This is a genomic window from Rhodothermales bacterium, from assembly GCA_039944855.1.
Lineage (GTDB): Bacteria > Bacteroidota > Rhodothermia > Rhodothermales > JANQRZ01 > JBBSMX01.
The window spans coordinates 1-57,671 of the sequence record JBDUXZ010000030.1 but is presented as its reverse complement, the minus strand read 5'-3'; the positions used below and the strand labels follow the sequence as shown (position 1 = coordinate 57,671).

The following is a 57,671-nucleotide window of genomic DNA, read 5'->3' as shown; positions in this document are numbered from 1 at the left end:
GTGTCCCGTCTTCGATGAGGAACTCCAAGTCGTCGTAAATCCTACCCCGAGACAGCCCCTCTCGTGAGGACGCGCTGAGCTCGGCCTCGGAGAGCCGGCGACGGACTATCGTAGCGTCCGGGGGCCCTGCGCCGAGGGGGAGCCCGGCCAGCTTGATGTCTGAGTGGATCGTGAGCGTGTAGGCCCTGTAAGAAAACATCTCCATCTCAGTATCGCTGGCCGGACTCCCCCAAGGAGCAGTCGCTGACATCCTGTGATCAGGCGTCGATCAAGGGGCGTCGGGGTTCTGGCACTCGCCCGCCTGCGGGTGGCCCTGGGGGAAGAACACGCAGCCGTCCAGGGAGCCGCCGAGGCCCGGCTGGGTCCCGTTCACGGTGTAGAAGGTGTCGGCCGTGCTGTTCTCGCGGCTGTCCGCCGTGAGCTGGCTGATGCTGCCGAAATCGCTCAACTGAGGAGCGGTATAGAGCTTCTTCATGGTTTTACCTGTTTAGGTATGGTTTGTTAACTTCCCCAAGGGGGAACTCGTGGAACGCTCTCGTGGAACGCTAGGGATCAGGGCGTCGCGGCGGGATTGATACAGCGGCGCGTCTGAGGATTGAACACGCAACCGTCCATGGAGCCACCGGCGCCTGACTGGCTCCCGTTCGCGGTGTAGAAGGTGTCGGCCGTGCTGTTCTCGCGGCTGTCCGCCGTGAGCTGGCTGATGCTGCCGAAATCGCTCAACTGAGGAGCGGTATAGAGCTTCTTCATGGTGTGGCCCGAGGGCGCTAAAAAAGGGGGTTACCGCACGGGCCGCTTCCTCTATACGAGGAATCAACGGCGTGAGAGACACAGGTCATGCGGTAATACTCAACATACGCTTCCGAGTCTCCGTTCAACTGCTTCCTGTCGTCTCGCACGCTATGCGCTTTTGGCGCAAGAGCGCACAGGGTTACTCCCCCATCAACCGTTTCGATCTTCGGAAGCGGAGGCATCGGTATCCACGGACGGTTCACGGCGCCGCTTGAGCCAGAAGGACATCGTGGCTACTGCGGCCAAACGGACCTGGTCTAGCTCGCCTAGCTCCGCTCCTCGCTCGTACATGCGGCGGACCGCTTCAGTGTCCACGAACTCCGCGAGCGGGCCGAGGTCCGTTACGTGCTCGCGTAATCGCTCGTCGTTGCGCTCGAAGAGGCCTGGGGTGAACGTTGGGACCATGTTTCCTTTACCGGTGCGCCAAGCTATACGCTCTGGCAGTACGTCGACGAGGGCCTGTCGGAGGATGAAGCGCGTCCAACCGTTGCGGAGGCTGAACTCGGAAGGAAGCGACAGGCAGAACTCTACCAAACGCCGGTCCATGAACGGGTGACGGATCTCTACGTGTTGCGCACTGGCGCACAGGTTTCCCAATTCGAGGCCTATTGCCAACTTCCCCCCCCCCAACACTTCCCTCTGCGACTCCCGCACCCCCTCGGCGTTGGACTTGAGCCCCTCGAACTCAGCGAGCCGCTCGCGATGTCGGATCCGTTCGGCGAACTGCCGACTCAACAGCGGCGGAGGGACCTGCGCGCCGGAGACGCTCCCCGACCCGTTCCCCTTGGACGCCCTCCACAACTTGAGCAGCCACGCAGGGGCCAGCAGGTATCGCCAGTGGCGCCTGAGCAAGGGGCCGCGCTTAAGGGAGAAGGCGCGCCTAGCCGTCTGCAGGCCTTCCCAGTACCGAGTCCACGCGCCCTCTTCCGCGTAGGCCCGTAGGCGTGGGACCCCGTACGTTCCGAAAACCCTCGCCAAGGCCTTCGGGTCGGCCATCTCTCTTTGGGCCTCTTGCATGTGGTCGGCGCTCTTGAAGCGCGCCACGAGCTGGGTGGCCTCGTCTGCGAAGGCCTCCCAATCGTCGGCGTCCACGAGCTCTTTCAGCCGGAGGTACCCGTGGGAGATCACGTTGTCGCCGTCCAGGCCGTCCAAGAGGACCCGGACCCCCCTGCGGCGCGCCTCCTGGAGCATCACCCATACTAAACGAGGATTCCCCGAAATCAGCTCGCTGTCGAGCGTGCCGTAGATCTCGTCGAGGTCGCTCAGGGGTCCCCCCGTGTCTCCGGGGACGAAATGAGGGACGAAGCCGCCTTGCTCGAGGACGGCCGAGATGTAGGAGCGCTCGTCGCTGGCCTGGTCCTCGTCGAAGACCAGGGAGATGGTGTGGAGCTCCCCCCGCCCCGCCCCTAGCAAGATGTCTCGAGCAACGCAAGACACGGCTGAGGAATCGAGCCCCCCGCTGAGTTGGGAGGCGACCGGGAAGGCGCTCCTCAAACGGCAACGGACGGCTTCAGTGAAGAGCTCCCTGAAGCGCTCCGTGTAGTCGGCGTCGGAGTGGCAACCCGCCGAGGGCACCGGACGGAGTTCGTAGTACTTCCACTTCCGTATCCCGTGTGCGTCCACCCTCAAGGCGTGGGCGTGAGGGAGGCGGAGGACGCCCTCGTAGAGCGTGCTCTCTACGTCGTCCCAGCTCCACGACAGATAGTCTGCGACCTTGACCTCGTTGATGTCCTCTGGCACTCCATCGAGCGTTAGGATCGCTTTGACCTCGCTCCCGAAGGCGAAGATCTGCCCCGGCTCGTAGTAGTAGTACAGGGGCCGCGTCCCCACGTAGTCCCGTGCGCAGAAGAGCGCCCGCTGGCGAGCGTCCCAAATAGCGAAAGCGAAGTCCCCCACGAGCCGGTCGAGGCACCGCTCCCCCCACGCCTCGTACGCTGCGAGGATGAGCTCGCTGTCCGCGATCGGTTCGGGCCGGTTCGGGAGCGCCAGCCAGGCGATCAACTCGTCCCGGTTGTCGATCCGGGCGTCGGCCGTGATCGTGAGCGTGCCCGCCTCGTTCGTGAGCGGGAGCACCTCGTGGAGCGACTCCGGCGTCGTGTGGAATGCGCCGTGGGCCAACCCCACCGCGCCCCCCGTCCACACCGCGGACCCGTCGGGGCTCCGGTGAGGCATCGTGCCGATCATACGCGCCGGGGTGGCCCGGTCTACGGCCCGGCCATCCAACAGGTAAAGCCCGGCGACCGCGCTCACGCCGGCTCCTGGTGGGCGGGCGTCTCTGGCCGCATCGGTACTAACGGGGCGTATAGCCGCGGCGAATGCCCCCCCCCGATGAGCACCCGGGTGCCACGCTCGAGCCACGCGTGGGCCAGCAGCTCTTGGCCGTCCTTCGCCACGCCGATTCGCAGGGTCGAGTCCATCCCCTCCTGCCGGAGGATCCGCTGCGCCGCGAGCGCCTGGGTGAGGCACGGCTTCGTCCCGAGGAGCCGGCGGCTCATCGCCTCGACGGCTCCAATGATCCGACGGAGGCTCCGTCGCTCCTCATCCGGCGTCATCGCTCGCGGCGCTACGGGGCAGTCCGCGAGCCGGTGGACGGTCCGGTACGGCAGCACCCACAGCCCGATTCGGACGGCGCTCACGAGCACGAACGCACGAACGAGCAACACCCGGTCGGCCCACGAGCGGGCGAGGAACTTACGCAGGAGCGCCATCGCTGATCTCGATGAGTTCGCGGTTCTCCATCTCACGCAGGAAGGCGACCACGTCCGTCCTCAGTTGGTCCTCTGCGACGTCGTACTCCTGCAGGAGGGCCGCCATGATCCGGTCTACAGAGCGGGGCTTCTGCGAGAGCTCGAAGATGCGGGCGCCGAGCTCGTTCAGCCCGTAGTAACGGCCGGTATGGGGGTCGAGGACGACGGCTTCTCCGCCTAGGTCTGCGGCCGTAAGACCCGGCTTCACTACGACGGTCGAGCGCTCTGTAACCATGAAGGCGTTCACAAATGCGGGGGGGCTAGCGGAGATCATTTCTATCTGCGGAGTATAGTAACTCTAAGCGAAGGTGTCCATCCCTCAACTACGCCGGGCGTGCGCAGAGGGCGAGGATGCCCCATACAACCCAGGCTGGGGGTCCCCCGTGGTAAGGTGCTCGCCCTCTCCTCGTCAAGGGGCCGCGCGGGCAGCGAGGGCCTCGTGGGAGTCGGCGATGGCGCGACCCTCAAGCTTTCGGGTGGACGTGACCTCCCGAGCCGGGGTCATGGGACCCATCGATACGAGGTCCACCGAGGACGAGCCGCCGTCCCCGTTCGAAGCCGCGAACCGGACGGACGATTCCCCCGCTTTCGCTTCACGGTTCGGCTCTGAGGCGGAAGCCGCTCCGCTGGACCGACCGATCGGGTGGATGTCCGGTACGACGTAGCTGCGGCGGAGGTACTTCAGCCGGTTCAACCCGAGCCCCGTGAGCGCGAAGACCCCCACGATGAGTACGATCCCCAGCGCGACGGGCAGGACGCTGAGCGCGACGGCGGCCACGCCGAAGCTGAGCGCGACGGCGTAGAGCACGAGCACGGCGTTGCGGTGGGACAGCGTCCGCGTGAGCCGGTGGTGGATGTGGTCGCGGTCCGGGGCGCAGATCGCCTTCCGCTCCACGAACCGGCGGGCGACGGAGAGCGCCGTGTCCACGAGGGGGAGCCCCAGCACCACGGCCGGCACGGCGAGGGCCATCATCGGGTTCGCATGCCCCGTGCCGGAGAGGGAGTACGTCGCGAGGAGGTAGCCGAGGAACAGGCTCCCGGAGTCGCCCATGAAGATCGACGCCGGGTTGAAATTGAACAGGAGGAAGCCCGCGAGCGCCCCCGTGATGATCAGCGCGATCATCACCAGCCCGATCTCCCCGTGGATCCCGAAGATGAGCCCGAGGGCCGCGAAGCCGATCAGCGACACCCCCGCCGCGAGCCCGTCGAGGCCGTCGAGGAGGTTCACCGCGTTGATGACGCCCACGATCCAGAGAAGCGTCACGGGGATGGAGACGAGGGCTTGCGTGTAGACGTCCTCCCCTACGAAGGGGAGCCCGGAGACGTCGACGCGGTAGCCCGCGTGCAAGAGGGCGTAGGCGACGAGGGCCTGGACAGCCAGCTTCCCTTTGAACCCGAGCCCGCGCGTGTCGTCGTAGAACCCCGACGCGACGATGGCGAGCGCGCCGGCCCACAGCGCCGGCGTGGGGAACACGACGTCGAAGGGGAGCAGCCCGCGGACGGCGTAGAGGTACGAGAGGCCCACGCCGAACCCGAGCGCGATGGCGATCCCACCGATGGCGGGGACCACGTCGGCGTGGAGCTTGCGCTGCCCATCCGGCCGGTCGACCCAGTCGTAGTCGATGGCGAGGCGGCGGACGATGGGCGTGGTGAGAGCCGTCGTGCCGAAGGCGACGAGGAAGCCCGCTATGAGCACCGAGTATTCCATGGGGTCGAGAGGCTACGTTCGTGATGGGCGGACGGAGGGGTATTCATGTCGTCCGCCCCACGTAGCTGCGGTAATCGTGCCAGGAGCGATAGAGGAGGGGTTTCGTAACCGTCTCCTATCGTACGGGCGAGGTAATGAGGGCTCCGGGGCTCAGCGCGCTTGGAGCGGGAGTGGGGGCGTTGCTCTTCTACGGAAGCTATAATGCCGTCTCGCCCGCCCCTCACTCTCTGGGGGGGCACGGGGGTGTACGTTTGGCGCATCCTAGGTGCGCTTCTGCGGACGTCCGCTCATTCGCTCGCTCAATTCGATGAATCAACAAGGCGGAGGATCAGTAGGGTCACGCTGGCGAGGGAGGTCACGATGCTCAGCGTGTCTCGGAGGTTGAAGCGGCTGTGGACCTCCGTCTCCACCGTAACCATGTCCCCGTTCATGAGCGTGGGGTGCGCGCCGGTCTGCCGGAGCGCCTCGTCCGCGTCGGCCTCGTACACGACGACGCGCTCCCCCCCCTCCTCCCGCAGCAGCCGGACCGTTCGCTCGACACGGACGGACTGGTTCTGGTCGGACGCCCCGGTCCCGCCCGAGAGCGCGAGGAGCTCCGTGAAGGTCGTCGTTTCCCCGACGACGTACACGCCCGACTTGGTGTTGCCCAAGACGAGCAACTCGATGGTCGCTTCGCCCGGAGCCGCGAAGATGAAATACGAGGTCCCCTGGGCTATGACGTCGGTGGGGCGCGGCGTCTGGGCCGCGGCAGGAGCAAACGACAGGAGTGCGGCGAAGGCGGTGATAGGGATGAAGAGGGGTCGCATGCGCAGAGGGGTAGGTAAGAGGTGTCGTTGTTCAAAACGCCCGCAGCGTGCAAAGCTACGGCCGAGAGGCGTGCTCTGCATGCTGCGGGCGCACTGCCGCCTCCACCGAGGCGTCGGCGCTACGATACCCCTTCGCCGCGGCGGAGACGCTTCCACCACGGCTTCGGCGCTTCGTCCTGCCCGTAGCTGTACTTGGAGTACGGGCCGTACTGACCGTAGCTGTACTTGTAGCCGTAGGCCATCGAGAGGTCGAACCGGTTGAGGAGCGTGCCGATCACGTGGGCGCCCACGTCGCCGAGGCGCTCGAGGCTGTGCTCGAGGTCGCCCTCCTTCGTCGTCCCGGCGGAGGCCACGACGATCGTCGCGTCGGCCTGCGTCGAGAGGAGGACGGCGTCGGTCGCCGCGAGGACGGGCGGGGAGTCGATCACGATGATGTCGAACTGGCCCCGGAGCGTCTCGAGCACGTCGCGCATCCGCTTCGAGCCCAGCATCTCGGACGGCTCCTCGACACGGGTAGGCCCCTCCCCTCCCGGCGTGTCCGACACGAGCGCTCCGGCCGGCATGACGAAGAGGTTCTCGTCGAACGGGGTCTGGAACACGTCGACGGCCGCATCGCGGTGGGCATCGCCCTGGTAGAGGAGCTGGACGAGGCCCGGCTCGATCGGGCACCCGAACATCTTGTGCTGCTTCGGCTTGCGGATGTCCGCGTCGATGAGGAGCGTGCGCCGCTTGGCCTGCGCCATCGTGAGGGCGAGGTTGGCCGCCGTCGTCGACTTCCCTTCCGAGGGGGCCGCGCTCGTCACGAGGACCGTCTGCACCACGACGCCGGGGCGGCTGAACTGCACGGCCGTCCGGAGGTGGCGGTACGCCTCCGACGTGGAGGAGAGCGGCTGGAGGAGCGTCGTCAGGTTCGTCGAGATGCGCTGGCCGCGGTAGTCCGCGAACTCGTCCCCGCCGTGCTCCTTCTTGATAAGGGCTTCCATCCCCGGGATCACCCCGAGCACGTCGAGGTCGCGGTCGCGGAGCTGGTCGGGCTTGTAGATCCGGTTGTCGAGCTTGTCGCGGACGAGGGCGAGGGCGATCCCGGCGGCGAGGCCGAGGAGGAGCGCCATCGCGATGTTCTTGAAGGGGTCGGCGCCGAAGGGCATGCCAGGAACGCTGGCGTGACGGAGGACGCGGGCGTACCCCGGCTCGGACTCGAGGGAGATCTTCGTCTCCTGGAGCCGCTCCACGACGTACTGGTACATCTGCTCGGCGTGCTGCCGCGTGCGCTCGAGCCGCGCGAGGTCCGTCGACTGCCCCGGGATGTTCGCCAGCTCCGCCTGGTACTCGCGCAGGCGGCTAGTGAGCGTCCCGACACGCGCTTCGAGACCCTCGACCTCGATGGCTTGCTGAACCGCGTTCCGCTTCATCTCGGCCGCGAACCCGACAGCGCTCGATCCCGCTTCGATCCCACCGACCGCCATCACCTCGTTCACGTACTCCTCGGTCAGCTGGTCGACCTCCGCTTCGAGACGCGGGATCTCCGCGTTGATCTCGTCGAGCCGTCTCTGATCCCGCGCCCCGGTATAACCCAGGATGACGCGGCGCTCCTCTTCGAGCCGGGCGAGGTTCTCCTGCAGCACGGCCAGGCGGCGGTCGACGTTGGACGAGACGCGCTTGGGGAGCTGCGCGTTGATGTCGCTCAGTTGCGCGTTGATCGACGAGAGCTGGGTCCGGCGCATCTGCATGTCGATCCGCGCCTCGTCACGCTGCGCTTCGAGGCCCGCGATCCGAGCGACGAGGGACGACCCTTCCTGGTTGAGGCCCACGGCGCCGGTCCGCCTCATGTAGTTCTCCACCGCGTCCTCGGCCGCCCGGAGTTCCTCGCGGCGCTTCGCCGCTTGCTTCTCCAAGAAGTCGTGGGTCTGGACGAGGTGGGTGCGGCTGGCGTCCTGCGTCTGGCGGACGTACTCCTCGGCGTAGAGGTTGGCCAGGAGGGCCGCCTCTTGCGGGTCCAAGCTCGTGGCCGAGACGGCGAGGGCGTTGTTGATGCTCCGGCTCGCCGGACCGAACTGCACGCCGCCCCGGGGTGGGAACGCCACGTCGGGATTCTCGGCGCTCATCTCGCGGAGCCGCTCGTTGACGCGGGCGTTGATGGTGTACGAGTTCTGGAGGATGAAGAGCTCCGTGGCGATCGAGCGGTCGCTGCGGACGAACGGCGTGTTCCCCTCGGAAACGACCGTCTCCCCCCCCGGCATCCGGTTGAGCTCCACCATGATGAGGGAGGTCGCCTGGTAGGCCGGCTCCTGCTGCAGCGTGTAAACGACGCCCACCGCCAGCACCAGGACGAAGACCGTAGCGATGATCCACCGGCGGCGGTACAGGACGTCGAGCACGCGCTCGATCTGCTTGTTCTTCGACTGCGAAGAAGGCGCATATCCAGGCGTAGCGCGGCGGGAATCGAGGTTAGGAGCGTTCATATTCAATAGGGCCCCGGAGGGCGATGTGGAGGTAAAGCGGGGCAGCCGTGCCCGGTACTCAAGATTGAAACGCGCATCGCACGCGGTCCTACACAAGTAACGGAATGTACGGACTCACACAGGCCGGTCGAGCCATCTTAGGCTCATGCGGAGTAGGCTTCTGGCGCAGGTCGGGTCAAGGGATCTCACCGTTTGGCGCGACTCCGCTTGCGCGACTCCGCGCTCGCGGCTCGAACCGCTGACCGGACCCAGGGCCGGGGCTACGGCCTTGTCTGACTGCAAGGGCCGTTCCGGTTTGGCACCGGGACGTATGGTGCGGCGTGACGGGTTGGTTTCGTAACCCTCCCGTCCGTGATGTAATGAACACGCGGAGGACGAGGGGCCGGCGTGGCCTGAACACTCCGGCGGTTTGTAAGGCGCGGTCTCCACGGAGGAGCAACGAACGGGGCATACGGCGAATTGAACTCGGGGGTTCGCTGCGGGACGGCGGGTGGCATGCTGGTTGTCGAGGCCACGGACGCCCCCACCAAAGCCCCACCGCCCGATGCGCTTTCCTTCTGCCCCCCTCCTCTTCACCCTCCTGCTCTGCTTCGCCCCCCGCGTAGCGCAGGCCGACCCCCACTTCGCCTCGTGTTCCGAGCGGACCGGGAACAACGCGACCCTGATCGTCCCGGCCTCGGCCATCGCCATCAACGGGGCCGCGCTCGAAGCGAACGACGAGCTCGCCGTCTTCACGCCTGGCGGCACGTGTGCCGGCCGGCTGGTCTGGAACGGGGGGAACGCGGCGCTCGCCGTGTGGGAGGACGACCCCATGACGGAGGCCACGGAGGGGTTCGCCGAAGGCGACGCGATGACGTACGCGGTCTGGGACGCGTCGGAGAGCCTCGAGTACGGCCGCGACCTCGGCGAGATCTCGGTGACGTACGACGGCGCGTTCGAAGACGCCGGGGTCTTCCTCCCCGACGCCGTCTACCAGGCGGCGCAGATCAGCGTCAGCGTCCCGGTGACCGATGAGCCGTCCGCTCCGAGCCTGTTCGCCCTCGACGGCAACTTCCCCAACCCGTTCAGCGAGCAGACGACGATCCCTTACGAGATCGCGGAGTCCACCCGGGTCAAGCTCGAGGTGTACGACATGCTCGGCCACCGGGTGCACGTCCTCGTCGACGCCACGCTCCCGGCCGGCCGCCACGAGGTCGGGTTCGTCGCCGGGAGCGAGCTCGCGAGCGGGATCTACCTCTACCGGCTCCAAGCGGGCGAGCACACGCTGCACCGGAAGATGACGCTGGTCAACTAACGGGACGCCGAGGACGACGAGCGAGCGCGGCCGGGGGAGGCTTCCCCCGGCCGCTTTTGTTTTGCCCGACGAGAAGGACGTGCCATGTGGATCTATCTTCATTTCATCATTTGAGTAAATCATCATCTTAGAACCTTGGCCAAACCTCCATACGACTCGTCAGGGCCGCATTTGCCGTTTGAGTAAATGAGTATATCTTCATTTGAAGTTTTACTCATCTCACGAACGACGCCCTGATGTCCCACGTCATCGCCGTGCTCAACACGAAGGGGGGGGCTGGGAAGTCCACCCTCGCTACCAACCTCGCCCGGGCGTTCCAGCGCGACGGGCGTTCCGTGCTGATCGTCGACTCCGACCCGCAGGGCACCGCCCGGGACTGGCGCGAGACCGGCGGCGACATCGACCTCCCGGCAGTGTTCGGGGTCGACCGGCCCACGCTCGACATCGACATCCCGAAGGTGGCCCACGCCTTCGACGTGATCGTCATTGACGGCGCGGCGAAGATGACCAAGATGGCGGTTTCCGCCATCAAGGCCGCCGACCTCGTCCTGATCCCGGTGCAACCCTCCGCCGCTGACCTCTGGGCCGTGAACGACCTCGTGGACATGATCGAGGCCCGGCAGCAGCTCACCGACGGCCGCCCGAGGGCGGCGTTCGTGATCAATCGCCAGATCCTCGGCACGCGCCTCGCAGGGGGCGTCGACGAGGTCCTCGCGTCGTACGGGGTCCCGGTCCTCGAGTCGAGGACGTCGCAGCGGGTCGCGTACAGCGAGGCGATGGCAGCGGGGCTGACCGTTCTCGACTACGAGCCGGACGGGAAGGCGGCCGATGAAATCCGGAGCTTGTACAACGAACTCAAGGGGTACCTCGATGGCTAAAGAGCGCAAGTCGCAGCCGGAGACGAAGGCAAAAGCGAACCCGCTAGGGGCGATCGGTCGACGGCCGGGGAGCTACGTAGGCGACCTCGACAGCCTCTTGGCGGAGGTCGGGGATGCGGCACCGCCCAGCCCGTCCGGTTCAGACCCATCCGTTTCAAAGACGCAGGAAACCGAGGAGGTGGCCGCTGAGCGTACCGCGAAGCGCGAGGAACACCCTGCGGAGCGGAGCAAGCCTCGGATGAAGCGGATCAACCTCGACGTGCCCTCCGACCTCCACCAGCAGTTCAAGGGCGTGACGGGGATGGCGGGGAGGACGATGACGGACGTGCTCCAAGAGCTCATCCGGGAGTACCTGGAGCGGACGAGGGGGTAGGGACGGAGGAGTGTCGCAGCCCCCGGGCAGAGCTAAGATGGAGCGGGGTCAAGAACCCTAACCATCTCAAAATCCCATTTGTATATTTGCTATTTGAATATTTGTATATTTGGACCCCTCTCTAAGGTTATTGTGTTTAATGAGTTTAAACGACGTCTCGAACGACAGATTGAGGAGATTCGAACGACAGATTGAGGAAATATCGACGACAGATTGAGGACTGCGACGACAGATTGAGGAAAGCCCTGGGTTGTTCGAACGACAGATTGAGGAAAGACCCCGAACGACAGATTGAGGAAGCCCCTGAGCGCCGCGTGGGAGGGAGATAGAACGCCCCGAACGACAGATTGAGGAAGGGAGCGTCGCTGTGCAGAGCACGGCCGGCCGGATCTAAGCACGACAGATTGAGGAAGGAATGGGTTCATACGAGCTGGATTCGGCGTTTCGAGTCCGGCTAAGCACGACAGATTGAGGAAAGCCCTCGCATCGGCGGGGGCGCTACGGCTATACTTGACGGATGCTCGGCCGATGCTAGGGCCCCCGACGAAGAGCGCACGAGGGGGCACGTCAGCGCCGCGTTCCTCAATCTGTCGTTCGAGACCGCTCATGCAACCCCTCCAGGACGTGCCGCTGCGCCGCGACTGGGTCGTGAAATCCAACGACCTGATCAACGCGAAGTATGACTGGACCGTGCTCCAGCAGCGGATGATCCTGCTCATGATCGCCCAACTCGACCTCGACGCCGACGACTTCGGGAACCAGACGGTCTACATCGGGGACCTCCTCGACCAGGGCCACGTGACGGGGAACGCGTACTACGAGCGGGCGGCGGAGGCGGCCCACGTCCTCCTCAACCAGAAGATCTACGTCATGGCCGAGAGCGGGCGGTGGCGGGGGTACAACCTCCTCTCGTACGTCGAGCCGGCCCCGGGCTACATCATCGCCCGGTTCAACCAGGACATGCGACCGTTCCTGCTCCAGCTCAAGCGGCGATTCACCCGCTACATGCTCGAGCACGTCATGCGCTTCCAGAGCCCGTACTCCATCCGGATCTACGAGCTCGCCCAGCAGTACGCCGACGTCGGGCACCGCACGATCGAGCTCGACGCGCTGCGGACGATGCTCGCCGTCGAGGACAAGTACCCCCGGTTCTACGACTTCCGCCGCCGCGTGCTCGAGCAGGCCCGCCGCGAGATCCGGAAGTTCACCGACCTCGAGGTCACGTACGACATCGTCCGCGACGGTCGTACGCCGACGGCGGTGAAGCTCTACATCCGCCGGAAGGACGAGCACGAATCGCGGGAGCAGGCGCCGGCGCGCCGGACGCGGCGCAAGGGGGACGCCGCGCGCGACCCCGCGCAGCAGGCGCTCGAGCTGCCCGTCGATCCCACGAGCGCGCGCCCCGCGACCCCACGTCCGGCGTCGAAGCCGGACCCCCAGCGGGACCCCGAGCGGTCGGCGTTCCAGGCGTGGCTCGCCGAGCGGTCGGGTGAGGAGCAGGCGGACCTCGAACGGCGTGCGACCGAGCGGCTCGACCCGTTCGTCCGGCAGATCGTCCGGAAGAACCCCGCAGGCGTAGCGGCCCAGGCGAGCCTCCGCGCCGAGATGATGGCGCTGTGGCGCGAGGCCATGGCGGAGAGCTAGCGCCGCTCACGCTCCAGCGCACCCGAGTGAACCAGCGCGGGATAGCGGCGGGCGAGCGGGAAAGGGGAGGGGGCAGGCGCCGAGCTTGTTCAGACCTTCGCGCACGCTGGCCGAATATTTGCCCTACACTCCGTTCATCAACTCGTCCCCCGAGCCCTGAGCGCAGACGGGGGGACCAGCCCCGAGCGGCTCGGGATTCACCGACGGCGTGAGAGAAAAGACCCTATGTGCGGGATAGCAGCGGCGTTTGCCTACAACGACGGGTCCGGCGTGGACCGAGCCGCGCTAGGGCGGACGTGCGACCAGATGAGCAGGCGTGGCCCCGACGGCGAGGGGACGTGGTTCGCTCCCGACGGCCGCGCCGGGCTGGGCCACCGCCGGCTCTCCATCATCGACCTCTCCGCGGACGGCGCGCAGCCGATGGTGTCCGGTGGGGGAGTATCCAGCGCGGGTTCTAGCGCAGGCTCCGGCGCGCACGTGATCGCGTTCAACGGCGAGATCTACAACTACCAGGCGATCCGCGACCGGCTCGAGAAGGCCGGGCACCAGTTCCGCTCGCACTCGGACACGGAAGTGCTCCTCCACCTCTGGGCCGAGCGTGGCGAGGAGATGCTCGGCGAGCTGCGCGGGATGTTCGCCTTCGCGCTCTGGGACGCCGAGCGCGGCGGGCTCTTCCTCGCCCGCGACCCCTACGGCATCAAGCCGCTCTACGTCGCCGACGACGGGCGGACGCTCTGGGCGGCGTCGCAGGTCAAGGCCCTCCTCGCCGGGGGCGGGATCGACACCGGGCCGGACCCGGCGGGCCACGTCGGGTTCTTCCTGTGGGGCCACGTCCCGGAGCCGCACACGCTCTACCGCGGCATCCGCGCGCTCCCGCCCGGCCACTCGCTGTGGGTCGACCGATCGGGGGAGAAGCGGGAGCGGTGCTTCGCTTCCGTATCTGACGCGCTCAGCGCCGCGGAGACGGACGCCGATGCTTTCCGGGGCCACGCCCCCGACGAACTGCGCGCGGCGCTCCTCGACAGCGTGAGGCACCACCTCGTCGCCGACGTCGACGTGGGCGTGTTCCTCTCCTCAGGCCGGGACTCGACGACGCTCGCCGCGCTCGCGGCCGAGGTCGGCGGGCGGCTCCGCACCGTCACGCTCGGGTTTGAGGAGTACCGGGGCACGGCCGACGACGAGGTCCCTCTCGCCGAGGCCGTCGCGGCCCACTACGGCGCGCAGCACGACACGGTGTGGATCGACCGCGCCGACTTCCACGCCTCCTTCGACGACTTCCTCGCGGCGATGGACCAGCCGACGCTCGACGGGGTCAACAGCTACTTCGTGAGCCGGGCGGCCGCGCAGGCCGGGCTGAAGGTCGCGCTCTCCGGTCTCGGCGGCGACGAGCTCTTCGGCGGCTACCCCAGCTTCACCGAGATCCCGCGGCTCGTCGGGCTCGTCGGCCGCGTCCCGCTCGCGGGGCGGATCGGGCCGGGCGTCCGCGCCGTCGCGGCTCCGGTGCTCGGCCGGTTCACGTCGCCGAAGTACGCGGGCCTGCTCGAGTACGGCAACGACGTCGCCGGCGCGTACATCCTCCGCCGCAGCCTCTTCATGCCGTGGGAGCTGCCCGGCCTCCTCGACCCGGATCTCGTGCGCGAGGGGTGGCGCACGCTCGACACGCGGGCGCGGCTCGAAGCCACGACGCGCGGGATCGAGCGGGACCGGCTGAAGATCTCCGCGCTCGAATCGACGTGGTACATGCGCAACCAGCTCCTCCGCGACACCGACTGGGCGAGCATGGCCCACTCGCTCGAGGTCCGCACGCCGCTCGTCGACTGGAAGCTGCTCCACGACGTCGCCCCGCTCCTCGCCGCCGACCCGACGCTCGGCAAGCACAGCATGGCCGAGACGCCGGCGCGTGGGCTCCCCGACGCCGTGCTCAACCGGCCGAAGACGGGGTTCACGACGCCCGTCCGGCGGTGGATGCTCGAAGAGGGGCTCGTCTCGTCGTCCGACCGCGGACTGCGTGGGTGGGCGCGCGAGGTCCACGCCCGATACACGGGGGGTCGCCCCACGGGGACCCGACACACGGGGGCGCCATGAGGCTGCTCACGCTCGTGACCGATGCCTTCGGCGGGCGCGGCGGGATCGCGAAGTTCAACCGCGACCTTCTCGCGGCCCTCTGCAGCCACCCGGCGACGACGGAGGTAGTGGCGCTGCCCCGCGTGATGCCGGAGCCCGTGACGCGGCTGATGCCGGGGGGGCTGACCTACCACCACGAGGCCGCCGGCGGCAAGGTCGGATACGTGCGCGCCGTCGGGCGGACGCTCCTGAGAGGCGGGCACTTCGACGGCGTCGTGTGTGGGCATGTCTACCTTCTGCCCCTCGCCGTGCTCGCGGCGTTGTGGAAGCGGGTGCCGCTCCTCCTCGTCATCCACGGCATCGAGGCGTGGGGGCCGACGCAGCAGGGCGTAGCGCTGCGCCTCACGAGGCGGGCCTTCCGGCGCCTCGACGCCTTCATCGCCGTCAGCGACGTCTCGAAGCGGCGCTTCGCGGCGTGGACCGGGGTCGACGAGCGGAAGGGGTTCGTCGTGCCGAACTGCATCGATGCCTCCGGGTTCGGCCCCGGTTCGAAGCGGCCGGACCTCCTCGCCCGCTACGGGCTGGCGGGGAAGCGGGTGCTGCTCACCCTCGGGCGGATGGACCCTGCCGAGCGCTACAAGGGCTTCGACGAAACGCTCGAGGCCGTGGCCGCCCTCGCGCCGGCCCACCCCGACCTCGCCTACCTCGTATGCGGCGACGGCGGCGACCGGCCGCGTCTGGAACGGAAGGCCGTCGAGCTCGGCGTGGGTGACCGCGTCGTGTTCGCCGGCTACATCCCTGAGGAGGAGAAAGCCGACCACTACCGTTTAGCCGACGCCTTCGTCATGCCGGGGAGGGGGGAGGGGTTCGGTATCGTGTACCTGGAGGCGCTGGCATGCGGTGTGCCTGTGGTGGCGAGCAGCCACGACGCCAGCCGCGAGGCCGTCCGCGACGGCGCCCTCGGCGAGGTCGTCGACCCCGACGACGCGGCCTCCGTCCGGCGCGGAATCCTTCGAGCTTTAGCGACCGAGCACGACGGGGCCCCCGAGGGGCTGGCTTACTTTTCGTTCGATCGGTTCCGCGAGCGATGGCACGAGGTGGTGGACCACGTGTTTGTTCCTACCGCCGACCCCCGGTCCGAAACGATCTGCGAGCCCGTCGCGGAATCCGCATAACGATACCCTGTATGGTGACGCCGTCCCCGGTGTCGCCGCCCATTTCTACCGTATGGAAGCCCAAGCAACCCAGCCCTCGCCGCTAGCCGTCCAGCCCCGACCCCCCGGTCGGGACGATCAGGCGCAGGGCGAGCCCTTCATCCGGATCGAGCCGCCGAAGGGGTGGCGGCTCGTGAACTGGCGTGAGCTCGTCGCCTACCGCGACCTCCTCACCCAGTTCGTCCTCCGCGACGTGTCGGCCCGCTACAAGCAGACCGTGCTCGGCTACGCGTGGGCGGTGATCCGCCCGGTGTTCAGCATGGTCGTCTTCACCGTCATCTTCGGTAACCTCGCGGCGGTGCCCTCCGACGGCGCGCCGTACGCCCTCTTCTCGTACGCGGCGCTGCTGCCGTGGACGTACTTCTCGGGCGCGCTCGGCGGGGCCACGAACAGCCTCACGGCGCAGAAGGGCATCTTCACGAAGGTCTACTTCCCGCGCCTGATCATCCCGCTGGCCCCCGTGATCACCGGGCTCGTCGATTTCGCCATCGCCTCCGTCGTCCTCGCCGGGCTCATGGTGTACTACGGCGTGGCGCCGACGCTGAACGTGGTCTTCCTCCCGCTCCTCATCCTCATCATGGTGGCGACGGCTTTCGGCGCGGGGCTCTGGCTCTCGTCGCTCTCGGTGCAGTACCGGGACGTGAACCAGGCGATGACCTTCGCGATGCAGCTGCTGATGTACGCCGCGCCCGTCGTCTGGCCCGTGTCCCTCATCGTGGAGAAGTTCCCCGTCTGGGGCGAGACGCTCCGCCTCGTCTACGGGCTCTATCCCATGGCCGGCGTGATCGAGGGCTTCCGGGCCTCGCTGCTCGGGACCGTCCCGATGCCGTGGGACCTCATCGCCATCGGTGCCGGCGTCGCGGCTTTCCTCGTGATCACGGGGAGCCTCCTCTTCCGCCGCATGGAGCGGACCTTCGCCGACGTCGCCTGATCACTCTGTACCCTGCTATGAGCACGCTGCTATGAGCAACCTGGCCATTCGTATCGACGGCATCGGCAAGCGCTACCGCATCGGGATGCTGGAGGAGCGCTCCGAGACCCTAGCCGGCGCCGCCTTAGGCGTGCTGAAGGCGCCGCTGAAGAGCTTCCGAGACCTCCGCAAGCTGAGCGTCTTCGGCGAGGCCGATGAGGCCGACGTGCTCTGGGCCCTCCGCGACATCTCGTTCGACGTGAAGCACGGCGAGGTCGTCGGGCTCATCGGGCGCAACGGCGCGGGCAAGAGCACGCTGCTCAAGGTGCTCAGCCGGATCACCGAGCCTACGACGGGGAGCATCGACATCTACGGCCGCGTGGCCTCCCTCCTCGAAGTCGGCACCGGCTTCCACCCCGACCTCACCGGCCGCGAGAACGCCTACCTCAACGGGACCATCCTCGGGATGAAGAAGGCGGAGGTGGACCGGAAGTTCGACGAGATCGTCGCGTTCTCCGAGATCGAGAAGTTCATCGACACGCCGGTGAAGCGGTACTCCTCGGGGATGAAGGTGCGGCTGGCGTTCTCGGTGGCGGCGCACCTGGAGCCGGAGATCCTGCTCGTGGACGAGGTGCTTGCGGTCGGCGACGTGGCCTTCCAGAAGAAGTGCCTCGGGAAGATGGACGACGTGGCGGGAGAGGGGCGGACGGTGATCTTCGTGAGTCACCACATGAACATGATCGAGGCGCTGTGCGAGCGCGGCGTCGTGCTTGACGGCGGGCGGGTCACCTTCGACGGCGGCGTCGATGAGGCCATCGGCGTCTACCTCAGCCAGATGGACGCCTACGCCGACGTCGAGGTGGCTGACCGGACGGACCGGGAGGGCGACGGGAGCGTGCGCCTGCTGGGGCTGTGGTTCGAGGGCGAGAACGGCGAGCGGCGGACCACCTTCGCCTCGGGAGAGACGGTGCGGATCTGCCTCGACTACGAGATGCTGGAAGAGACGGGGAAGTGCGACGTCCACCTCGGCCTCTACGACCACATGAGCCGCAACGTCGCGTACCTAAGCACGGCCTTCGACCCCGCTACGGTGAACGACGCGCTCCGCCCTGGGAGGGGGCTGATCGTGTGCGAGATCCCCCGCCTCCCCTTGCCTTCTGGGGATTACTCGCTTAACACCTCCATATGGCGGAACCGTCAAAAAGCAGATTGGATTGAGGCTGCCTCGCGCTTCTACGTGGAAGGCGGGGACTTCTACGGGGTTGGTAAAACACCCAGCGCTAAGAGCGGAAGTGTTCTCTTAGACTATCGGTGGCGGGAACGGGAGCTTGCACACGCGAATGACTAGCGCAGCAGGGACGGATCTTCTTATGAGTAAGACGGCGGCGAATGGCGAGCAGGAGCGGAAGCACCTGCTGGATACGGTGGTGGCCGGGGGATACTGTGTAGGCTGTGGGGCCTGCGCGGCCGTAGAGGGCAGCGGCTTGGCGATGGGCCTCAATGAGAGTGGGCAGTACGAGCCGGCAGTGACCGGCCCTGCGCAGGCCAGCGGATTGCAGCGGGTGTGTCCATTCTCCGATCAGGCCTCCAACGAAACAGCTATCGCGCAGCGGCTTTTCGGCTCGTACGCGACGTGGCACGATAAGCTCGGCTACCACCTCAGCTGCTACGCAGGGTTCGTTCAGGAAGGCGAGTTTCGAGACCACGGCAGCTCCGGGGGACTCGGGAAATGGATCGGCTACGAGCTGATGCGGAAGGGGCTCGTAGACGCCGTCGTTCAAGTAGTTGCACAGCCCCCCTCCAACAGTGACGGCGTCCTCTATCGCTACGCCGTCACGAGAGACCTGGAGGCGACGAAGCATGCCTCTCGCTCCGTCTACTACCCGGTGGAGCTCTCGGAGGTGGTGCGCGAGATGAAGGAGCACGAAGGGTGTTACGCCGTCGTGGGGGTCCCGTGCTTCATCAAAGCGCTCCGCCTGCTGGCCGCCCGTGATTCCGTGCTGGCAGAGCGGCTCGGCTTCGCAATCGGGCTCGTCTGCGGGCACCTCAAGAGCACCTTCTACGCGGAGATGCTCGCGTGGCAGGATGGCATCGAGCCGGGGGCATTGCGCGGGGTGGACTTCCGCAAGAAGTACCCGGGCGCCACAGCCAAGCAGAAGGGGATGGAGTTCACCCGGATCCAGGACGCGCGCGAGGTCCGGACGGGGGACATCGTGCAGAAATACTTCGGGACGGACTACTCCCTAGGCCTGTTCAAGTACAACGCGTGTGACTACTGCGACGATGTCGTAGCCGAAACGGCGGACGTCGTTGTGGGAGACGCGTGGCTGCCGGAGTACGTCGAGGACGGCCAGGGGACGAACGTGTTGATCGTACGGCGGCGGGAGGTCCAAGACCTCATCGATGAGGCGCGGGCCGAAGGGCGTCTTGCGCTCGACGTCCTCGACACCGAGGCGGTGGTGCAGTCGCAAGCCGGGGGGTTCCGCCACCGGAGGGACGGACTGGCGTACCGCCTCCAGCTCAAAGATGAGGCGGGAGACTGGCGGCCCACCAAACGGGTAGCCGCAAGGGCTGATCACCTGAGCCTAGAGGGCAAGCGTAAGTTTCTATTGCGGCTCGACCTCGCTGAAGAGGGGCCGGGGGCATACCGGGAGGCACGACGCAGGGGGTCCTTCGCCTACTTCCAGCGGCGAATAGAGCGCATTACCCGTGATCATCGGAATGGTGATGCGTACTGGCCCCGCTTCGTGCGACCGTTGAGGCAATTGCTTCGGTTCGGTCGGCGTGCTCGCGGCGGAGTGGCCCGGCGTGTACGGCGGCTACCGTTCGTTCCGTCTACCTCGCAGCAGCCCGTATCCCGTTCCAGCCAATAGCCGGACCTATGCGCATCCTCATTCTCGGAAGCAGCGTCATCAACAAGGGTGGGGAGGCCATGCTCCGCACGGTGCAGGCGGAGCTGTCGCGCCGCATCCCGGGCGCCTCGTTCTACATCGGCGATCACCGTGCTCGGCAGTGGCATGCCGACGGCGTCGTAGAGGCCGGCGTGCCGCTCGCCCCGGTTGCGATGGGGGGGCGTCTCAAGCAGGTTCAAGCACTCGCCACCCACGCGCTCCGCACGCCGGAAGGGCCGCGTTACTGGTTCCGCGAGCGGGGGCGGCTCAGCTACATCGACGCGCTGACGGATTTCGTGGACGCTGCCGTAGACGTGAGCGGGTTCCTCTTCTCGGACCAGCGCGGCGAGCAGGCCGCGGAACAACTCGTCCACCTCAGCGAGTTGTTCGCCCGTCGGGGCAAACCGTTCGTGTTTCTGCCCCAGGCGTGGGGACCATTCGAGGGCCCCATGGTCCAGAAGCTCACGCGGCGCGCGTGCACGAGCGCCGATCTGGTCTACGCCCGTGATACGACCTCGCGCGAGCACCTCGAAGCCATCCTCGACAGCACGGCGAACGTCGAGCAGGCGCCCGACATCGCGTTCTTGTTTCAGCCGGCCCCCAATGGGACTGAGTTGATCGTTGACCTAGGGCTGGACTCGGAGCGCCCGATCGCCGCGATCTCGCCCAACATGCGGGTCTACGAGCGGACCGATGGGGAGGGGGAGGCGAACCACTACTGCGCCGCGCTCGTCCGCGTGGGCCGAGAGCTTCGGGCGCGGGGTGCCCAACTGCTCATCGTCCCCCACGAGATTCTGCCTCGTGGCGAGAAACGCCCGGACGACCGCTACCTGTGCGGGCTCCTCGCCGACATGCTGGCTGACCCGGACGTTGTCGCCGTCACGACGGACCGGACGGCCGAGGACCTCAAGGCGATGATCGGGGCGTGCGACCTCATGCTCGGCTCCCGGTTCCACGCGCTCATCGCGGCGCTGTCGAGCGGCGTCCCCTCCGTAGCTATTGGCTGGGCGCATAAGTATCCCGAGCTGCTCGGTGAGTTTGGGATGGAGCGCCTGGTCTTCGATCACGACGCGCTTACGCCGGACGCGCTCGTGCAAGCGGTCTTGGAGGTGTGGGATGCCCGGGCAGCCTATCGGACAGAGATCAATGAGCGGCTGCTTGATGTGAAAGCACGCTCGGCGTTGGCCTTTGAGCGGGTTGCTGCTCTCTTTCATTCCTCTAGCTCACGAGGTTCGTGATGGTCGCAAGGAAGGAGGAGTGCGCCGACCGGGTAGGGCAGTACCTGCTAGCACCGGAGCCCGTAGAGGTGCCAGATTTGAACACTAGCCGGGCGGCCAGCCGGCATCTCGCGTCTCATTCCAGTTTGCCCGTGATGGCTGACAGGAAAGGTCTCAGGGTGCTCATGGACCGGGCCGTCAGCCTTGGCGGGAGGTTCCTCCACCGCCTTGATGAGCCGGTTAGGGCCGCTCCTGTTGAGGTGGCTCGCAGGGGGTGGTGGCTCCTCATCAAGGAGGAGGCGACGAAGCACATCAGTGCTCATCGTACTGCCGCCGCCACGAAGGCGGCCCAGACGTGGCTGGATGGGCTAGCCTCGTCCGACCGTGTGCGAATGCCGGGCCTACCCTTCCTCGGAGAGCGAGTCAGGTGCTGGGTCTTGCCGCGGAACCTTGGTTCTCGCTGTGGGACTCCATCTTTCTTCCCGCGTCACTGGCGTGATGTTGTAGACGCCATGCTTGCACTTAGTCATGAGCAAGCGAGCAGCACTATATACGACGGCGATGGTCCGGCATGGCTAACCAGATTCGCTCAGTCCTTCGCTCAACCAGCCAATAGGGCGGTTGGCAGTGGAGGCTATGGTGCGGACGCTGCCAGAAAAAGCATGGCTCTACCTCGGTGAGCAACGCCGTTTGTTTCAAAGGTGACTTTCACGAACCACAGACGCTCCTACCACACTATGTCTGTCGATACCAAGAAGCTCTCATTCCTACGCAAAACAAAACGCCAACTGGTTTACTGGAAGCGTGATCTTTCCAATATCATCCGGTATGGGATAGATGCCCCGAGACATCTAGAGCTGATTTATGTGAACCCGAGAGAGTGCACCCGTTTCGTGCAGTGGGAGGTCGGTAGCAAATTAGGACTGCATCACAGTGGACGGGTAGTCAACGACGTAGACTGGGACTCGATCACGAGGAATGTCGCTGAATCTGGTAACATAATAAAACTCAAGGCTCACTGGATCGATGGTGTTCCGTGGGAGGAGCTTAGCAACTACCAGTACATGTTGCGAGTGGCGCCGCAGAGGCCGAACGGCGCGGAGGGCTGCTTCACCCGCGAAGACGTAGTGGCGCGCTACCGCCGCTTGGATGAGATGTTCGAGGAGGCGAAACGAACGGGGCGCCTGAAAACACGTGGGGAGATCGATCCGACCGCGCTTCGGGAAGAGGGGGGAGTCCTAATGAACATCGGACCGGGTGGAGAGCTCATATTCGGGGAGGCTGGGGTCCACCGGTTCACAGTCGCTTGGATCCTCCGCATTCCATTGCCCTGTGTTATAGGGGCAGTGGATCGGTGCGCCCTGGACCACTATCCGAAGTTCAGAGAGATGCCTTCGATGGAGAGGGGGACAGTCCTTGTCAACTGATCCGTTTCCTAGAAGTATCACGTTTACCGTAGTTACATGACTGTTGTCACAGTTCTTATTCCTACTCACGGCCGCCCAACGCTGCTGGGACGGACGCTCGCCTCGCTCGGGGCGTGCCGTCTTCCCGCGGGCTTCGCCGAGGTCGTAGTTGTAGAGAATGGGAGTCAGGCCGGGGCGGAGGCCGTCGTGGCAGAGGCGGCCGAAGCACACCCCTGCTTGAGGCTCCGATACCTCCATGTGGAGTGGGCGAACAAGAGCCACGCACTGAACGAGGCGCTGTCGACAGTGGGGGAGGGGCTCTCCGTGTTCTTCGATGACGACGTACGGTTTGAGGCGGGTGTGCTGGAGGCCTACGCTGCGGCGGCTAATAAAACTAGCGTTGGTCACTACTACGGCGGGTCGATGGGCGTGGACTACGAGCGCGAACCGCCTGACTGGGTGCGCCGTCTGCTTCCACTGAGTGCCCGCGGCATGGATCTCCATGAGAAAGAGCGTGAGTGGCACCTCTACCTCGGCTGCAACTGGGCAGCGTTTGCCCAAGACGTCCGCGCTGTCGGCGGATTTAACGCGGACTTCGGCCCAGGCTCGCCGACGGGTGCGACGGGCCAAGAGGCCGAGATGCAGGAGCGCTTGCTAGCCCGTGGCGTTCGTCAGGTGGACGTGCCGGACGCGCTCGTCTGGCACTACGTCCCGGAGGAGCGGAGCACTTTACGGTGGCTGATCCGCCGGAAGTATCGGGGTGGCACCCAGCACGGGCAGACGGCATACGCAAGCGGAGACCCCAAGGCACTGGACGAGATGCGGGGCCACCTCGTCAGGTGCGGGCTCAGCACCGCGAAGCGCACCCTACTCCTTGACCGAGCGGGCTGGTGGCAGGCGTTCCTAGCACTGAGCTACTGGGTAGGGGCGTGGCAGGGCTACCGTAAGAGCAGTGCCGACCCTAACACTGTAGACTCTCGTTTGCTCGAGTTGGTGGACAGTAAGGAGTCAGCATGAAGAAGCAGTACGTGATCTCCTCAGATCTGGACTACAGCCAGTCCATCAGCCCGGCCGCCGGTCCGGTCTATGCCGAGCGTATGGGCTGGCCGGTGCTTAGTTTCGATGAGGCCTTCGGCTCTGAGTTCGAGATCCTTTGTTCGGAGGGGTGGACGGTCGTGGACAACCGGCTGAGCGAGCGCGAGTGCGAGATTCTGACGGCGTCCATTGAGGCGAACCCCGAGATGCCCTTCGTACTGAAGGCCATCGACCCGTACTACGAGTGGTGCCGGGACCACTGGTACTACCGGATGCTCTTCGCCGTGGCCCGTCGCCCGAACGTCTACTTTCTCTCGCCCTACGTCCCGGCCGAGGTCGTCGCCGACCTCGACCGGGCGAGCGGGGGCGACCGGCTCGTGGTCGTCCCCTACGCCTACCCCGCCGATGTCGAGCAGCCCGCCGGCGGCGGCCGGAAGCAACAGGTGATCTTCTCCGGCAACCAGCTCCGCACTGTCTACCCCTTCCGCTATCAGTTCGACCGTATCGCGACGTGGTGGCCGCCACTGGGGCGACATGTGGACGTGCTAGAGCATCCGGGTTACCCGGACATCGGCGAGGAGCAGAAACACGAGCAGATCGGTGCGAGGTACATCGAACACCTCGCCCGGTACGCGTTCATGTTCGTCTCGCCGTCGCGGTGCCGGCTGGAGTTCTTGAAGTATGGCGAGTGTGCCGCCGCGGGGTGTGTCCCTATTGGTGTACTCCCTCGCGGATTCCCAGCCGATGCCACCGAAGCGTTCGTCCAACTCGACTTCGACAACGTGTTCCGTCTGGAGCGGTCTACCCGTCGCGCGATCCAAACACCAGCCGACGAGATTGAGGCCCGCGCGCGGGCCTACCGCGACGCCATGAGGTCCCGACGCAGTGCTTCCGTCTTGAACGAGCAACTAGACGCATTTCTCGCGTCAGCCTCTGCTGCTTGAGCTGCTGATCTGAACGGTCCGTTACCGTATGCGCCTCCTCTACGTCCTACCAGAGTACCCGCCGCACCACGGCGGCGGGATCGTCACGTTCTACGAGGCGCTCCTGCCCGCGCTCGTGCAGCAGGGCCACGAGGTGGATGTCCTCGTCGGCAGCGCGTTCACGGCCGACGAGGCGCCGTACGAGCGCGACGGCGTCCGCGTGTCGTTCCTGGAAGGCGAGCGGTTCCGGCGGTACATTGCTCGGTTCGGCGCGTACGAGGCGCTCCCCGAACTGCAGCGCTACCTCGCGGCGGCGTGGGCGATGCATGAGCAGAAGGAGGGGGGGGCGGGCTACGATGCCGTCGAGGTCGTGGACTGGGGCTTGCTCTTCGTGCCCTGGGTGGTCGAGCCTGCCGCCCCGGCCATCGTGCAGCTCCACGGGAGTACAGGGCAGATCGACTTCCGCGACCCCTCGCCCGGCGCGGCATTGCAGGGCCACGTCACCCGCCTCCTTGAAGCGGAAGTGATGCGGGCGGCCGCCGGCGTCCACACGCACAGCTCCGTCAACCTCGCCGAGTGGGAAGCTGCGACGGGGCGGCCCGTGACGTATCTCGCGCCCCCGCTTCCGCTCTGGCCGTCAGAGCCCCGCGAGCGTACGGAGCGCGGGCTCGTCGTTGGCCGGATCCAACGGTGGAAGGGGCCGACCGTGCTCTGCGAGGCGCTGCGGCGAATGGGGAATGCCGCCCCGGAGATCGATTGGATCGGGCGGGATACCATATTGGGTGAGAGCGGCGGCTCGATGGACGCCTACCTCGCCGCGACGTACCCCGACGTGTGGGGCCGGACGGTGGCGAAGGTGGGTCAAGTGCCGCCGGCGCGCGTCGCCGAGCTGCAGGCCGAGGCTGGGTTCGTCGTCGTGCCCTCGCTGTGGGACGTGTTCAACCTTACGGCCGTTGAGGCCATGCGGAGTGGGGCCGTCGTGATCTGTTCGATGGGGGCCGGGGCGGCCGATCTGGTCGAGGACGGCGTCACTGGGTTTACCTTTCCCGTAGGCGATGCCGAAGCGCTCGCGGCGAAGCTCGAGGCAGTCCAGGCGCTCTCGATCGAAGCGAAAGCGGTCATGGGAGCGGCCGCGCAGCGGCTCGTCGGCGAGACGCTCGTCCCAGAGCGCGTGGCCGCAGACAAAGTCGCCGCGTATCAGGAGGCCATCGAAACGGGCGCGCCGTTTGCTCTTAACCCGTGGGCGGCAGAGGCGGCGCATCCAGCAGGCGCCGCGCCGCGCCCGCTCGCTTTCCTCGACCAGCAGCCGCTCAGCGGTCTCCTGCGCTATGCTGGCCGCCGTCTCCGTGACAAACTTGTGCCTGGACGCTGACCTCATGCCTCCTCCTACACTCGCCCTATGCATCCCGGCGTACAACGCCTCTGAGTATTTGCCTCGCCTCCTCACGTCGGCGGCCGAGCAGACGGTGCGGTTCGACGAGGTCATCGTCTACGACGACTGCTCGGCGGACGACACGGCCGCTGTCGCCGAGGCGTACGGCGCGCGCGTCATTCAGGGTGACGTGAATCGGGGTTGCTCGGCCGGGAAGAACCGTCTCGCCGAAGCGACGGCATGTGAGTGGATCCACTTCCATGACGCCGACGACGACATTACGCTCGATCTTGTCGAGCGCGTCCGGCCTCATCTCGAACGTGCCGACGCACCGGACGTACTCCTCCTCCATTTCGAGTACCGTGATCACGCGACGGATGAGCACCTCAGCGAGTCGTCGTATGATGCTGCCCTTTTGCGGCGTGACCCGGTCGGCTTTGTCGTCCGGCACGAGGTCCCCAACTTCGGCGTCTACCGGCGCCCCGCGTTCCTCGACGCCGGGGGCTTCGACCTCGACCCGAACGTGCTCTACAACGAGGACGTCGCCTTCCACCACCGCCTTGCCCTCGCTGGTCTGCGGTTCGACTACGAGCCCGCGCTGACGTGCCTCAACTACCGCTACAGTGGGAGCATGTCTGGCGCGAACCAGCAGCGGTGTGCCCGCGCGCAGGTCTGCGTGCTAGAGAAGACCACCGACGTGCTCCGCTCGCGTGGTATGCTTGCCCCTTATGCCGCAGATCTCGCACAGAAGTTCTGGAAGGCCGGGGCGTTCGCCGCGCAGTACGAAGCGTGGGAGTCTGCCGTCCGCGCCGCCCATGCTGCTCACGACCTCGGCGGACGCACTCCTGAGGCTGGGAGCCCCGCTTTCCGTGCCCTCGCTACGCTTCATGGTCCTACGGCTCTCCGCCTCCGCGAGCGCCTCATTCGCACGCTCCGCCCCCACCTTCGCGCTAGCAATCCTGCTCAGTAGAACTTCGCCTGTCGAACTGTGTCCAGTCCCCTCGTTTCCGTTCTCATCCCCGCCTACAACGCCGAGCGGTATCTGGCAGAGGCAGTAGAATCTGCTCTGGCCCAGACATGGCCACGTATCGAGGTGATTGTGGTAGAGGACGGATCAGCGGATGCGACGCTCGATGTAGCCCGGAGGTACAAGTCGTGTGGGGTGACGGTCGTTGCGCAACCGGAGAACCGGGGGCAGACGGCCGCGCTCAACCGCGCCCTCGAAGAGGCGCAGGGCGACTTTATCCAGTTCTTCGACGCCGACGACGTGATGGAGCCTGGCAAGATAGAGGCTCAAGTGCGGCGGCTGCTGTCGGAGCCGCCAGGCACGATCGCCACGTCGTGGTGGGCGCGGTTCTTCGACAACGACATCGCCAACGTCCGGGTCGTCGCGGGGGCTGACTGGCAGGATTACGACGTACCGATCGAGTGGCTGCTCGACGATTGGGAAGGTCGGGGGACAATGCCTCCGGGCGCGTGGCTTTACCCCCGTTCGGTGGTGGACGCCATCGGGCCGTGGCACGAAGATCTGACGCTGAACAACGACATGGAGTACTTCACGCGCGCTGTCCTTGCGAGCGAGCGGATTGTTTTCTGTGAAGACTCGCGGTGGTACTATCGCTCGGGTAACGAGAGCCTCAGTGGGCGCAAAGACGACCGGGCGCTGCACTCGCTATTCGAGGTTGTGCGGCTCAGCACGGAGCGCCTGCTGGCCGTTGAAGACAGCGAACGCACGCGGCACGCTGCAGCGTGCTACTGGCAGGTGTTCCTCTTCTTAGCCTACCCCCAGGTGCCGACGCTCATCGAGGAGGCTGAGGATCGGGTCGCCGCGCTCGGTGGCGGCAGCCGTCGTGTGGAGGTTAGCCGTCCGTTCCAGCCCGTGAGGGATCTCTTGGGTTGGAAGGCAGCCGTGAGGCTACAGCGAGCCTACCGCCTAAGCGGCATCGAAGAGAGCGTGCAGACTGTCAAACGATGGGGCACTGCGACCAGCTACCGTCAACTCGGAAAAAACCTAGAGCGCCACATGGGAACTGGCGGGGGTGATCGTGGGGCCGAGGTATAGATGGCACGCTTCAGCCTCTTCGTCGCCGATCTCTCACGTAATGCGCTTGCACGTGTCGTCCCAGTTGCCCTTGCTCTCCGTGAGCGCCACGAGGTCGAGATCCTCGGTCTCTTCCTCGCCGATGATGAGGTCTACGGCCCCTATGCAGATCTCTTTGAGTATCGGGCGATCCGCACATCGCCCAACGTGACCACCCTTCTCGCATCGTCGCGTCAGCTCGCCGTCCGGGCGACGGGCGATGTGATGTACGCCTTCAAACCGGTGCTGAGCAGTTTCGGCCCCGCCCTCTATGCGTCCCGCGTCCCTCGTCGCCGTCCGCTCCTCCTCGACGTGGACGACGATGAGTGGGGGACGATGGGCACGACGTGGGCCGAGAAGCTCCGCCGCGATGTGCTCGGGGGCTGGCGGCACGGTACGGCGGTGAAGTACACCCGCGCCCTCCACCCCCTCACATGGCTCGCCGACGGCACGACGGTCGTGAGCCGGAAGCTGCAACACCGCTACGGTGGGACGCTGCTCCGTCACCCCGCCGACCTTGTGGCCTTCGACCCTACCCGACCGGAGTTCGCCGATGTCGCGGCGCTCCGGCGCCGGTTTGACCTCCCCGCGGACCGACCCCTCGCGCTCTTCGCGGGCGTCGCACGCGCGCACAAAGGACTCGATGTCGTCGCCGAAGCGCTCCTGCGGCCGGAGTGCGCGGGGTGGGACCTCATCCTGGCTGGGTCGCCGCGCACGCCCGAGTTCGACCGGGTCCAGCAGCGGCTCGGAGATCGGTGCCGGCAGATCGGGCGGGTGCCGTTCGCCGAGATGCCGGCGCTCCTCGCAGCCGTCGACGCAGTGCCCGTCGTGCAGCAGCCGGTGGCGTTTGCCGAGAGCCAGGTGCCGACGAAGCTCATCGACGCCATGGCGATGGCGAAGCCCGTGGTTGGAACGCGGGTGGGGGACGGGGCCGAAATCATAGGCCGGGGGGAGCGCGGCTGGCTCGCCGAGCCCCAGAGCGCCGCGTCCGTAGCTGCTGCGTTCGCCGAGATCGCGGCCAATGTGGGAGAGGCACGGACGCGGGGCGCAGCGGCGCGCGCGTGGGTGCGGGCCGAGGCGAGCGCGACCGTTGCCCGAATACGGATCGAAGCGCTCCTGGCGGACGTAGACGCGCCCGCTCGCTCCCCGATCTAACGACCGTTCTCTATTTCGACTACCCCCACCTGCTCGTGCCTTCCCCCTCCGCATCGCCGGACCGCCCCCTCCGCATCGCCCTCGTGGCGGACCCGTACATCCCCGTCCCGCCGAAGCTCTACGGTGGGATCGAGCGCGTCCTCGACTTCCTTGTCGAAGGCCTCGCCGCACGCGGGCACGAGGTGACGCTCTGGGCGCACCCCGAATCGGACGTGCCCGCCGAGCTCGTCCCGTACGGGGTTGAGCCGCACCACGGCCGCGTCGTTCGCACGCGGGAGCTGCTCCAGGTGATGACCGGCCTCGCCCGGCGGAAGGGGGACTTCGACCTCGTCCACAGCTTCGGGCGGCTCGCCGGAATGCTCCCGCTCTTCCCGTCCTCCATCCCCAAGATCCAGAGCTACCAGCGCGAGATCACGCCGCAGAATATCGAGCGCGCCGTGCGCCTCGCCGGCGACTCCCTCTCGTTCACGGCATGCAGCACGAACTGCCGCCGCGACGTGAGCCACATCGGGAAGTGGGACACGGTCTACAACGGCGTCCGCCTCGCCGACTACGATTTCCAGCCGGAGGTCGGACCCGACGCCCCGCTCGTTTTCCTCGGGCGGATCGAGCAGATCAAGGGCACGCACACGGCGATTGCGGTGGCGCGTGCGACGGGCCGCCCGCTCGTGATCGCGGGGAACGTGCCCGAGACCGACGAGCACCGCCGCTACTTCGATGAGCAGGTCGCGCCCCATCTCGACGGCGAGCAGGTCCGCTACGTCGGACCCGTAGACGACGTGCAGAAAAATGAGATGATGGGCCGTGCTGTTGCGTTTCTTATGCCGATCGAGTGGGAGGAGCCGTTCGGCATCGTAATGGCCGAGGCGCTCGCGTGCGGGACGCCCGTCGTCGGGTTCCGGCGCGGGTCCGTGCCTGAGGTCGTTGAGCACGGCGTGACGGGCTTCGTCTGCGACACGGCGGGGGAGATGGCCGAGGCCGTCGGTCGCGTGCCCGATCTCGACCGCCGTGCCAGCCGTGACCGCTGCGAGCGTATGTTCAGTGACCGCGCCATCGTCGACGCCTACGAGAGCCTGTATCGCCGCCATATCGCCTCTCAATCCTCTCCCTGACCTCGCTGTCCGCGCAAGGAGTCCGAATCACTCCACTGGCGAACCCGAACGTGGGTAGATCGGCCCCGCAGAGTCTCATGCGTAACTCGCCCTCAAGCTATGAAAAGGAAAGTTCTCGTCGTGTTTGGCACCCGGCCCGAAGCGATTAAGATGGCTCCTGTCATCGCTGCGCTTGCTCGATCGGAATATGAGGTGGTTCCATGTGTGACTGCCCAACACCGTGAGATGCTCGACCAAGTGCTCGAACTCTTCGAGATCGTGCCTCGGCACGATCTCGACCTCATGACTCCGGGTCAGACCCTGACCTCTCTCACAGCGGGTGTTCTGATAAGCATGAAGCGTATTTTGGAGGCGGAAAAGCCCGACCTTGTCTTGGTTCAGGGCGATACTACCACGACGATGGCAACGGGACTAGCGGCGTTTTACGAGAACATCCCCGTCGGCCACATCGAAGCCGGCCTCCGCACGCACGACCTTCGTTCGCCGTGGCCGGAGGAAGCGAACCGCCGTTTCGTGAGCGTCGTCGCGGACCTCCACTTCCCGCCAACGACGTGGTCCCGCGGCAACCTCCTGCGGGAGGGCGTTCCGGAAGAGCGGATCTTCGTGACAGGGAACACGGTGATCGACGCCCTCATGATGGTGAAGGACCATCTCGCGCGCGACACGGGCCTCCGGGCCGAGGTCGCCGGAGCTTTCCCGTTCCTCGATCCATCGCTACGGACGCTACTGGTAACGAGCCACCGCCGGGAGAACTTCGGCGATGGACTTCGCGGGATCTGCCGTGCGCTCCTCCGCTTGAGCCGGCGGCGCGACGTGCAGATCGTGTTTCCCGTCCACCTCAACCCCCGCGTCCGCGGCCCCGTAGAATCCCTGCTGAGCGACGCACCGAACGTCCATCTCGTCGAGCCGCAGGACTACCTTCGCTTTGTATACCTTCTGACCCAAGCAGACCTCGTGCTCTCAGATTCTGGCGGCATTCAGGAGGAGGCGCCTTCGCTCGGCAAGCCCGTCCTTGTCATGCGTGACACAACGGAGCGTCCAGAGGCTTTGGAGGCGGGAACTGCCCGCCTCGTCGGGACGGACGAGACGGTGATCGTGCGGGAAGCCGAACATCTCCTCGACGACGCAGCGGCCTACAACGAAATGGCGCAACGTGCGAACCCCTATGGCGATGGGCACGCCGCCGAGCGCATCGTACAGGCCCTCAGAGCGACCGAGTGGCGCGCCATGCGGTCCGAGAGCGGGCATGTCGTGGCCGCGGCAGAAGGGAGCTGACCCCGTCACATCACGCCGCCATTCATGAACCCGCCCCCAATGCCGCTCCGCGTGCTCCTCCTCTCGCCCAGTGAGGTCTGTTACAACCCCCGTCTGCTGAAGGCCGGTGACTACTTCACCGGGCGCGGTGCGGAAGTGACGGTGTTCAACCCGGTGTTCGGGATCGCTGATCTGGCCCTCTACGAGTCGTTCAAGGCGTCGCGCGCATGGCGGTTCAAGGAGTACAACATCAGCAAGCGTGACTCGCAAGCCTGGGCACAGTGGGCCTGGGCGTCGCTGCGGCACCTCGCCGCGCAACGCCTGTGGAAGCGAGGGTGGGCCTTTGGGTGGAGCTTTCCCCACGCGCTCAACAAGGGGCTCATCGGGCTCGACACGTCGGGCGAGCGCTACGACGTGATCGTCTCCAACCTCGTCGATACACTTCCCCTCGCGGCCGAGCTTAAGCGAGCGCACGGCGCAGTCCTTGTTTACGACTCGCAGGAGTTCTTCACCGGTCAGGCCCGCTCGGCGTGGGCGATGGCGTGGGTCCGCGAGGCCGAGCGCCGCTGTATTGGGGAGGCCGACGTCGTGATCGGGACTACGGATGTGATGGCCGGGCGTCTGGATGAGGTTCACGGCCTCTCCTCACCCGCGCTCCGGGTACGGAACGCTCCGTCGGAGGCGCCGCCCGCGAACGCGGTCTCGGAGACGGAGGGAGATTCCAAAGGGCGTCGCGAGCGTCGCCCTTTGCGCCTCGTGTGGCACGGTTTTCAGATCAACTACCGCGGTCGCGGCGTGGACGTCATCCTTGACGCCCTCCGCCGTTGTGAGTCCGACGCAGAACTGTACCTCCAAGGCAGAGTGAGTGACGAGCAGCGGGCGCTGATTCAAGAAGTCGCGGCAGAAGCGGGTGTCGGCGCACGCGTCTACTTCAAACCGCCGGCGCACCCGGAAGAGATCGTAGCTTCCATCCGGGCATACGATGTTGGGGTCAGCGCAGAGCAAGGTGCCGATGAGAATCAGTTGTTAACCTCCTCGAATAAGGTGTTTGAGTACATGCACGCTGGGCTGGCCGTGTTAGCGCCTGATCTCCCCGGACTCGCCGAGACGCTTGACGAGTACGACGTCGGGCTTCTCTACCCGCCGTCAGATCCGGGTGGTTTGGCACGCTGCATCGACATGCTCGCACATGACCGCGCACGGTGCGAGGCGTTCCAAAGCAACGCGCGTGCGGCCGCGGCGGAGGTAACGTGGCAGCGTGATTACTCGGCCGTGTTCGATCGGATCGTGAGTGGCTGCACTACGGGACACGAGCAGGTGGTAGACGGTTACGATACTTGATGCGGCGCGTCCTCATCATATCCCCCCATTTCCCGCCTGTGAACGCGGCCGACATGCACCGCGTGCGGCAGAGCCTGCCCTATTTCGCCGAGGCAGGCTGGGAGGCCGTGACGCTCGCCGTGGACCCCGAATACGTCGAGGGATACCGCGACGAGCACCTCCTCGAAACGATCGCCGAGGCGGCCGACGTGCGCCGCCTCCCCGCCCTCGACTACCACTGGACTCGGCGGCTCGGACTCGGCAGCGTCGCCCTCCGCTCGCTCTGGGCCTACCGCCGCGCCGGCAACGCCCTCCTCGCGCGCGGCGACATCGACCTCGTCTACTTCTCCACGACGGCGTTTCAGGTCCTCGTCCTCGGCCGCTACTGGAAGGCCCGCTTCGGCGTGCCCTACGTGATCGACATGCAGGACCCGTGGCGGAGCGACCACTACCTCAGCGTGCCGCCGGACGAGCGCCCCCCCAAGTTCTGGCTCTCGTACCTCCTCGACAGCCTGCTCGAACCGGTCACGATGCACGGCGTAGACGGGATCGTCTCCGTCTCGCAGGGGTACTGCGACACGCTGCAGGGGCGCTACCCCAACATTCGCCCCGACATGTGCCGCGTGATCCCCTTCGGCGGGGCCGAGGCGGACTTCGACGTGCTCGACCGCCTCGACCTCGACAACCCGTTTTTCCGCCCGGACGACGCGTACACGAACGTCGTCTATGTCGGTCGCGGCGGCCACGACATGGCGCGGGCGGGCGCCGCGCTCTTCGACGCCCTCGCTGCCGGACGGCGCGAGCGTCCGGACCTCTTCGAGCGCGTGCGGATGCACTTCATCGGGACGGACTACGCCGCCGAAGGCCACGGGGCGAAGACGTTCCAGCCGCTGGCCGAAGCGCGCGGCGTCGGCGCGTTCGTCGCCGAGTACCCCGCCCGCGTGCCCTACTTCACCGCGCTCCACCTCCTGCGCCAGGCCGACATGCTGGTCCTCCCGGGCTCGGCGGATCCCGCCTATACGGCGTCCAAGCTCTACCCTTACATCCTCGCCCGCCGCCCGCTCCTCGCCGTCTTCAACGAGCGGAGCAGCGTCGTCGACGTGCTGCGGGAGACGGGGGCAGGGGAGACGGTGACGTTCCGCGCTGAGCAGGGCGCCGACCTCGGCGAGCGGGTGAAGACGGCGTGGGCGTCCCTGCTGGGCCGGCTCCCGGATCCGCCCGACACGAACTGGGCCGCCTTCGAGCCCTACACCGCTCGAGCGATGACCCGCCGACAGACGGCCTTTTTCGACGAAGTGGTGAACGGCAGGGCAGGGGAGCCGACGTGATGCGCCTCGGCGTTCTCGCTACGCACCCGATCCAGTACCACGCCCCGCTCTACCGGGCGCTGGCTGCGGAGCTGGACCTCGCCGTCTACTTCGCACATCAGCAGACGGCGGAGGGGCAGGCCGACGCCGGGTTCGGCGTTCCCTTCGAGTGGGACGTGCCCCTCCTCGACGGCTACCCGCACACGTTCCTCCGGAATAGGGCCGCTCAACCGGATGTGAGCACCCCGTTCGGTTGCCACACGCCGGACATCGCGGACCTCATCGCGCGCGAGCGGTTCGACGCGTTCCTCGTCAACGGGTGGTACAACCGGAGCTTCTGGCAGGCCATCCGCGCATGCTGGCGGACGGGCACGCCGATTCTGGTGCGCGGCGACTCCCAGCTTCACACCCCGCGCAGCCTCGCCAAGCGCCTCGCCAAGGAAGCCGTCTACCGCGCCTTCATCCCCCGCTTCGACGGCTACCTCGTTGTCGGGCAGCGCGCGAGGGAGTACTACCTCCACTATGGCGCGCGGCCGGAGCGCATGCACTTCGTGCCGCACTTCGTCGACAACGCGTTCTTCGCGGCGTCGGCTTCGGCGGCGCGGCGTCGGGCCGGCCGGGCGGCGCGCCGCGAAGAACGCGGCGTCACGCCCGAAGCCTCGGTGCTGCTCTTCGCAGGGAAGTTTATCCCCGTGAAGCGCCCGCTCGACTTCGTGCGCGGGGTGGCGGCTCTCGCCCGCCGGGTCCCCGATGTCGAGGGCGCGATGGTGGGGGAGGGGCCGATGCGCGCTGAGATCGAGGCGGAGATCGAGCGGACGGGCGCCCCGGTCCGGCTGCTCGGGTTCTTCAATCAGAGCGAGATGCCCGAGGCCTACGCCCTCGCCGACGTCCTCGTGCTCCCCTCCGAGACCGAGACCTGGGGCCTCGTCGTGAACGAGGCGCTCGCGTGTGGGCTCCCCGCCGTCGTCTCCAGCGGCGTCGGGTGCGCGCCTGACCTCGTGGAACCCGGCGCGACGGGAGGAACGTACCCGATGGGCGACGTGGATGCCCTCGCCGTGGCAATGGAACGCGCTTTGCACCTGGCACGGGATCCCGCGGCTGCGCGTGCATTAAAGGCCAGGATGGAGACGTACTCTTTGGAAACGGCGGTCTCGGGCACTCTGGGAGCCGTAAGGGCCGTACGGCCGCTCTGAGAAGGCTGATCGCTCGTCCTATATTAAGGAGGCGTGTCGCGCGTCCTCGTGGAACCTATCGTCTGTAGTAGCTCAATTTCGCAGCGCTGAGGACTAGCCCCAGCAAAAATCTATGCACGCACTCGCTCACGCTGGAGCCTCGACGCTGGAGGGGAGCCCGTACGTCAAGGTTACGGGCGGGATGATCGGCGTGTTCTTCGCTGGGGCTGTCTTCAGCCTCACGACGGCGAACCCGTGGCTGACGGCAGCGAGCGTTCTTTCTCTGCCGCTCTACATGGCGCTGCTGTGGAGGAAGGGCGAGACGCCCGTGCTCCTCTTTGCGGTGAGCTTCCAGTGGCTTCAGGTTTCGGCGAAGGTCTTCCACGCCAACGTGCTTGGCGTGCCGATAAGTGATATAGGGTGGTGGCTAGGCGGTAGCTCGCCGTCTATCGAGCGAGCGGTCTGGCTCGGGCTCATCGGGCTTGCCGTGCTTGCCTTCGGGATGCGCCTCGGGATGCGGAAGCTGGCCCCCACGGGACACGCTCAGGCCGCAGAAGAAACGCGCACGTTCTCCGTAGACCGAGCGTTTTTGCTCTACCTCATCGGAGCGGCGGCAACGGCCGTCGTGGCGCAGTACGCTTGGATATTTGGTTCGGTGACCCAGATACTCCTCTCGGCAGTGGCGGTGAAGTGGGTCTTCTTTTTCTTGCTGGGCTACCTCGTCATTCAGCGCAACGAGCGGTATCTCTACTTCCTCGCTGCGATCGCCATCGAGTTCATCGGCGGCATTGGGTTCTTCTCCGGGTTTAAAACGGTCCTCTTCGTCACCTTGCTCGTCATCGTCACGGTTCGATATCAGCTCAGGCCGGGGGTGATCGTAATGGGGACGGTAGTGCTAGCGGCGCTCTTAGTTTTCGGCGCGGCGTGGACGAGCGTCAAGAATGAGTATCGCAACTTCCTAACCCAAGGTGAGCAGACACAGACCACCGTCGTGTCACGGTCGGAGCAACTGGGCCGTCTCGGGGAGTTGATCGGGTCGCTGTCGTGGGAGGACGTACAGGAGGGGATGGAGCCGCTGTTCATCCGGATCGCCTACGTGGACTTCTTCGCGCTGACGATGGACTTCGTGCCGGAGTACCGCCCGCATGAGGGCGGCAACGTCTGGATGGAATCGATCCTCCACGTGCTCCAACCCCGCGTCTTCTTCCCGGACAAGCCGGTGTTGAAGTCGGACTCCGAGTTCACTATGCGGTATACCGGGTTATTTCTGGCGAGTGGCGATGAGGGCACCTCCATCAGTATCGGGTACATGGGCGAGAGCTACATCGATTTCGGTGTGCCGGGTATGTTCGTACCCATCTTTATGATGGGGTTCTTCTGGGGGTGGTTGTATGCCTTCTTCATATCGCGTGCACAGAGTGCCATCTTCGGCTATGCCTTCGCGACGGCGCTTCTTATCGAGGCGTACCAGTTTGAGATGGCGGGGATCAAGATGTTGGGCGGGGTGACGATGAAGTTTATGGTGCTGGCTTTGCTACTGTACTTCCTCGAACCGCGGCTCCGGACGTGGCTGGAGGGAGGAAGCGCGCCCGCTCGCTTGGCCCGTCCATCTCTCGCACACGGAACGTGATTTCAGCACGTGGCTCCTCCCAACCGTATGAGTGACCCCGAGTCCCAACGGGAGCGCGCGCCGCGCGTCCTCGTCCTGCTCGGCAATGCAGCGCTAAACGGGCAGGAACGTGGCAATATCGAGGCCCTCTACGCTGCGAAGAGCGTTGGGGTAGATGCGCTTTTCGTAACTCATGCGGACTGGGGACATGTCCAGATCCAGCCTACGCTCGACCGGCTCGGGCTCCGGTGGACGTCGCTTGCGTATGCCTACCACTTTACGAAGCGGCTCCGACCGCTCGGGTGGGTGAAGAACCTCACCCGACTCGTCAAGGCGTCGTGGGGGCTGGGGCGGATCGCCCGGCGCTACGAACCGACGCACATCCACGCGGCGAATCAGCACTACGTGCTTAGCGTGCTCCCGGCGCTCCTGCTGATGAGGACGCCCCTGATATACCGCCTCGGCGACGTCCCGACGCAGCACCACGCGCTCTACCGCTTCGTGTGGCGGTGGCTCGTCGTGCCCCGCGTGGAGCGGTTCGTCTGCATCTCGGAGCACATCCGCGAGAGCCTGATCGCGACGGGCGCGCCGCCCTACAAAGCGCATGTGCTCTACAGCTATCCCCCCGAACGTCCGGTCCCGGAGCACCCCGTTACGCTCGACCCCTTCGACGGGCGGACCGTGGCGTACGTCGGGCAGATCCGGCCGCATAAAGGGGTGGATATTCTCGTCGAGGCCGCGCTTGCGCTCTGCCGCGAGCGGGACGATGTCCGGTTCGTGCTCGCAGGCTCCGTCTCGAAGCAAAACCCGTTCGCTCTCGTCCTCGCCGGGAAGGTGCAGGCCGCTGGGCTCGCCGACCGCATCCGCTTTGTCGGCTACCTCGAAGACGTGCCGGGGCTCCTCGTCGGGGCCGACGTGCACACGTGCCCCTCGGTGTGTGACGAGGCGCTCGGCAACGTGGTCCTCGAGGCGAAGCAGGCGGGCGTGCCGAGTGTGGTGTTCCCCGATGGCGGGTTGCCCGAGCTCGTCGAGCACGGCTTGGACGGGTTCGTGTGCCGGGCGAAGACGGCGGCGGCGCTGCGTGAAGGGATTGAGTATTACCTCGACGTGGATGTGGCAACGCTGGGTGCGGCGAAGGAGGCCGCGGGCGTTTCGCTCGCGCGGCGTGGCATTACGAGGCCGGCATTTGCGCAGGCCTGGGGATCGGTCTATGGGATCGCTCCCCCCGATAAACAGCGAGAGCACGCCAGCGCGGCGGAGGGAGCTGCGTGAGGGTGATCCACACCGTTAGTAGTCTTCGCGCTGACCACGGCGGCCCTAGCCGTAGCGTGACGGCCCTCTGTAGCGACCTCGCACGGCAAGACGTGGGCGTCAGTATCGTCACGCGGCAACGGCAGCCCGGGGAGCCCCCACCCGTCATGCCCGCGAGCGACAGCGCGAACGTTCGTTTTGTCGAACCCGAAGGGGGCTGGCACGCCTTCCTGCCGGGGGCGGGGCGGTTCGGTGCCGCCATCCGCGACACCGTGGGAGGGGGGAGTGGGCTCATCCACGACCACGGGCTGTGGCTACCGACGAACCACGCGTCGGCTCGAGCGGCGGCTCGCGCCAGCGTACCCTTCGTAGTCAGCACGCGGGGGATGTTGACAGAGTGGGCACTGCGGTTCAACGCGGGGAAGAAGAGGGTGGCTTGGGCCCTGTATCAGCGCCGCGACCTCCAATCGGCCCGGCTCTTTCACGCGACGGCAGAAGAGGAAGTCGAAGACATCCGACGGGCGGGGTTGCGTCAGCCGGTCGCCCTCATCCCCAACGGCGTCGAACTCCCCGACCGTGCCCGTGAGGCGCCGACGGGCATGGTGCGCAAGGCGCTGTTCCTGTCCCGCGTCCACCCTAAGAAAGGGCTGATCAACCTAGTCCGTGCCTGGGCCGAGGTGCGGGCGGAGGGGTGGGAGCTCGTGCTGGCCGGGCCAGACGAGGGAGGCCACCGCGCCGAGGTTGAGCACGTGATCCGAGCGCTCGGACTGGAAGGGATAAGGTGGACGGGGGAGGTGGACGACCGAGCGAAGTGGGACCTCTACTACGGTGCCGACCTGTTCGTGCTGCCCACCTTCAGCGAGAACTTTGGGATCGTCGTGGCCGAGGCGTTGGCGGCGGGGATACCCGCCATCACAACAAGAGGGGCGCCGTGGGGGATACTGGAGGAGCGCGGTTGTGGGTGGTGGATCGACACCGGTGTGGAGCCTCTCGTGGCGGCGCTGAGGGAGGCGACATCGCTCGCGGACGAGCGCCGGCTCGCGATGGGCCAGCGCGGCCGTGCCTACGTTGAAGAGGAACTCTCGTGGGCTCACGTCGCCGCGAAAATGCGGGAGGCGTACGTGTGGGTGCTAGAGGGGGGAGTGCGCCCCAAAGCCGTCGTGGTGACGTAGCGCAAAGGGACGTGACGTAATGCAGAGATAACGGAGAGCAGGTCAAGAACGAGAACCGGCGATGCGGCACCGCTTTAGCTCCGTGTGCACGTACCGTATCATGCGTACCATGTCGCGATCGCCCGCTCCTACCCCCATGCCGGAACCCGACACCCTCGATATCCAGACGAACCGAACGGCGAAGAAATACAGCCGGAGAGAGATGGGGCTGCGCGTGTTGTGGATGGTAGGGAAGTACCTCGTCCGGTTTAGCCCGCGTCCCTTCTTCGGGTGGCGGCGGTTCGTGCTCCGACTCTTCGGCGCCACGGTAGGGCCCCACGTCCACCTCTATAATTCCACGCAGGTGTACATGCCGTGGAACCTTGCCGTGGGGGCTTGGAGCGCCATTGGAGAGGACGTGTTGATCTACAACCTCGGTCCGGTCACCATCGGCGAGCGGGCGACGATCTCGCACCGCGCTCACGTCTGCGCCGGTACGCACGATTACCGTCAGTCCGATCTCCCCCTCCTCAAGCCGCCGATCACGATCGGGTCGCAGGCGTGGATCTGTGCCGACGCGTTCGTCGGGCCGGGAATCACCGTGGGCGAGGGGGCCATCGTCGGTGCGGCGGCCGTGGCGACGCGTGACGTCGAGCCCTGGGTGATTGTGGCCGGCAACCCAGCCGTCCCCGTCAAACGCCGCGAGATGAACGATACCCCTGTAAGCGGCGCTTCTCCCACGCCGCGCCGCTAGCATGTCTATCTCCGTCCTGATCCTCACCCTCAACGAGGAGGCGAACCTCCCCCGGTGCCTCGATGCAATCACATGGGCCGACGACGTCCTCGTGGTCGACTCGTTCAGCGCGGATCGGACGGTCGAAATCGCCGAGGCGTGGGGTGCGCGCGTGCTGCAGCGCCGCTTCGACAACTTCGCTGGGCAGCGCAACTTTGGCCTCACCGAGGGAGGTCTCCGTCATGAGTGGGTGCTCCACCTCGACGCCGATGAGGTCGTCACGCCGAAGCTACACGACGAGCTGTTCCGAGTGATCGGAGACGAGAGCAAGGATGCCTACCAGGTACCCTCGAAGATGATGCTGCACGGGCAGTGGCTTCGGCATGCTGGGATGTACCCGACCTACCAAGTGCGGCTCGGACGGCGCGAGGCCCTCTCGTTCGTGCAGGTCGGTCACGGGCAGCGCGAGGCGCTGCTGCCCGAGCGCATCGGCACGCTCGAACATCCCCTGCTCCATTACTCCTTCTCGAAGGGACTGGAAGACTGGTTCGAGAGGCACAACCGCTACTCCACGGCCGAGGCGCGCCAGGCGCTCGAGGAGGCGGCCGAAGGCAGAATCGATTGGCGGGGCCTGGCCTCTGGCAACGGTACCCGCCGCCGCCGCACGCTCAAACAGATCGCGGCACGTTTGCCCTTCAGGCCCACCCTGCGGTTTCTCTACATGTACTTTCTTCGCCTCGGTTTCCTCGACGGGGCCGCCGGGTACACGTATTGCCGCCTGCTATCGACGTACGAATACATGACGGTCGTCAAGATGAAAGAGCAGCGACTCCGCGCCGCCGACGTGTCGTTGTAGCCCTCTGTCCACCTCTACCTCTTATCGACTCTAACCGCGTTTATGCCCGATCGGCCGTCTCTTCTCTTCGTCAACCAGCACTACTGGCCCGACTTCGCCTCGACGGGCCAGCACCTCACGGACCTCGCCGAGCACCTCGCGACCGAGGGTTACGACGTGAGCGTGCTGTGCAGCCGGGCGAAGTACCTCGCCGGCGAGCTCGACGTACCGGCCGAGGAGGTGCACAACGGCGTCCGCATCTACCGCGTCCGTGGGACGGGGTTCGGCCGCGGCTCCCACCTCGGCCGCATCGCCGACTACGCCAGCTTTTACCTCAAAGCGATCCTCCGCGTCCTCCGCGCGCGGCACCACGACTACCTCGTGATGCTGACGACGCCGCCGCTCCTCGGCTGCGTCGGGGCCGTGCTGAAGCAGCTGCGCGGGCAGCGCTACGGGATCTGGTCGATGGACCTCCACCCCGACGCCGAAGAGGCCGTGGGGATGATCACGGAGGGGAGCCCGCTCTCCCGCGTCCTCCACGGGCTCAACGACTTCGGCTATCGCAACGCCGACTTCGTCGTGGACCTCGGCGCGTATATGAAGCGGCGGCTCGAAGCGAAGGGCGTCCGCCGCGAGCGGCTGCACACGATCCCCGTCTGGAGCAGGAAAGACGAGGTGGAGCCGCTGCCCCACGAGGAGAACCCGCTCCTCGACGAGTGGGGGCTCCGCGACAAATGCGTCGTGATGTACTCCGGCAACGCCGGCCTCGCGCACCGCTTCGACGAGGTGCTCGGCGCGATGCAGGCGCTGAAGGATCACCCCGAGCTGTTCTTTCTCTTCATCGGGTCCGGCCCGCGTAAGAAAGAGATCGTCGCCTTCGCCGAGTCGCACGGGATCGAGAATTTCCGCTACCTCGACTACCTCCCGCGCGAGCAGCTCCGCTACTCGCTGACCGCCCCGAGCGCCCACCTCCTCACGTTGCGGAGCGACATGTCCGGGATCGCGGTGCCGGGCAAGCTCTACGGCATCATGGCCGCCGGCCTGCCCGTGGTGATGGTCGGCCCCGAAGCGTCCGAGCCGGCACAGACGATCCTCGACGAGCAGATCGGTTTTGTCGTTGACTATGACCGCGAGGGGAAAGCGGCAACGAGTCAACTTGTCGACAACCTCCTTCGGCTCTGTGACGACGACGGCTTCCGCGCCGAGCAGGGCGCCCGCGCCCGTGCTGCATTCTTGAATCGCTACGAGCATGAGGTAGCGTGCGCGATGTGGGAGCGGATGTTCGAGCGCGTCGGCAAGCCGAACGATGCACAGGAGCCCGTCGAGCCTGTGGCCGTGTAGCTTTCCTCTTCTCTGATTCCGGTGCCCGATGAAGGGCGCCCCGGTCCTTCAACGATACTCCGCTTTGAACAGAACCCTGAAGAACGCCCTGAAGTCTGGGCTGCGCCGCCTGTTCGAGAGCGGGCAGCGCCTCGGCTTCGACGTGCTGCCTCGCCACTTCTACTCCGAGATCCCCGACGTCCGGTTGCTCCGGCAGTCCGACCACTGGAAGAGCCCCTTCTCGATGATCGGCGTCGAGGGGGCGGACGCCGAGGGGCAGCTCGCCTTCGTCCGCGAGGTCTGCACGCCAGAGCTCGTCGAGCGGGTGCGGGCGGGGGAGCTGCGCCGCCGGGCCTCCGAGGAGAACGGCGAGACGGGCTACGGGCCTATCGAGGCCGACTTCCTCTACGCCTTCGTCCGCTCGAAGCGGCCGCGGCAGATCTTCCAGATCGGCTGCGGTGTCTCGACGGCCCTCTGCCTGATGGCGGCCGAGGATGCCGGCTACACCCCCGAGATCATCTGCGTCGACCCGTACCCGACGGGGTACCTCAAGCGCCTGACGCGGGAGGGGAAGGTCACGCTCATTGAGCAGAAGGTCGAACTCGTCGACCTCGACCGGATCAGCGCGCTGGGCAACGACCTCCTGTTCTTCGTGGACTCGACGCACACGCTCGGTCCGGCCGGCGAGGTCAGCCGGATCATCCTGGAGATGCTGCCTCGGCTGAAGGAGGGCGCTTGGGCCCACTTCCACGACATCACCTTCCCGTACGACTACGACCGCAACACGCTGGACTCCGCGCTCGTCTTCCCCCACGAGAGCGTGCTTCTGCACGCCTTCCTCGCCTACAACAGCCGGTTCGCCCTCCGCGCCTCGCTCGCGATGCTCCACTACGCTGCGCCCGCCGAGCTCGCGACGCTGCTTCCCAACTACCGGCCGGCCGGCAACGACGAGGGGCTGGAGACCACGCCGGGCCACTTCCCGAGCGCGGCCTACCTGCAGGTGACATCCTGACGCGGAGCACGTGGCTCTCGTATTACAGACGCTCGGCGCGTGGGCGGCGTAGCGTGCGGCCGAGGATACTCGTCTGCGTCGTGGCGTGCGGGCGCCTGCTCGGCGCCTAGGCCGTGGTGCCTGCCACTGGTTCAGGCGATACCTTGCAGCAGGTAACGTGACGACGGGGCAAGTGGATGAGGAGCGGCAAGCCGTAGCGGTGGGACGACAAAGCGTAGGCGTAACAGGGGCAAGGCATAGGATGGATAGGTGGTTGCGACCTATCCTCTCCTCGATAGGTCGTATCCCTAACGACAGGTCGTACCCAACCCTAGCCCCGCTCTATGAGCCCCGTCGCCGCCGCGCCGCGCCACGCCCACGCCGCGCTCCCGAAGCCCCGCCCCCCCATTCCGGCAGGACATCGAGGGGCTCCGCGGGATCGCCGTCCTCCTCGTCGTGCTCTACCACGCCGGCGTCCCCGGATTCGCCGGCGGCTACGTCGGCGTCGACGTCTTCTTCGTCCTCTCGGGCTACCTCATCACGGGCATCCTCGCCGCCGAGGTCGTGCGAACGGGGACCGTCGACCTCCGGCGGTTCTACGCCCGACGCGCGCGCCGGCTCCTCCCGGCGATGGCCGTGCTCCTCGTCGCGGTGACAGCGTTCGCCTTCGTGTTCTACAGCCCGTTGGAGCAGGGGCCGATCGCGGACACCGCCGTCGCGACGGCCGGCTACTTCTCCAACTTCCACTTCGCCGCCGGCGCCACGGACTACCTCGCGGCCGAGGCCGAGACGAACCCGCTCCTCCACACGTGGTCGCTCTCCGTCGAGGAGCAGTTCTACTTCGTCTGGCCCGTGCTCGTCCTCCTCGCGCTCACCGGCGTCCGACGCAGGGGGTCGGGAGCGCCGTCCGGAGGAGCGCCGAGTGCGATCAGCCAGCGCCGATTGATCTGGGTTATGGTGGCCGTGTGCGTGGTCTCGTTCGCCCTCACGCTCTACCTCATGGGCACGCTCCGCACGCACTGGGCCTTCTTCGGCTCGCCCACGCGGGCGTGGGAGTTCGGCCTCGGCGCCCTCGGTGCGATGGTGCCCCGGCTCACGCGGGACGCTAGCGGGTGGCGGTTCGGCTCGCTCGAGGAGGTACCGGCGGCCTCGCGCTGGCTCGGATGGCTCGGGCTCGCTGGCATCCTCGTGGCCGGGTGCCTCTACTCCGCCCGCACGCCCTTCCCCGGCTTCGCTGCGCTCCTCCCCGCCGTAGCTACCGTGCTCGCGCTGCGTGCCGGGACCGCACGTACCGACACGTCGCTGGCGAGGGCACTGGCGTGGCGGCCGTTGCAGGAGCTCGGCCGGCTCTCCTACTCGTGGTACCTCTGGCACTGGCCCGTGCTCGTCTTCGCGGCGGGGATGCTCGGCCACCTCCCGCTGTGGCAGCGGCTCGCGTTCGCGGCGGGCTCGCTCGTGCTCGCCGAGGCGTCGTACCGGCTCGTGGAGGACCCCGTGCGACACCACCGGTTCTTGGCCGAGCGGAGCGGGCGGGGGCTCGCGCTGGCCGGGATGCTCACGGCGTTCGGCGTCGGGCTCGCGCTTGGCTGGGGGCACCTCGCTGGGGAAGCGGCGGGCTCCCCAGAGCAGCAGGCGTACGCCGCGGCCGTGCTCGATCGCTACGGCGAAGGGGCCGAGGGCTGTATCGGCGGGATGACGGAGACGGACGTCATCGAGTGCGAGTTCGGCGACGAGAGCGGCCCCGTCGTCCTGCTCCTCGGCGACAGCCACGCCGACCACTGGTTACCTGCCATGACGCTGGCAGCGGAGCTCGAGGGGTGGCACCTCGTCACGCTCACCCACTCCGGCTGCGACATGGTCGATACGCGGGAGTGGTCGGACACGCTCGGTCGCTTCCACGACGAGTGCTCTATCTGGCGGGACAAGACGGTCGTGCGCGTGGGCGAGCTCAGCCCCGCCCTCGTCGTCGTCTCCTCCGCAGCCACGGAAGACGAGTACGCGGACGGGACGTGGTCGGAGCCGACGACGGCGTTCTACCGGCGCGTCGCAGCCGTGAGCGCCGAGGCCGGCGGGCGGGTCGTCCACCTCCGCGACACGCCGAGGCCGGGCTTCGCCCTCCCGGCCTGCCTCTCGCGCAAGACCTGGCGAGGCGACGGGACCGAGGCGTGCGCGTTCTCGCGGGAGAGCCCGTACGCCGCCGCTATCGAGGCGCAGTCCGCCGCGGCGCGGCGCGTGGAAGGCGTGCGGGAGGTGGACCTCAGCGAGGCCGTCTGCCCTGACGAAGCATGCGAGCCCGTCCGCGACGGCGTGGTCACGTTCCGCGACGACAACCACTTCACGGCGGCGTTCGCGGCCACGCTCGCGCCAGCGTTGGCCGACGCGCTCGGGGGGGAGCTCGGAGATGGCCCGCTCCGGGGCACGCCCGTCGACGATGCGCCGAGCGCCCAGCCCGTGCGGTGACGCTCGGCTCCGTGGCACGAGGGCGCCCAATCCGAAGTCCGCTTGTTCTCTTGGCTGTACGCAGCAGCGATCGGGAATAAAAGACGGCCCGTATCGGCTGGATCAGCACGATACGGGCCGCGCTGCAGCCCGAGAGTGGGCGGTGGTGGCAAACTTCCTCCAACGAGCGACCCGCCTGCTAGAGTGGTTCCGGCGGACGGCATGGGCATGCCGTGGTTGTTTCCCCAATCGTTTCTCAGTCGTCATGTTGAGCCGGTAAGGGTTACCATCGCTACCATCCACTCGTATCGGGCACTGTCACCCCGTTGGGCCACGGTTGCACCGCCGCCGTCCAGTCGAACGTCACCTGTTCACCTGCGGTGAGCGCTCCCGTGAACGTGAAGCGGAGGTTGCAATCCCGCTTGTCGTCGCTGTTGCTAGTAGGGAGGCCGAATGCCTTTATCATACCGGAGCACACCGGGGCCACGGAGGCCACGAGGCCAGCATCGTGCCCCGTGTACGTCACGTACTCCGCCTGCATCGGGACCCACCAGAGGTCGGGGTCCACGTCGATGAACGTCTCGCCACCCGCCGCCGTCATGTTCACGGTCCCCGTACTCTCACTCGTCTTTCCTGTGAGGCGATCTACGGAGTTGTCGTGGTAGGAGAAGGTGAGGAAGGTCTCATACCACAGGTAGTAGGAACCCGGCGGCACGTTGAACTCGCTGTCGCGGAAGAGTACTCTCGCATACGGGTTGTCGGGGTCCTCCAAGCGGTAGAGCTCACCCGCTGCGGCTCCGTTCGCCTTGAAGATGGCCGCGCTCGTGTTATTGAACTTGGAGTTGAGGACGAACCACTCCATCGGTTCTACAAGACTCTCCTTCACTTTGAGGTCGAGAATGTCGAAGGAGGCGCCTCCTAGGGCGAGGTCCACCTCGCGGATAACACGGTTCTTGGGCTGCAACCACGACGAACCGCCACCCATCACGCCTTGGAAGGCGCCCAGACTGCCTGTGCGTGCCGGAGTGCCGTCCGGCTTCGCGGAGACGAACCGCACGTCCTCGACGATCGATTCCGTAGAGGTGAGGTAGCCCGTTACGGCCGCCGCGCTCTGGGTCACGAACACGTCGATATTCACGAAGTCGTTGTTGGGGAGGAGCCCCTGGCTGATCCCATTCCGCTTGTAGAGCGTGGCGAAACCCACGTCTGGGGAGGTGATCACTACGCCGTCCGTCTGCTGCATGGGCTTACCGTTCCCGTTGACGATCTCCGAGTATTGCGACGAGCCCCGGAAGTCGAAGAAGAACCCGTCGAGGGCGAAGCCTCGACCATGATCGTTGCGGTAGTTGATGATCTCAGGACCGGAGCGGGCCGTCGGGGAGTCGGCCGCGTCTTCGTAGACGAAGTTGCGGAAGGTGTCCCCCTTCGAGACGACGTGGGTCCACCCGAACCCCTCCATCGTGTAGTTCTCCCACGTCCCGTTGGCCCCGTAATGGTTGTGGTTGTAGACAGCGTTCCCCGAGCGGACGTTCTCACCCTGCCAGGTAGCATTCTGGTGTCCGAGCAGGCCCGTCGCCCCATAGCCCGAGACCTCCGCGTTCCGGACGACGACCTCTTGCCCCACCGGGATCGCCTTGTTTCCATGGTTCGTGCTCACGAAACCGGACCAGCCGGGGGAATTGCGTAGGTACGTCTCCCTCTCGAGATGGTCGAGAGTGGTGTTGTAGACGTCGAGGTTGCCCTCCCAATTGCCGTCGAGCACGATGTTCTCAAGCCCCATGTACATGATGTCGTGGGCGCTAGTGATTACGGTGGAGGCTGTGTTCAGGACTGACTTGGCATCCTTAGGCAAGGCCCCCTCAGCACCGGGATTACGATAACGGCGGACGTACTCGAGGGCCTTGTCATCCTTCACTCGCAGGATCGTAGCGTCGGAGCGGCGGCGAACGGGGTAGTACGTGTATGTCACCACGTCTCCAGAGACGGTGTAAGAGAGGCTATCGTGGACGACGTAGGTGCCATCGTCAAGAGCCAGTCCAGGGCTCGTTAGCGTCGTGATGGCTTCGACCACTTCCGTCCCGGCCTCGCCTGCGAGGGTCATCCCGTCGCCCATCTCGATGGAGCCCCAGTATTCATACACGGTGCTCTGCCCGTTGATGTTAGGAAGGTAGAGTGTTGTCACCGAGCCCGGCGAAGTCACGTTACGAGCGTTCGCCACGTTCATCATCTGGGCGAGGACAGGCTGGTTGTCGAAGGCGGGGTCCTCGGCGTACGTCCTCGCTCCGAACCACCGGGCGTTCAGCGTGTCCTCTACGCCTTGACGGACGAGGCGGAGGTCGGAGGTCGTCACGCGATAGGTGGTCCGCAGATAAGTAGTGACGGGAGTGCCGTAGAGATCATCGTAGTATGCGTAGATACGGTAGGCGTAGTCGTGGAGGTAACCCGTTTCGTAGTCGAACATGGGCTGCTGATCTTTGGATTGCCACGCGTTATGCCCGTGGAGGTGCTTGCCGTCGATGGTGAGGAGAAGTTCTTCCGTGTTCGGGTTGAGGAGGTCCACACTCACGCTGCCAAACACCACGTCCTGTCCCGCAGAGAGGTTGCCGATAGCGTGGCTAGCGTTGATGCCGATGCGCGTATGGGTAGTGGGGACACCCTGTGCCTCATATGGCACAAAGACGAGACCGCCGTCGGGCGTCTCGCCGCTGTCGGTGACGAGGAACGTGCCGCCGCCGCCGTCGCCGGGCGCGTAGTACCCGAGCACCTCGATCTGCTGCCCCGGCGTGAGCCCGGTCAGCGCAAGCGCTTCACCGAGAGTGTTTACCGTCGATCCATCCGACGGCTGCGCTGGGTTCGCGGGGTACGTGAGGGTAGTGGCCTGCGTGACCCAGATCTTGTAGCCCCGCCCCGTGCGGAGTGAGTCGAGGGTGGAAGCCTCGTCGCCGGGCTGGTAGAAGCGGCCGTCGGCGGCTTCCACACGGGCGAGGGACGCAGCGATGGGAGCGAGCGCTTCTGCCACGGCCATCGGCTCGCGGCGGAAGTACGGCACCCAGTTCCCCACCTCGTTCTCGAGGAGGACCGGCGAGAACTGCGGCAAGATCTCGGGTCCCTCCACCGTGAGGGTTGCCGGGGAGGTCAGCACCATCTTGTACGACTCCGCCCAGTTCCACGTGCCAAGCGCGTCGATCCCCTGCGCGGGGATGAAGTACTGCCCGGCGTTGCTCTGCACGAGCGTGAGCTGGGGGAGCACGCCCGACACGATGTCCGTGACGGCGTTCGCGTCGGGCACGACGGGGAGCGCGACGAGGTTCGGCCCTGCCTCGAGTTCGATGTCGTAGGAGGCGGTCGCGCCGGTCACGGGCGCGCTGGTCTGGGCGGAGCTTGGCGTGCCGCTGAGGGCTCCCGCTAGAATAAGGGCGACGGAGAGCGCCCGCCGCATCGGGGGGGGGAGGAGGGATACTGCATTAGAAATCAAAGGGAAGCCAAGCATAATAGGGTGTCGCTGGGTGGATCGGTGGGTGCAGGCGCCCCGGTCCGCATCAAATACCGTGCGCGAAAACGATACCGGTTGTGAGACGGCATGCGGCCCGCTTAGGAGTTCGGAGCCTCGGCAGGGGGAGGGGCTAAAGTGCGATGGGGGGTAGAATCGAATTGGTCCCGCACGCACGCGGCCCCAATCGCGGGGTCTACCAGGAGCAGTAGCACTCCGGGGTAGCGCAGAGGATTCGTCGAGACAGGCGAGAGCGTAGCGGCTCGCCGCCTCCGGCATCCTCGAGCGGGCGACGCTTCTGCGTGCGCCTCCTTAGCGGCGGCCTCGGCCGCCGCCGAGCGAATGGCCTGCTCAACCTCAATCTCATCCATGAGGGCAACCGAGATCAACCCTCTACCCCCTCTTCGTTCGCGAGGCGATTGGCCTCCGCCTTTGCCGCCGCCATAGAGTCGCACTTCCCGACCGTGGGATATCCCCCCAGGCGTCGTTTGTACTGGGGGCCCGTTTCCACGAGCGTGTACGTCTGCGCCCCCCTCTCGTCGAGGTCCACCTGCACCCCGTACGGCGTGCCCTCGACGTAGCGGAGGTAGCGGGTCGAGCGCCGATCGAATTGGAGTTCGATGGCGCCGACGGGGAGCGCCGCCCGCACCCGACCCGGGTCCTCACGGCGGAGGCCCTCCTCCGGCGGCGTGTAGGCGAAACGGTCCGGGTCTTCCACGTGCTCCCGGCGGCGCGCTTTGGCCGCCGCCGAGTGGTACCCGATCCCGTTGTTGCTGAGCAGCCGGCGGTGACGCGGAGCCGTCTTCCCGAACCACCCCTTGAAGCAGTAGCCGAGCCACCGCGCCACGCCGCGCTCGCCGCCCTCGACGGGCTCCACCGAGAGCACGGCGCCGCCCCCTGAGTGGAACCAACGCGCGGCCATGGCCTCCTCGGCGTCCGGGAGCGGGCACGAGACGAGCGCGTGGATGTGGGGCACCCCGCCGTGGCGACCGCCGTGGCGCTCGTGCGCCCCGACGTAGGTGAACGCCACGCCGGCCTTCTTGCAGTCCTTCGTGAAGTTGCTCCGGAACGGGGTCCAGACCTTCTCGACGAGGACGGCCTCCTGAGCACGGGCGTCGTAGCGGAACTCCTCGGGGAGCACCTTGGGATCGAGGGTGAGCGTGACGGCGAAGAGGTCGGGGAGGTCGCGGAAGACCTCCGTGAAGTGGGCGACGTGGCACCGGTACAGACGCTCGCCGCAGTACGGGCACCACCGGCGCTCGCAGGGCTTCCCGAACACCTCCCCCGTCGAGCGATCGGTGAGGTCCCCGACCGGCCAGGGGCACTCGTCGAGGCCGCCACCGCCTGCGGTAGAAGCCGCCTTGTAGCTAGTAGAAGAAGTGCGCCCGCCTGGGATCGCGGGGCGTTCGGTGCGCTCGGACGGCAGCGCGTGGCGGGCGACGTTGCGCTTCGGCGACGGCGCTTGCGGGCCGCCGCCGGAGTTCGTAGACTGCATGGAGGTAGATCTGGTTCGTGATGGTTCTGGAGAAGCCCAGCGCGCCCTATCCGAGGTTCAGTCGGGTAGGGCGCTTTCGTTGGTGCCACGAGGGCACCGTCGAGCGGGCACGTAGAGAATACAGAGCATCGTCTCCCTTGTAAATCCCCCCCAGAGGGGATTGAGGCTCACCCAGAGGTGACGTATCGCCGCCCCTCCACGCTGGTACCCGGCGCGCTCGCCCCCAGCTCGTCATCGCCGTTCGGCACCAGGGTGGCTTCGAGTCGAACCGGAGCTCAGGCGTGGGAGGAGGGGGACGTTCTAAGGATCAGCGTTAGATCAGCCCCCGCTCTGCTAGCGACGTGTAGCGACCGTCGAAGCCGCAGACGAGGCTGTCGAGGAGCCGGACGCCTACGACGTCTCCCGCCGCCTTCATCTGCTTCGAGACGGCAACGTCGGCCTTCGACGGCTCCAGATTCCCGCTGGGGTGGTTGTGCGCGATCAGGAACGACCTCGCATTGCAGAGGAGACAGAACTTCATGGCCTCTCTCGGACTGGCGATCGACGCATCCACGGTGCCCTGGTGCGCGGCGTGCGCCCCGATCACGCGGTTCGACGTCGAGAGCGCGACGACCAAGAAGACCTCGCGGTCGAGCCCGTCGAGCATCTCCGAGCACAGCCGCGCGGCGTCGGCCGGGCTTTGTACCATTCTCGTGAGGTGATCCCTTTCTCTAACAAGCCTGAGCGAGAACACGGGACAGGGCATAACGAGCGACTTCAAGCCGGGGACGCGGAACGGCTCCGTCCGGTGGAACTCGATGTCACTGAGCGCGGGCAGGGACGTCTCGGGTAGACCGTCACCCGCAGGCCGTTTCGTGGCCGAGTCCGTCGTCGATCTCCCGTTGAGACGCGTGGCCGCGCTCGTATCAGCAGCCGGGGTAGCAGAGTTCGTGGTGAAGAGGTCGAGGGTGTGGTTCTTCGAGTTGGTTCTCATCGTGTGTAGTAGGTATAAACGACGAAAGGCCGAGCCCCCGGTGAAGGGAGCCCGGCCTCTCGGTCGGTGGTTGTCAGTATGTGAAGTGAACCGCTCGGGCTCGGGGTGAAGTGCTATCGTCCTCGGGCTACCGCTGGGCGTCCCCGCCGTGTGCGGCGAGCCATGCCCGGACGTCGGCGGCGCGGATCACGCCCCCGCTCTTCGGCACGAGCGCCACGACAGCAGCTTTGAAGGCCTGGTAGATCCGGTCCGCGGTGGCCTCGTCGGTGTGGGCGAGGAGCACGCTCCGGGCGAGGTCGGCCGGTCCGGAGCCGTGGTAGCCCCACTCGATGCCGCTCGGGCTGTGGCGGACGACGTGCTTCACCGTGGCCCGTGCCGTCCCGTCGAGCGCGCGGTAGAGCACGACGTCGTCGGGATGGGCAGTACTGGCGGCCTGAGGCTTAGCCACAGGCAGAGCCGACGAGATGAGCCGGAGCCCCCCTGCCGCGCCGTCCCCACCGTGATCCGGGCGGGGTTGGGCCTCGACGAGAGCGGCTCCTGTGGGCGTCTGAGAAGCCCCGTCGCCGCCGTCGCCGTCGCTGCCGAGGTCGTGCCCGAGGTCGGTACCGAGCGCGTGGTTCAAGGCCGCCACGGCGCCCCCTACGCGGCCGAACGCCACGTTGCAGCCGAGCGTGAAGTCGCGCTCCTGCCCCGTCACGCGGACGAGGTAGATCCCGGCGCCGAAGGGGATGAGCGGCCGCAGCCACGGGACGTGCTTCGGCTGCACCGCCCCGAGCTCCTCGCCCTCGTAGGAGACGACGAGCCGGGAGCGGTTGTCCGAGCTGTTGTCCGTGGGCACCTCCTCGACCTCGAGCGGGGTACCGAATCCGACGTGGTCCTTCACCATCTGCCAGAGCACGGGCTGGTGCTTCGACATCCCCGCGAGCTTCGAGGGCACGGCGAAGTCGTGGGCGCGGTGGCGGAAGCTGAAGGCGAGCGCCGTGAGCGCCTTCAGCACGAGGGTCTCGTCCCCCATCCGCGAGCGGGCGCGGGCGTGGGCGAGCCACGCCTCGGCCTCCTCGGCGAGCCGGCGCGCGTAGGCGTCGGCGTCTGGGAGCTCGTAGCCCGTTCCGCGGTCGGCGACGAGCGTCGGTCGCTCGACAAGCGTCGGTCGCTTGACGAGAAGGCGGAAGGCCGGGTGACTAAGTGCGGGGCGGGGATGGGTGGGGCGGAGTCCGTGGAGTATGTTGACTGCGTTGTGCATGATGACCTCTTTGGTCTTCGTGTGAGGCCCGGCGCTGTAGAAGCAGCACCGGGTTGAAAGGACGAAGCCCGCCCCCGGCGAGGGAGCGGGCTTCGTTTGCTAGGTGTAGGCGGGGGTTAGCCTGCGGTGCAGGCATCGCTCTGGGGTGGAGATCGTGAGCGTGTGGGCATGGGTATCCCTCGGGTTTGATGGGTGAGGAGTGAGGAGCGGCCGCCTCGGGCCAGCCCGTACCGGGACCGCCCCGGATTGGGGGGACGCGGCGGACGAGCACGCGGGCGGTGGGGGTCGAGCGACGTTCGCCCTCCCCGTGACGGAGTCCCCCCGAGGGCGTCCTCTGAGAGACCCCCGGGGCGTCGAAACCCGAACGGCCTCGTCCGAGGGGGGCCTTCGTCCTTCCTCGGACGATGAACCGGATTTGGGGCCGCCCTATCAGGCCGTTAATGGGCGGCCGGACGCCCGCCCGCGAGCCGTGTGGATCGGCCGACGCAGCCGGCGCCTCGGACTCGGTGGAAGGACAGGTGGGATCGCGCTAGACTATAGTCGAGCGGGAGCGATGACTTTCGGGTGAGGTCGACTATTCTACGTTCCGATCGCGCGTGGGAGGGCGTGGCAGGCCGTTCCTGACCGGGTCCGAGGCACGACGCCTGCGAGAGAACGCGCGTGCGGGAGCGGCGCGCGAGGGGGGGCGGGGCGGCGTCGACGGTACCGAATCCAGGCCCGCTCGGGGACAACGGGGCCGATCGCCGACGGCTATTCGCGCTGGAGGCGCCAGCTCCGCTGGCGGACCTTAGGGGCGAGGCATCGAAAGGCAACCGGGAACGGTTGAGTTCACGCACATCAACCGGGCCACAGAGGCATCGCCAGCAACGACGACAGATCGAGAGCCGGCACGCTGCGCCCGCCCAGGGGCTCACAAGCCGAGGCCATCGGAGGGGTTGTCGTCGAAGAGGCGGCCGTCGCGGACGTACTCGTTGAGCGTCTGCACGCTCTTGTGCCGCGTCTGCTTCATAATCGAGCGGTCGGCCTTCCCACTCCGCGCCGCCTGCGTGGCGAACCCCGCTCGGAGCGAGTGCCCGCTGTAGAGGGCGGGGTCGAGCCCGGCCGCCGCCGCCCGCGCCTTGACGACGCGGGCCACTGTGCGCGGCGCGATGGCGTCGCCGGCGAGCGTGCCCCACCGCCCGACGCCTCGGAAGACCGGCCCCGTGAGCGGGCACCCGAGGGCGTTGCTGGCGGCATGGACCCACGACCGGTACGCGCGAACGGGGCACGTCGCTGCGTGCGCGCCGTAGGCGAGGCCGATGACCTGCCCCGCGCGCTCCTGATCGGTCTTGCTCTTCGGGATGACGAGGCGGAGGCCGTCGGCGCCGACGGTGACATCGGCTACGCGAACGGCGGCGAGCTCGCTCCGGCGGAGCGCCCCAGCGAAGCCGATGAGCAAGAGGGCGCGGTCGCGCTTCCCACGTAGCGCGTCCGCCGCTGCCGATGCGTCCCCCGCGTCGTCGACCCCCGTGGCGATCGCGCCGACCATGGCGGCGATGTCGGGCGTTAGCGTGGGGGCCACTTTCGCGGGGGCGACACCCTTCTCGCGGACGAGGCCCCGCCACACCGAGTGGAGCGGCTCGTTCTGGCGGCTGGTGGGACTCGGATGCCCCGCCAGCTTGTGCGCCTGGCTGATGGCCGCGAGCCGCCGCGTCAGCGTGGAAACCTTGAGTCCCGGGCCGCCGTCCGCGGCCGACCCAGCGCGCGACACTATATACAAGGTCACGGTGTCCGCCGTCGCCGGCAACGCAGACACCGCGCGCTCGTCGCACCAGCGCGTGAAGTCGGACCAATCGGCGCGGTACGCCCGGCGCGTGCTATCGGAGCGGGCTTGGGCAGCATACCGCCGCGCCTCCTGAGCCTCTCTTGCGAGCGGCCCTACGGCACGGTCGGGATGCTGGACAGTGAGGTCGGAAGTGCGGTCGGACATAGGTATGTGGAAGGAACGTAACTCCATCGTGCCGTGGGAGCAAGAGCGAGGGCCCAAGCAATGAAAGCAGCGACGTGGCGGGCGCTTTGGGGTAGGATATATCTGTTATTGCACATTCAATGCCACAACGAGCCGCGCCACTATAGCCCTGACAAGGTAAGGCTTCGTGTCCGATAACCTCCACTTATCGGACGCCATATCCCCGGCCTCGATTACCCAGGCCTCCGCGCGGGTGACGCCCTCTGCGTCGTTGACCTCAACGGGCTCCGCTGCGAGCGCAAGCGCTACGTCCACGAACGCTATGGCATCGAGGCGAGCAGCCCCTCGGTGTGGGCGGGGATCGTCCGGCGTAAGGGGACGGCGAACGAGGAGGCGGCTCCGGCGTTGACCGGGGACGTGCGTCTGATGGTTTGATCGTTGCTATAACGGACATAGCCTCCGAGAACGAGCGGGCCACGAGGGCCCATCGGCCGAGTTCGTCTGACGTAGGGACGTACCCTCGGCAACATCGATCACGGAGGCCCATGGCTCAGCGCGGCGTTGCGCCATAGGCCTCACCGTTGCACGAGGCGGTGTCCTATCTTCCTCCTTATGAATGACGCTCGGAGCCCCACATTCGAACCCCGCTCGGGCATCGAGCACGCGCTCGTCGAGGTCTCTCGCCTCCTCGTTTCCTCGGGCGAGGCCGACCTCCGCGAGGTGCTCCGACTCGTCGGCGAGGCCGTCGGAGCGGAGTCCGCTTACCTCGTCACCGTAGATGACGAGGACGACCCCCTCGTCGCCAACGCGCCGCAGCCGGGCACCGTCACGCGGTGGCGGCGGGACGGCGCCCCCTCGGGCAAGCTCTTCGACGGCCCCTCCCCCGCTCCTGCCCTTCGTCTGCTCGCACGCACACAGGGGGCGCAGCCAAGCACGGACCGGTCGAGAACCGGCGGCGGTGCTACCGGCGGCGGTGCTACCGGCGACAGCGCGGCCGGCGACGGCGCGGGAAACGGGTTGGGCGGCGAGCAGGAAGGCGTCGCCATCCCCCTGCTCTCGCAGCAGGACCGGTTCGTGGGCTACCTCGGCATCGAGCACGCCGCGCTCTCCGACGGCGCCCTCCGCGAGCACGGCCGCGTGCTCTCCGTCTTCGGCGACCTCCTCGCCGGCTACCTCAGCCGGCAGCGCGCCGAGCGGGCCCTCTCCGAGAGCGAGGAGCGGTGGCGGAAGTTCGTCGAGTTCAACCCCGAGGCCATCCTCGTCGTCGCCGACGAGAAGATCCTCTACGCCAACGAGGCGTGCGCCCACCTCCTCGGCTTCCAAGACGCCGCCGACCTCGAGCGCTACACCCTCCGCGACTTCCTCCCGGCCGACCAGTACGACGCCGTCGACCACCGGCGCCACGAGCACGCGTCGGGCCCCGCCTTCAGCCCGTTCGAGCACGAGATCATCCGGCTCGACGGCGAGGAGCGCCTCGTCGAGACGACCGCCGTGGGCGTCCCGTTCAAGGGGATCCCCGCCGTCCAAGTCGTCATCCGCGACGTCACGGACCGGAAGCGGAGCGAGGAGCGCTACCGGAACTTCGTCCAGACGATCTCCGAGGGCGTCTGGCGGATCGACCTCGCCGAGCCCACCTCCGCCCTCGCCCTCCCCTACCTCCAGGCCGACCGCATCCTCACGCACGGCTACCTCGCCGAGTGCAACACGATGATGACGCGGCTGCTCGGGGCGGAGCGGACGGAGGCCGTGATCGGCCAGCTCATCCGCACGCTCGTCCCGAGCCTCGACCGGCGGCTCGTCCAGACCTTCGTCGAGGACGGGTACCGGCTCCACAACTACGAGCTCACCGTGCAGGGCGAGGGCTCGCTCCCCCGCCACTTCGCGCTTAACGCCGTCGGGCGGATCGAGCGCGGCGCGCTCGTGCGGATCTGGGGGAGCTGCATCGAGGTGACGGAGCGGGTGGAAATGGAACGGCGGATGGTGGCCGTGCTCGAGGAGCAGCAGGAGCGGATCGGCCGCGACCTCCACGACAGCGTGGGCCAGCTCCTCACCGGCATCCGGATGCTCAGCGAGAACCTCGGCGCGCGGTACTTCGCCCCCGAAGACGAGGGCACCGCCGCGGCCAGGAAAGTCACCTCCTTCGCCGAGGAGGCGCTCCAGCGCGTCCGCGAGATCTGCCGCGGCCTCGTCCCGCCCCAGCTCTACCAAGAGGGCCTCGCCTCGGCGCTCCAGACGCTCGCGGCCAACATGGACGCGCTCTCCGACGTCCGCTGCACCTTCAACCACCAGGGGAACGCCGACGTCGACGACTACGATGTGAAGCTCCAGCTCTACCGGATGGCGCAGGAGGCGATCAACAACGCGCTCAAGCACGCCCAGCCCAGCCACGTCTGGATCCGGTTCGTGGCCGAGGACCGCCACCTGACGCTGGAGGTCGAGGACGACGGGGTCGGCTTCGACTCCGACGGCAACACCGGCAAATCGCTCGGGCTCTACAGCATGAAACGGCGAGCCAGCAGCATCCGCGCCGCGCTCACGATCGACTCCGAAGACGGCGTGGGGACGATGATCCGCGTCGTCCTCCCCGCCCATCGCCGGGATGAGGCGTGACCGCGCGGGGAAACGGGCGCTCCTGGAGTGCTGGCGAGGACCCTTCATCCCGTTATGTTTATCTTTGCCGACGCTCCCGGCGTCCCATTTTGGACCTGCGCGCGCTATCCCAAATGGAGATAACGGACTGTGGGCATAGTTATTGATGAAGGGGTCACGGTCCGGCACCATTGCGCCGGGACCTGTAAGTTCACCCCTCCGCTCCCGCTCCTCGGCGCGTACGTGACGGACCCCGCGAGCCCATGACTTCCACCCCTCAAGCAACGCCCTCCACCTCTGTCCCCGGCGGGATCCGCGTCGTCGTCGTCGACGACCACCCCGCCATCCGCGAGGCCATCGCCGACACCGTCCGCGCCCAGCACGGAATGGAGCTCTGCGGCCTCGCCGGATCCGCCGCCGACGCCTTCGACCTCGTCCGCGAGGCCGACCCCGACGTCGCCGTCATCG

46 protein-coding genes (1 of these 46 running past the window's edge) are annotated in these 57,671 nt (G+C 66.8%); 32 read left to right on the top strand and 14 right to left on the bottom strand.

Annotated elements, in window-relative coordinates:
- The 9 genes from ABJF88_15390 to ABJF88_15350 form a co-directional block, all read right to left on the bottom strand.
- Positions 1 to 205, bottom strand: the 5' end (the start) of a protein-coding gene (locus ABJF88_15390; protein MEP0548320.1) for a serine kinase. 716 nt of this gene lie to the left of the window's left edge; only the first 205 of its 921 coding nucleotides appear in the window; its start codon is at positions 203 to 205; its stop codon lies beyond the left edge, outside the window.
- 63 nt (positions 206 to 268) lie between these two features.
- Positions 269 to 475: a hypothetical protein gene (locus tag ABJF88_15385; protein MEP0548319.1), complete on the bottom strand. Its 207-nt coding sequence runs from the start codon at positions 473 to 475 to the stop codon at positions 269 to 271.
- A gap of 77 nt (positions 476 to 552) precedes the next feature.
- The gene (locus tag ABJF88_15380) at positions 553 to 750 is read right to left on the bottom strand and encodes a hypothetical protein (protein ID MEP0548318.1); all 198 of its coding nucleotides are present in this window, start codon (positions 748 to 750) and stop codon (positions 553 to 555) included.
- Positions 751 to 942: 192 nt separating this feature from the next.
- Positions 943 to 3,042, bottom strand: a complete 2,100-nt coding sequence (locus ABJF88_15375) for a lasso peptide isopeptide bond-forming cyclase (protein MEP0548317.1) — start codon at positions 3,040 to 3,042, stop codon at positions 943 to 945.
- The gene (locus ABJF88_15370; protein ID MEP0548316.1) at positions 3,039 to 3,500 is read right to left on the bottom strand and encodes a lasso peptide biosynthesis B2 protein; all 462 of its coding nucleotides are present in this window, start codon (positions 3,498 to 3,500) and stop codon (positions 3,039 to 3,041) included. The genes ABJF88_15375 and ABJF88_15370 overlap by 4 nt, the downstream gene beginning before the upstream one ends.
- Positions 3,484 to 3,786, bottom strand: a complete 303-nt coding sequence (locus ABJF88_15365) for a PqqD family peptide modification chaperone (GenBank protein ID MEP0548315.1) — start codon at positions 3,784 to 3,786, stop codon at positions 3,484 to 3,486. The genes ABJF88_15370 and ABJF88_15365 overlap by 17 nt, the downstream gene beginning before the upstream one ends.
- A 162-nt stretch (positions 3,787 to 3,948) precedes the next feature.
- Positions 3,949 to 5,247, bottom strand: coding sequence for an MraY family glycosyltransferase (locus ABJF88_15360; GenBank protein MEP0548314.1), 1,299 nt, complete (start codon positions 5,245 to 5,247; stop codon positions 3,949 to 3,951).
- A 299-nt stretch (positions 5,248 to 5,546) separates the two neighbouring features.
- Positions 5,547 to 6,053 (bottom strand): hypothetical protein, encoded by a 507-nt coding sequence (locus tag ABJF88_15355; protein MEP0548313.1) that lies wholly within the window; start codon positions 6,051 to 6,053, stop codon positions 5,547 to 5,549.
- A 119-nt stretch (positions 6,054 to 6,172) separates the two neighbouring features.
- Positions 6,173 to 8,515: a polysaccharide biosynthesis tyrosine autokinase gene (locus ABJF88_15350; GenBank protein ID MEP0548312.1), complete on the bottom strand. Its 2,343-nt coding sequence runs from the start codon at positions 8,513 to 8,515 to the stop codon at positions 6,173 to 6,175.
- Positions 8,516 to 9,059: 544 nt separating this feature from the next.
- On the opposite strand from ABJF88_15350, the gene ABJF88_15345 reads away from it, so the two are divergent.
- The 30 genes from ABJF88_15345 to ABJF88_15200 all read left to right on the top strand — a co-directional run bounded on the left by ABJF88_15345 (position 9,060) and on the right by ABJF88_15200 (position 45,486).
- A complete protein-coding gene (locus ABJF88_15345; GenBank protein ID MEP0548311.1) occupies positions 9,060 to 9,809 on the top strand; it encodes a T9SS type A sorting domain-containing protein in 750 nt (249 codons plus the stop codon).
- Positions 9,810 to 10,045: 236 nt separating this feature from the next.
- A complete protein-coding gene (gene parA, locus ABJF88_15340; protein MEP0548310.1) occupies positions 10,046 to 10,687 on the top strand; it encodes a ParA family partition ATPase in 642 nt (213 codons plus the stop codon).
- A complete protein-coding gene (locus ABJF88_15335; protein ID MEP0548309.1) occupies positions 10,680 to 11,060 on the top strand; it encodes a hypothetical protein in 381 nt (126 codons plus the stop codon). The genes parA and ABJF88_15335 overlap by 8 nt, the downstream gene beginning before the upstream one ends.
- 606 nt (positions 11,061 to 11,666) lie before the next feature.
- A complete protein-coding gene (locus ABJF88_15330) occupies positions 11,667 to 12,704 on the top strand; it encodes a replication initiation protein (protein ID MEP0548308.1) in 1,038 nt (345 codons plus the stop codon).
- Between the two features lie 225 nt (positions 12,705 to 12,929).
- Complete coding sequence (gene asnB, locus ABJF88_15325; GenBank protein ID MEP0548307.1) at positions 12,930 to 14,789, top strand: asparagine synthase (glutamine-hydrolyzing); 1,860 nt, start codon at positions 12,930 to 12,932, stop codon at positions 14,787 to 14,789.
- A complete protein-coding gene (locus ABJF88_15320) occupies positions 14,786 to 15,943 on the top strand; it encodes a glycosyltransferase family 4 protein (protein MEP0548306.1) in 1,158 nt (385 codons plus the stop codon). Before asnB ends, ABJF88_15320 begins: the two co-directional genes overlap by 4 nt.
- 52 nt (positions 15,944 to 15,995) lie before the next feature.
- Complete coding sequence (locus tag ABJF88_15315) at positions 15,996 to 16,913, top strand: ABC transporter permease (GenBank protein ID MEP0548305.1); 918 nt, start codon at positions 15,996 to 15,998, stop codon at positions 16,911 to 16,913.
- A 31-nt stretch (positions 16,914 to 16,944) separates the two neighbouring features.
- Positions 16,945 to 18,240 carry an ABC transporter ATP-binding protein gene (locus ABJF88_15310; GenBank protein MEP0548304.1) on the top strand — a complete coding sequence of 432 codons (1,296 nt, stop codon included), beginning with the start codon at positions 16,945 to 16,947 and terminating at the stop codon, positions 18,238 to 18,240.
- A gap of 22 nt (positions 18,241 to 18,262) precedes the next feature.
- Positions 18,263 to 19,765 carry a Coenzyme F420 hydrogenase/dehydrogenase, beta subunit C-terminal domain gene (locus ABJF88_15305; GenBank protein ID MEP0548303.1) on the top strand — a complete coding sequence of 501 codons (1,503 nt, stop codon included), beginning with the start codon at positions 18,263 to 18,265 and terminating at the stop codon, positions 19,763 to 19,765.
- 8 nt (positions 19,766 to 19,773) lie between these two features.
- Positions 19,774 to 21,021 (top strand): polysaccharide pyruvyl transferase family protein, encoded by a 1,248-nt coding sequence (locus ABJF88_15300; GenBank protein ID MEP0548302.1) that lies wholly within the window; start codon positions 19,774 to 19,776, stop codon positions 21,019 to 21,021.
- Between the two features lie 716 nt (positions 21,022 to 21,737).
- Positions 21,738 to 22,427 carry a hypothetical protein gene (locus ABJF88_15295; GenBank protein MEP0548301.1) on the top strand — a complete coding sequence of 230 codons (690 nt, stop codon included), beginning with the start codon at positions 21,738 to 21,740 and terminating at the stop codon, positions 22,425 to 22,427.
- A gap of 36 nt (positions 22,428 to 22,463) precedes the next feature.
- Positions 22,464 to 23,423 (top strand): glycosyltransferase, encoded by a 960-nt coding sequence (locus tag ABJF88_15290; protein MEP0548300.1) that lies wholly within the window; start codon positions 22,464 to 22,466, stop codon positions 23,421 to 23,423.
- Positions 23,420 to 24,385, top strand: a complete 966-nt coding sequence (locus ABJF88_15285) for a hypothetical protein (GenBank protein MEP0548299.1) — start codon at positions 23,420 to 23,422, stop codon at positions 24,383 to 24,385. The genes ABJF88_15290 and ABJF88_15285 overlap by 4 nt, the downstream gene beginning before the upstream one ends.
- A 28-nt stretch (positions 24,386 to 24,413) precedes the next feature.
- Complete coding sequence (locus ABJF88_15280) at positions 24,414 to 25,736, top strand: glycosyltransferase family 4 protein (protein ID MEP0548298.1); 1,323 nt, start codon at positions 24,414 to 24,416, stop codon at positions 25,734 to 25,736.
- A gap of 4 nt (positions 25,737 to 25,740) precedes the next feature.
- A complete protein-coding gene (locus tag ABJF88_15275; protein ID MEP0548297.1) occupies positions 25,741 to 26,706 on the top strand; it encodes a glycosyltransferase family 2 protein in 966 nt (321 codons plus the stop codon).
- A gap of 18 nt (positions 26,707 to 26,724) precedes the next feature.
- Positions 26,725 to 27,798, top strand: a complete 1,074-nt coding sequence (locus tag ABJF88_15270) for a glycosyltransferase family 2 protein (GenBank protein MEP0548296.1) — start codon at positions 26,725 to 26,727, stop codon at positions 27,796 to 27,798.
- A complete protein-coding gene (locus tag ABJF88_15265) occupies positions 27,799 to 28,971 on the top strand; it encodes a glycosyltransferase family 4 protein (GenBank protein MEP0548295.1) in 1,173 nt (390 codons plus the stop codon). It abuts the gene before it with no gap.
- 35 nt (positions 28,972 to 29,006) lie between these two features.
- On the top strand, positions 29,007 to 30,083 hold the full coding sequence (locus ABJF88_15260) for a glycosyltransferase family 4 protein (protein MEP0548294.1): 1,077 nt from the start codon (positions 29,007 to 29,009) through the stop codon (positions 30,081 to 30,083).
- A 99-nt stretch (positions 30,084 to 30,182) separates the two neighbouring features.
- On the top strand, positions 30,183 to 31,358 hold the full coding sequence (gene wecB / locus ABJF88_15255) for a UDP-N-acetylglucosamine 2-epimerase (non-hydrolyzing) (protein ID MEP0548293.1): 1,176 nt from the start codon (positions 30,183 to 30,185) through the stop codon (positions 31,356 to 31,358).
- A 51-nt stretch (positions 31,359 to 31,409) separates the two neighbouring features.
- Entirely contained in the window at positions 31,410 to 32,678 is a 1,269-nt protein-coding gene (locus tag ABJF88_15250; protein MEP0548292.1) for a glycosyltransferase family 4 protein, read from the top strand.
- Positions 32,679 to 32,731: 53 nt separating this feature from the next.
- Positions 32,732 to 33,985, top strand: a complete 1,254-nt coding sequence (locus tag ABJF88_15245) for a glycosyltransferase (GenBank protein MEP0548291.1) — start codon at positions 32,732 to 32,734, stop codon at positions 33,983 to 33,985.
- Complete coding sequence (locus ABJF88_15240) at positions 33,985 to 35,157, top strand: glycosyltransferase family 4 protein (GenBank protein ID MEP0548290.1); 1,173 nt, start codon at positions 33,985 to 33,987, stop codon at positions 35,155 to 35,157. Before ABJF88_15245 ends, ABJF88_15240 begins: the two co-directional genes overlap by 1 nt.
- Before the next feature lie 112 nt (positions 35,158 to 35,269).
- On the top strand, positions 35,270 to 36,766 hold the full coding sequence (locus ABJF88_15235; protein MEP0548289.1) for a hypothetical protein: 1,497 nt from the start codon (positions 35,270 to 35,272) through the stop codon (positions 36,764 to 36,766).
- 27 nt (positions 36,767 to 36,793) lie between these two features.
- Positions 36,794 to 38,017 (top strand): glycosyltransferase, encoded by a 1,224-nt coding sequence (locus ABJF88_15230; protein ID MEP0548288.1) that lies wholly within the window; start codon positions 36,794 to 36,796, stop codon positions 38,015 to 38,017.
- Entirely contained in the window at positions 38,014 to 39,168 is a 1,155-nt protein-coding gene (locus ABJF88_15225) for a glycosyltransferase (protein MEP0548287.1), read from the top strand. The genes ABJF88_15230 and ABJF88_15225 overlap by 4 nt, the downstream gene beginning before the upstream one ends.
- Positions 39,169 to 39,304: 136 nt before the next feature.
- A complete protein-coding gene (locus ABJF88_15220) occupies positions 39,305 to 39,901 on the top strand; it encodes a putative colanic acid biosynthesis acetyltransferase (GenBank protein ID MEP0548286.1) in 597 nt (198 codons plus the stop codon).
- Between the two features lies 1 nt (position 39,902).
- Positions 39,903 to 40,736, top strand: coding sequence for a glycosyltransferase family 2 protein (locus ABJF88_15215; GenBank protein ID MEP0548285.1), 834 nt, complete (start codon positions 39,903 to 39,905; stop codon positions 40,734 to 40,736).
- A gap of 42 nt (positions 40,737 to 40,778) precedes the next feature.
- Positions 40,779 to 42,056 carry a glycosyltransferase family 4 protein gene (locus ABJF88_15210; protein ID MEP0548284.1) on the top strand — a complete coding sequence of 426 codons (1,278 nt, stop codon included), beginning with the start codon at positions 40,779 to 40,781 and terminating at the stop codon, positions 42,054 to 42,056.
- A gap of 64 nt (positions 42,057 to 42,120) precedes the next feature.
- Positions 42,121 to 43,047 carry a class I SAM-dependent methyltransferase gene (locus ABJF88_15205; protein ID MEP0548283.1) on the top strand — a complete coding sequence of 309 codons (927 nt, stop codon included), beginning with the start codon at positions 42,121 to 42,123 and terminating at the stop codon, positions 43,045 to 43,047.
- Between the two features lie 399 nt (positions 43,048 to 43,446).
- A complete protein-coding gene (locus ABJF88_15200; protein MEP0548282.1) occupies positions 43,447 to 45,486 on the top strand; it encodes an acyltransferase family protein in 2,040 nt (679 codons plus the stop codon).
- A 271-nt stretch (positions 45,487 to 45,757) separates the two neighbouring features.
- Here the strand turns inward: ABJF88_15200 and ABJF88_15195 are convergent, their stop codons facing one another.
- The 5 genes from ABJF88_15195 to ABJF88_15175 all read right to left on the bottom strand — a co-directional run bounded on the left by ABJF88_15195 (position 45,758) and on the right by ABJF88_15175 (position 54,635).
- Positions 45,758 to 48,823, bottom strand: a complete 3,066-nt coding sequence (locus tag ABJF88_15195; GenBank protein MEP0548281.1) for a hypothetical protein — start codon at positions 48,821 to 48,823, stop codon at positions 45,758 to 45,760.
- A gap of 517 nt (positions 48,824 to 49,340) precedes the next feature.
- Positions 49,341 to 50,450 carry a hypothetical protein gene (locus tag ABJF88_15190; GenBank protein MEP0548280.1) on the bottom strand — a complete coding sequence of 370 codons (1,110 nt, stop codon included), beginning with the start codon at positions 50,448 to 50,450 and terminating at the stop codon, positions 49,341 to 49,343.
- A 313-nt stretch (positions 50,451 to 50,763) separates the two neighbouring features.
- On the bottom strand, positions 50,764 to 51,138 hold the full coding sequence (locus ABJF88_15185; GenBank protein MEP0548279.1) for a JAB domain-containing protein: 375 nt from the start codon (positions 51,136 to 51,138) through the stop codon (positions 50,764 to 50,766).
- Positions 51,139 to 51,550: 412 nt separating this feature from the next.
- Complete coding sequence (locus ABJF88_15180; GenBank protein ID MEP0548278.1) at positions 51,551 to 52,666, bottom strand: DUF6166 domain-containing protein; 1,116 nt, start codon at positions 52,664 to 52,666, stop codon at positions 51,551 to 51,553.
- Positions 52,667 to 53,576: 910 nt separating this feature from the next.
- Positions 53,577 to 54,635 (bottom strand): tyrosine-type recombinase/integrase, encoded by a 1,059-nt coding sequence (locus tag ABJF88_15175; protein MEP0548277.1) that lies wholly within the window; start codon positions 54,633 to 54,635, stop codon positions 53,577 to 53,579.
- 591 nt (positions 54,636 to 55,226) lie between these two features.
- On the opposite strand from ABJF88_15175, the gene ABJF88_15170 reads away from it, so the two are divergent.
- Together ABJF88_15170 and ABJF88_15165 are read left to right on the top strand one after the other, a co-directional pair.
- Complete coding sequence (locus ABJF88_15170) at positions 55,227 to 57,224, top strand: PAS domain S-box protein (GenBank protein MEP0548276.1); 1,998 nt, start codon at positions 55,227 to 55,229, stop codon at positions 57,222 to 57,224.
- Between the two features lie 242 nt (positions 57,225 to 57,466).
- Positions 57,467 to 57,671, top strand: a 205-nt coding sequence (locus ABJF88_15165; protein ID MEP0548275.1) for a hypothetical protein, incomplete at its 3' end; no start/stop codon positions are given.

Bases quoted from the DNA above. Each gene is read 5' to 3' on its own strand.
- ABJF88_15385 (MEP0548319.1), bottom strand. From the start codon at position 475: ATGAAGAAGCTCTATACCGCTCCTCAGTTGAGCGATTTCGGCAGCATC.
- ABJF88_15380 (MEP0548318.1), bottom strand. From the start codon at position 750: ATGAAGAAGCTCTATACCGCTCCTCAGTTGAGCGATTTCGGCAGCATC.
- ABJF88_15370 (MEP0548316.1), bottom strand. From the start codon at position 3,500: ATGGCGCTCCTGCGTAAGTTCCTCGCCCGCTCGTGGGCCGACCGGGTG.
- ABJF88_15360 (MEP0548314.1), bottom strand. From the start codon at position 5,247: ATGGAATACTCGGTGCTCATAGCGGGCTTCCTCGTCGCCTTCGGCACG.
- ABJF88_15355 (MEP0548313.1), bottom strand. From the start codon at position 6,053: ATGCGACCCCTCTTCATCCCTATCACCGCCTTCGCCGCACTCCTGTCG.
- ABJF88_15350 (MEP0548312.1), bottom strand. From the start codon at position 8,515: ATGAACGCTCCTAACCTCGATTCCCGCCGCGCTACGCCTGGATATGCG.
- ABJF88_15345 (MEP0548311.1), top strand. From the start codon at position 9,060: ATGCGCTTTCCTTCTGCCCCCCTCCTCTTCACCCTCCTGCTCTGCTTC.
- parA (MEP0548310.1), top strand. From the start codon at position 10,046: ATGTCCCACGTCATCGCCGTGCTCAACACGAAGGGGGGGGCTGGGAAG.
- ABJF88_15335 (MEP0548309.1), top strand. From the start codon at position 10,680: ATGGCTAAAGAGCGCAAGTCGCAGCCGGAGACGAAGGCAAAAGCGAAC.
- ABJF88_15330 (MEP0548308.1), top strand. From the start codon at position 11,667: ATGCAACCCCTCCAGGACGTGCCGCTGCGCCGCGACTGGGTCGTGAAA.
- asnB (MEP0548307.1), top strand. From the start codon at position 12,930: ATGTGCGGGATAGCAGCGGCGTTTGCCTACAACGACGGGTCCGGCGTG.
- ABJF88_15320 (MEP0548306.1), top strand. From the start codon at position 14,786: ATGAGGCTGCTCACGCTCGTGACCGATGCCTTCGGCGGGCGCGGCGGG.
- ABJF88_15315 (MEP0548305.1), top strand. From the start codon at position 15,996: ATGGAAGCCCAAGCAACCCAGCCCTCGCCGCTAGCCGTCCAGCCCCGA.
- ABJF88_15310 (MEP0548304.1), top strand. From the start codon at position 16,945: ATGAGCAACCTGGCCATTCGTATCGACGGCATCGGCAAGCGCTACCGC.
- ABJF88_15305 (MEP0548303.1), top strand. From the start codon at position 18,263: ATGAGTAAGACGGCGGCGAATGGCGAGCAGGAGCGGAAGCACCTGCTG.
- ABJF88_15300 (MEP0548302.1), top strand. From the start codon at position 19,774: ATGCGCATCCTCATTCTCGGAAGCAGCGTCATCAACAAGGGTGGGGAG.
- ABJF88_15295 (MEP0548301.1), top strand. From the start codon at position 21,738: ATGTCTGTCGATACCAAGAAGCTCTCATTCCTACGCAAAACAAAACGC.
- ABJF88_15290 (MEP0548300.1), top strand. From the start codon at position 22,464: ATGACTGTTGTCACAGTTCTTATTCCTACTCACGGCCGCCCAACGCTG.
- ABJF88_15285 (MEP0548299.1), top strand. From the start codon at position 23,420: ATGAAGAAGCAGTACGTGATCTCCTCAGATCTGGACTACAGCCAGTCC.
- ABJF88_15280 (MEP0548298.1), top strand. From the start codon at position 24,414: ATGCGCCTCCTCTACGTCCTACCAGAGTACCCGCCGCACCACGGCGGC.
- ABJF88_15275 (MEP0548297.1), top strand. From the start codon at position 25,741: ATGCCTCCTCCTACACTCGCCCTATGCATCCCGGCGTACAACGCCTCT.
- ABJF88_15265 (MEP0548295.1), top strand. From the start codon at position 27,799: ATGGCACGCTTCAGCCTCTTCGTCGCCGATCTCTCACGTAATGCGCTT.
- wecB (MEP0548293.1), top strand. From the start codon at position 30,183: ATGAAAAGGAAAGTTCTCGTCGTGTTTGGCACCCGGCCCGAAGCGATT.
- ABJF88_15245 (MEP0548291.1), top strand. From the start codon at position 32,732: ATGCACCGCGTGCGGCAGAGCCTGCCCTATTTCGCCGAGGCAGGCTGG.
- ABJF88_15240 (MEP0548290.1), top strand. From the start codon at position 33,985: ATGCGCCTCGGCGTTCTCGCTACGCACCCGATCCAGTACCACGCCCCG.
- ABJF88_15235 (MEP0548289.1), top strand. From the start codon at position 35,270: ATGCACGCACTCGCTCACGCTGGAGCCTCGACGCTGGAGGGGAGCCCG.
- ABJF88_15230 (MEP0548288.1), top strand. From the start codon at position 36,794: ATGAGTGACCCCGAGTCCCAACGGGAGCGCGCGCCGCGCGTCCTCGTC.
- ABJF88_15220 (MEP0548286.1), top strand. From the start codon at position 39,305: ATGCCGGAACCCGACACCCTCGATATCCAGACGAACCGAACGGCGAAG.
- ABJF88_15215 (MEP0548285.1), top strand. From the start codon at position 39,903: ATGTCTATCTCCGTCCTGATCCTCACCCTCAACGAGGAGGCGAACCTC.
- ABJF88_15210 (MEP0548284.1), top strand. From the start codon at position 40,779: ATGCCCGATCGGCCGTCTCTTCTCTTCGTCAACCAGCACTACTGGCCC.
- ABJF88_15190 (MEP0548280.1), bottom strand. From the start codon at position 50,450: ATGCAGTCTACGAACTCCGGCGGCGGCCCGCAAGCGCCGTCGCCGAAG.
- ABJF88_15185 (MEP0548279.1), bottom strand. From the start codon at position 51,138: ATGGTACAAAGCCCGGCCGACGCCGCGCGGCTGTGCTCGGAGATGCTC.
- ABJF88_15180 (MEP0548278.1), bottom strand. From the start codon at position 52,666: ATGCACAACGCAGTCAACATACTCCACGGACTCCGCCCCACCCATCCC.
- ABJF88_15175 (MEP0548277.1), bottom strand. From the start codon at position 54,635: ATGTCCGACCGCACTTCCGACCTCACTGTCCAGCATCCCGACCGTGCC.
- ABJF88_15170 (MEP0548276.1), top strand. From the start codon at position 55,227: ATGAATGACGCTCGGAGCCCCACATTCGAACCCCGCTCGGGCATCGAG.